The organism is Christensenella tenuis (genome assembly GCF_014287795.1).
Lineage (GTDB): Bacteria > Bacillota > Clostridia > Christensenellales > Christensenellaceae > Christensenella > Christensenella tenuis.
On record NZ_JACOON010000005.1, the window covers coordinates 172,009 to 229,679 of the forward strand.

Annotated in this window: 49 protein-coding genes, 2 pseudogenes and 1 riboswitch (2 of these 52 only partly in view); of the genes and pseudogenes, 24 read left to right on the forward strand and 27 right to left on the reverse strand. The window is 50.2% G+C overall.

The features are described 5' to 3' along the window. The 19 genes and pseudogenes from H8S18_RS10365 to H8S18_RS10460 form a co-directional block, all read right to left on the reverse strand. A protein-coding gene (locus tag H8S18_RS10365) for a hypothetical protein (RefSeq protein WP_066522541.1) crosses the window boundary here: on the reverse strand, window positions 1-219 show its 5' portion. The gene continues 633 nt to the left of window position 1, outside the view; only the first 219 of its 852 coding nucleotides appear in the window; the start codon lies at window positions 217-219; its stop codon lies off the left edge, out of view. Between the two features lie 5 nt (window positions 220-224). Continuing rightward, on the reverse strand, window positions 225-1,028 hold the full coding sequence (locus H8S18_RS10370; protein WP_066522540.1) for a PcfB family protein: 804 nt from the start codon (window positions 1,026-1,028) through the stop codon (window positions 225-227). Beyond that, window positions 970-2,397 carry a relaxase/mobilization nuclease domain-containing protein gene (locus tag H8S18_RS10375; RefSeq protein WP_066522539.1) on the reverse strand — a complete coding sequence of 476 codons (1,428 nt, stop codon included), beginning with the start codon at window positions 2,395-2,397 and terminating at the stop codon, window positions 970-972. The genes H8S18_RS10370 and H8S18_RS10375 overlap by 59 nt, the downstream gene beginning before the upstream one ends. Beyond that, window positions 2,397-2,768, reverse strand: a complete 372-nt coding sequence (locus H8S18_RS15115; RefSeq protein WP_066739679.1) for a plasmid mobilization protein — start codon at window positions 2,766-2,768, stop codon at window positions 2,397-2,399. Before H8S18_RS15115 ends, H8S18_RS10375 begins: the two co-directional genes overlap by 1 nt. 42 nt (window positions 2,769-2,810) lie before the next feature. After that, window positions 2,811-3,188 carry a type II toxin-antitoxin system death-on-curing family toxin gene (locus H8S18_RS10385; RefSeq protein WP_046442536.1) on the reverse strand — a complete coding sequence of 126 codons (378 nt, stop codon included), beginning with the start codon at window positions 3,186-3,188 and terminating at the stop codon, window positions 2,811-2,813. Beyond that, on the reverse strand, window positions 3,185-3,427 hold the full coding sequence (locus H8S18_RS10390) for a type II toxin-antitoxin system Phd/YefM family antitoxin (RefSeq protein ID WP_186858207.1): 243 nt from the start codon (window positions 3,425-3,427) through the stop codon (window positions 3,185-3,187). Before H8S18_RS10390 ends, H8S18_RS10385 begins: the two co-directional genes overlap by 4 nt. 177 nt (window positions 3,428-3,604) lie before the next feature. Beyond that, entirely contained in the window at window positions 3,605-3,961 is a 357-nt protein-coding gene (locus H8S18_RS10395; protein WP_186858208.1) for a DUF7768 domain-containing protein, read from the reverse strand. Continuing rightward, window positions 3,958-4,161: a DpnD/PcfM family protein gene (locus tag H8S18_RS10400; RefSeq protein ID WP_186858209.1), complete on the reverse strand. Its 204-nt coding sequence runs from the start codon at window positions 4,159-4,161 to the stop codon at window positions 3,958-3,960. Before H8S18_RS10400 ends, H8S18_RS10395 begins: the two co-directional genes overlap by 4 nt. Then, the gene (locus H8S18_RS10405; RefSeq protein ID WP_186858210.1) at window positions 4,158-5,162 is read right to left on the reverse strand and encodes a DUF3991 and toprim domain-containing protein; all 1,005 of its coding nucleotides are present in this window, start codon (window positions 5,160-5,162) and stop codon (window positions 4,158-4,160) included. The genes H8S18_RS10400 and H8S18_RS10405 overlap by 4 nt, the downstream gene beginning before the upstream one ends. Window positions 5,163-5,176: 14 nt before the next feature. After that, window positions 5,177-10,117 (reverse strand): annotated as a pseudogene (locus tag H8S18_RS14970) (DEAD/DEAH box helicase family protein); the annotation flags it as partial. A gap of 1,736 nt (window positions 10,118-11,853) precedes the next feature. Then, complete coding sequence (locus H8S18_RS14975) at window positions 11,854-12,591, reverse strand: TnpV protein (protein ID WP_330598763.1); 738 nt, start codon at window positions 12,589-12,591, stop codon at window positions 11,854-11,856. A 457-nt stretch (window positions 12,592-13,048) separates the two neighbouring features. Further along, complete coding sequence (locus tag H8S18_RS10425) at window positions 13,049-13,420, reverse strand: LPD28 domain-containing protein (protein WP_046442529.1); 372 nt, start codon at window positions 13,418-13,420, stop codon at window positions 13,049-13,051. A 27-nt stretch (window positions 13,421-13,447) separates the two neighbouring features. Beyond that, window positions 13,448-13,927, reverse strand: a complete 480-nt coding sequence (locus tag H8S18_RS10430) for a hypothetical protein (RefSeq protein ID WP_186858213.1) — start codon at window positions 13,925-13,927, stop codon at window positions 13,448-13,450. Window positions 13,928-14,394: 467 nt separating this feature from the next. Beyond that, entirely contained in the window at window positions 14,395-15,105 is a 711-nt protein-coding gene (locus H8S18_RS10435; protein WP_066522507.1) for a Fic/DOC family protein, read from the reverse strand. Window positions 15,106-15,132: 27 nt separating this feature from the next. Continuing rightward, window positions 15,133-15,318, reverse strand: a complete 186-nt coding sequence (locus H8S18_RS10440) for an antitoxin VbhA family protein (RefSeq protein ID WP_066522506.1) — start codon at window positions 15,316-15,318, stop codon at window positions 15,133-15,135. Between the two features lie 200 nt (window positions 15,319-15,518). Further along, window positions 15,519-19,943 (reverse strand): VaFE repeat-containing surface-anchored protein, encoded by a 4,425-nt coding sequence (locus tag H8S18_RS10445; protein ID WP_066522503.1) that lies wholly within the window; start codon window positions 19,941-19,943, stop codon window positions 15,519-15,521. Between the two features lie 79 nt (window positions 19,944-20,022). After that, on the reverse strand, window positions 20,023-20,631 hold the full coding sequence (locus H8S18_RS10450; RefSeq protein ID WP_147554716.1) for a hypothetical protein: 609 nt from the start codon (window positions 20,629-20,631) through the stop codon (window positions 20,023-20,025). 404 nt (window positions 20,632-21,035) lie between these two features. Continuing rightward, window positions 21,036-21,974, reverse strand: coding sequence for a ParB/RepB/Spo0J family partition protein (locus H8S18_RS10455; protein ID WP_066522498.1), 939 nt, complete (start codon window positions 21,972-21,974; stop codon window positions 21,036-21,038). Continuing rightward, window positions 21,931-22,749 (reverse strand): ParA family protein, encoded by an 819-nt coding sequence (locus H8S18_RS10460; protein ID WP_066522494.1) that lies wholly within the window; start codon window positions 22,747-22,749, stop codon window positions 21,931-21,933. Before H8S18_RS10460 ends, H8S18_RS10455 begins: the two co-directional genes overlap by 44 nt. Before the next feature lie 756 nt (window positions 22,750-23,505). Between H8S18_RS10460 and tsaA the strand changes: the two genes are divergently transcribed. From tsaA to H8S18_RS10475, 3 genes are all read left to right on the forward strand, one after another. Further along, window positions 23,506-24,195 carry a tRNA (N6-threonylcarbamoyladenosine(37)-N6)-methyltransferase TrmO gene (tsaA, locus tag H8S18_RS10465; protein WP_330598764.1) on the forward strand — a complete coding sequence of 230 codons (690 nt, stop codon included), beginning with the start codon at window positions 23,506-23,508 and terminating at the stop codon, window positions 24,193-24,195. A 230-nt stretch (window positions 24,196-24,425) separates the two neighbouring features. Beyond that, the gene (locus H8S18_RS10470; RefSeq protein ID WP_330598765.1) at window positions 24,426-25,466 is read left to right on the forward strand and encodes a D-alanine--D-alanine ligase family protein; all 1,041 of its coding nucleotides are present in this window, start codon (window positions 24,426-24,428) and stop codon (window positions 25,464-25,466) included. 5 nt (window positions 25,467-25,471) lie between these two features. Further along, window positions 25,472-26,824 (forward strand): UDP-N-acetylmuramoyl-tripeptide--D-alanyl-D-alanine ligase, encoded by a 1,353-nt coding sequence (locus H8S18_RS10475; RefSeq protein WP_186858214.1) that lies wholly within the window; start codon window positions 25,472-25,474, stop codon window positions 26,822-26,824. Window positions 26,825-26,927: 103 nt separating this feature from the next. Here H8S18_RS10475 and H8S18_RS10480 read toward each other — a convergent pair whose 3' ends face one another. After that, a complete protein-coding gene (locus H8S18_RS10480) occupies window positions 26,928-27,788 on the reverse strand; it encodes a helix-turn-helix domain-containing protein (RefSeq protein WP_186858215.1) in 861 nt (286 codons plus the stop codon). A gap of 134 nt (window positions 27,789-27,922) precedes the next feature. Between H8S18_RS10480 and H8S18_RS10485 the strand changes: the two genes are divergently transcribed. The 5 genes from H8S18_RS10485 to H8S18_RS14855 all read left to right on the forward strand — a co-directional run bounded on the left by H8S18_RS10485 (window position 27,923) and on the right by H8S18_RS14855 (window position 31,250). Continuing rightward, window positions 27,923-28,993, forward strand: coding sequence for a uroporphyrinogen decarboxylase family protein (locus H8S18_RS10485; RefSeq protein WP_243165123.1), 1,071 nt, complete (start codon window positions 27,923-27,925; stop codon window positions 28,991-28,993). Between the two features lie 613 nt (window positions 28,994-29,606). After that, complete coding sequence (locus tag H8S18_RS10490; RefSeq protein WP_186858216.1) at window positions 29,607-29,957, forward strand: demethoxyubiquinone hydroxylase family protein; 351 nt, start codon at window positions 29,607-29,609, stop codon at window positions 29,955-29,957. A 14-nt stretch (window positions 29,958-29,971) separates the two neighbouring features. Beyond that, on the forward strand, window positions 29,972-30,784 hold the full coding sequence (locus H8S18_RS10495) for a family 1 encapsulin nanocompartment shell protein (RefSeq protein WP_186858217.1): 813 nt from the start codon (window positions 29,972-29,974) through the stop codon (window positions 30,782-30,784). 158 nt (window positions 30,785-30,942) lie between these two features. Next, complete coding sequence (locus H8S18_RS10500; RefSeq protein WP_186858218.1) at window positions 30,943-31,110, forward strand: hypothetical protein; 168 nt, start codon at window positions 30,943-30,945, stop codon at window positions 31,108-31,110. Window positions 31,111-31,124: 14 nt separating this feature from the next. Beyond that, a complete protein-coding gene (locus H8S18_RS14855) occupies window positions 31,125-31,250 on the forward strand; it encodes a hypothetical protein (RefSeq protein WP_279288461.1) in 126 nt (41 codons plus the stop codon). A gap of 85 nt (window positions 31,251-31,335) precedes the next feature. Here H8S18_RS14855 and H8S18_RS10505 read toward each other — a convergent pair whose 3' ends face one another. Further along, window positions 31,336-31,869 (reverse strand): DUF2284 domain-containing protein, encoded by a 534-nt coding sequence (locus H8S18_RS10505; protein WP_186858219.1) that lies wholly within the window; start codon window positions 31,867-31,869, stop codon window positions 31,336-31,338. A 233-nt stretch (window positions 31,870-32,102) separates the two neighbouring features. After that, window positions 32,103-34,481, reverse strand: coding sequence for a beta-glucosidase (locus H8S18_RS10510; protein WP_186858220.1), 2,379 nt, complete (start codon window positions 34,479-34,481; stop codon window positions 32,103-32,105). Between the two features lie 249 nt (window positions 34,482-34,730). Between H8S18_RS10510 and H8S18_RS10515 the strand changes: the two genes are divergently transcribed. Then, window positions 34,731-36,203: a C40 family peptidase gene (locus H8S18_RS10515; protein ID WP_186858221.1), complete on the forward strand. Its 1,473-nt coding sequence runs from the start codon at window positions 34,731-34,733 to the stop codon at window positions 36,201-36,203. 153 nt (window positions 36,204-36,356) lie between these two features. Next, a pseudogene (tnpA, locus tag H8S18_RS10520) lies at window positions 36,357-36,596 on the forward strand (IS200/IS605 family transposase); the annotation flags it as partial. A gap of 545 nt (window positions 36,597-37,141) precedes the next feature. Here tnpA and H8S18_RS10525 read toward each other — a convergent pair. Then, window positions 37,142-37,312, reverse strand: a complete 171-nt coding sequence (locus H8S18_RS10525; protein ID WP_186858222.1) for a DUF362 domain-containing protein — start codon at window positions 37,310-37,312, stop codon at window positions 37,142-37,144. Between the two features lie 69 nt (window positions 37,313-37,381). After that, on the reverse strand, window positions 37,382-38,632 hold the full coding sequence (locus H8S18_RS10530) for an oxidoreductase (RefSeq protein ID WP_186858223.1): 1,251 nt from the start codon (window positions 38,630-38,632) through the stop codon (window positions 37,382-37,384). Between the two features lie 367 nt (window positions 38,633-38,999). Between H8S18_RS10530 and H8S18_RS10535 the strand changes: the two genes are divergently transcribed. The 8 genes from H8S18_RS10535 to yfcE all read left to right on the forward strand — a co-directional run bounded on the left by H8S18_RS10535 (window position 39,000) and on the right by yfcE (window position 48,512). Then, on the forward strand, window positions 39,000-39,875 hold the full coding sequence (locus H8S18_RS10535; protein WP_186858224.1) for a LuxR C-terminal-related transcriptional regulator: 876 nt from the start codon (window positions 39,000-39,002) through the stop codon (window positions 39,873-39,875). 206 nt (window positions 39,876-40,081) lie between these two features. Continuing rightward, the gene (tilS, locus tag H8S18_RS10540; protein ID WP_186858225.1) at window positions 40,082-41,485 is read left to right on the forward strand and encodes a tRNA lysidine(34) synthetase TilS; all 1,404 of its coding nucleotides are present in this window, start codon (window positions 40,082-40,084) and stop codon (window positions 41,483-41,485) included. Window positions 41,486-41,487: 2 nt separating this feature from the next. Next, the gene (gene hpt, locus H8S18_RS10545) at window positions 41,488-42,036 is read left to right on the forward strand and encodes a hypoxanthine phosphoribosyltransferase (RefSeq protein WP_186858226.1); all 549 of its coding nucleotides are present in this window, start codon (window positions 41,488-41,490) and stop codon (window positions 42,034-42,036) included. Window positions 42,037-42,512: 476 nt separating this feature from the next. Further along, window positions 42,513-44,516: an ATP-dependent zinc metalloprotease FtsH gene (ftsH, locus tag H8S18_RS10550; RefSeq protein ID WP_186858227.1), complete on the forward strand. Its 2,004-nt coding sequence runs from the start codon at window positions 42,513-42,515 to the stop codon at window positions 44,514-44,516. 101 nt (window positions 44,517-44,617) lie between these two features. Beyond that, entirely contained in the window at window positions 44,618-45,448 is an 831-nt protein-coding gene (locus H8S18_RS10555) for a PHP domain-containing protein (protein ID WP_186858228.1), read from the forward strand. Between the two features lie 74 nt (window positions 45,449-45,522). Then, window positions 45,523-46,524, forward strand: coding sequence for a ribose-phosphate diphosphokinase (locus tag H8S18_RS10560; protein WP_186858229.1), 1,002 nt, complete (start codon window positions 45,523-45,525; stop codon window positions 46,522-46,524). A 78-nt stretch (window positions 46,525-46,602) separates the two neighbouring features. Further along, the gene (locus tag H8S18_RS10565) at window positions 46,603-47,901 is read left to right on the forward strand and encodes a hypothetical protein (protein WP_186858230.1); all 1,299 of its coding nucleotides are present in this window, start codon (window positions 46,603-46,605) and stop codon (window positions 47,899-47,901) included. Between the two features lie 62 nt (window positions 47,902-47,963). After that, window positions 47,964-48,512: a phosphodiesterase gene (yfcE, locus tag H8S18_RS10570; RefSeq protein ID WP_186858231.1), complete on the forward strand. Its 549-nt coding sequence runs from the start codon at window positions 47,964-47,966 to the stop codon at window positions 48,510-48,512. An 803-nt stretch (window positions 48,513-49,315) separates the two neighbouring features. On the opposite strand, the gene H8S18_RS15120 is transcribed toward yfcE, so the two are convergent. Beyond that, window positions 49,316-49,489, reverse strand: coding sequence for a ribbon-helix-helix domain-containing protein (locus H8S18_RS15120; protein ID WP_186858232.1), 174 nt, complete (start codon window positions 49,487-49,489; stop codon window positions 49,316-49,318). 112 nt (window positions 49,490-49,601) lie between these two features. Here H8S18_RS15120 and H8S18_RS10580 point away from each other — a divergent pair, with 112 nt between their 5' ends. Then, the gene (locus H8S18_RS10580; protein ID WP_186858233.1) at window positions 49,602-49,868 is read left to right on the forward strand and encodes a DUF6809 family protein; all 267 of its coding nucleotides are present in this window, start codon (window positions 49,602-49,604) and stop codon (window positions 49,866-49,868) included. Window positions 49,869-49,938: 70 nt separating this feature from the next. Here the strand turns inward: H8S18_RS10580 and H8S18_RS10585 are convergent, their stop codons facing one another. Continuing rightward, complete coding sequence (locus H8S18_RS10585; RefSeq protein ID WP_186858234.1) at window positions 49,939-51,426, reverse strand: phosphohexomutase domain-containing protein; 1,488 nt, start codon at window positions 51,424-51,426, stop codon at window positions 49,939-49,941. Between the two features lie 369 nt (window positions 51,427-51,795). On the opposite strand from H8S18_RS10585, the gene mreB reads away from it, so the two are divergent. The 3 genes from mreB (at window position 51,796) to H8S18_RS10600 (ending at window position 55,372) form a co-directional block, all read left to right on the forward strand. Continuing rightward, window positions 51,796-52,845, forward strand: coding sequence for a rod shape-determining protein (mreB, locus tag H8S18_RS10590; RefSeq protein WP_066522428.1), 1,050 nt, complete (start codon window positions 51,796-51,798; stop codon window positions 52,843-52,845). 160 nt (window positions 52,846-53,005) lie between these two features. Next, window positions 53,006-54,091, forward strand: a complete 1,086-nt coding sequence (locus tag H8S18_RS10595; protein ID WP_186858235.1) for an LCP family protein — start codon at window positions 53,006-53,008, stop codon at window positions 54,089-54,091. Between the two features lie 192 nt (window positions 54,092-54,283). Continuing rightward, window positions 54,284-55,372, forward strand: coding sequence for an LCP family protein (locus tag H8S18_RS10600; protein ID WP_186858236.1), 1,089 nt, complete (start codon window positions 54,284-54,286; stop codon window positions 55,370-55,372). 66 nt (window positions 55,373-55,438) lie between these two features. On the opposite strand, the gene H8S18_RS10605 is transcribed toward H8S18_RS10600, so the two are convergent. After that, window positions 55,439-56,164, reverse strand: coding sequence for a tRNA 2-thiocytidine biosynthesis TtcA family protein (locus tag H8S18_RS10605; RefSeq protein WP_186858237.1), 726 nt, complete (start codon window positions 56,162-56,164; stop codon window positions 55,439-55,441). 104 nt (window positions 56,165-56,268) lie between these two features. On the opposite strand from H8S18_RS10605, the gene H8S18_RS10610 reads away from it, so the two are divergent. Both H8S18_RS10610 and H8S18_RS10615 read left to right on the forward strand, forming a co-directional pair. Then, window positions 56,269-56,745, forward strand: coding sequence for a COG2426 family protein (locus H8S18_RS10610; RefSeq protein WP_186858238.1), 477 nt, complete (start codon window positions 56,269-56,271; stop codon window positions 56,743-56,745). Window positions 56,746-56,904: 159 nt separating this feature from the next. Beyond that, window positions 56,905-57,081, forward strand: a riboswitch (cobalamin riboswitch). A gap of 161 nt (window positions 57,082-57,242) precedes the next feature. Then, window positions 57,243-57,671: the beginning of an ABC transporter substrate-binding protein gene (locus H8S18_RS10615; RefSeq protein WP_186858239.1), read on the forward strand. It continues 633 nt past the right edge of the window; only the first 429 of its 1,062 coding nucleotides appear in the window; it begins with the start codon at window positions 57,243-57,245; its stop codon lies beyond the right edge, outside the window.

A 57,671-nucleotide genomic window follows, 5' to 3' on the forward strand; every position in this document is an offset into this window, starting at 1 on the left:
TTGCGCCATCGCAAGGAGGGTATTGCCTACCGATGTTTTTCCGAGCCGCGCCTGCATTTCCAGATACTCGCCTAACTGTTTTGGATCGGAGAATACCCGCTCCGTCATATCTTCTACGGTCTGGTGCAGTTCATCCCGTTCCTGCTGTTTGTATGCGGCATATTCCTCTTTGGAATACTGCTGTTCTTGCTTTTCCAGCAATTCGTCAAAATTTTCCATTCGTTTTACCTCGCTTTTCCTTTGGATTTTCTCTTTCGTTTCGGCTGCCTGTGGGCGGTCTGCCGGAGAATTGCTTTCTGCGGCTGTTTTTCCGCCTGAACCTTTGCTTTGCGCTCTTCGCGCAGCTCCTTTATTTGACTGCGGACGGACGGTTTCCGCTCAATATCCTCCGCTGCGGTATTGTCTTTGTTCTCGGAGATAGGCGCGGACGGACTTGAGTTTTCCGTTCTCTGTTTCTCCGCCCCCGCCATCGTAGGGTTTTCCTGTGATACTTCCTCCGGCTGTTTTTGTCCCTGTTCTTTTGGGGAGCCTTCCAACATTTCATCGAGCGTATCGTTGTCGATGGTATGCGTATCCTGCGGCGGCGTTTCACGTTCCTCTGCCGGAGCGTTTTCCTGCGCTTTGCGCTTTTCCAGAATATCTTCCCGTATTTTGTCTACCTCTACGGTGGATAAGGCGAACCGTTCTGCGATCCGGTTGACCTTTGCCGCGTCGTTTGCGTTGACCACAACGTCAACGAGGCCGTCCGGCTGTTTTCTGTTGATGACCGCCGCATACAACACGCCGTATTTCCGGGCTTCCTCTGCAAAGACCTTCATATCTTCGCTCCTGATAACGAATACCTTGGTCGGCTTTCCGTTGAACGCACGCATCCGCGTCCGCCCTCTGGTGCGTTTTTGACTCTTTGAGGCCGCGATGAGGAACGCTGCAAGGGAAAGCGCCGCCTTTCCCGCGATATTTGCCGCTACTTCAACGCCGCGTACCGTCATGTTCACGACCTGATCCGCCGCGTCTCCTGAATGGTTCATGCTTTATCATCTCCTTTTTGCGTTCTGCATGGATCTTTTCTATGGTTTCCCGCAAGCGGTCTGCCCGTGCGGGGATCTCACCGCATAGCCGCACCTCCTTTCTGTATTGCCCGAGCAGGGAAGCGATCTCCCGCAGCCTGCCGGATAATTCTTTGTCGCGTTCCGGCGTGGTGTTTGTGCGCCGCCGTTCGTTCCTGATGTCCGTCCGTTCGGACAATAAGGCGGTAATGTCTTTCTGCCGCCGCGCTTTATGTGCCTCAAGGCTCGAAACGGTTTCGAGCTTGTATCTGTTTAAAAATTTTGCATGACCGGACAGTTTATCTATCTGCCGCAGATCCTCCCGCAGGAGGTATGGAGCACTCGGAACATGGGGAGCCTGCCGCAGTTTGTGGAGATAGTAATAATACAGGGCGCGGAGGCCCCGCCATGTGATGCGGTGGGAAAGAACAAAGAGGCCGAGGTACCGTCTGCGGGGGATCGTTTGCTTTGCCGGGGCGTATTCTTGTTTTTGCTGGCGCAGGATGCGCGCGCGGATCGCTTCTTCCGTATATTGCTGTCCTAAGCTGCGGAGCCGCACAAAACGTTCTTTGCCGGGAGGACGCACCGCCATGTGTTTCACGCCTGTTTTGACCTCATACCCCATATCCCGCAGGGCACGGAGGAAAGCGGGGAAGCTCATTGCCGCCATGACAGCCTTGTCCACATCCCTGCGGACCGCGCTTCTCCATGTCGGCCTGCCTTCCTGCTCCGCTTTCCATTCCATATAATGTTTCCGGCCTGCATATTTGGGCTGGATGACGGAAAGGGAGTATTCCCGGCAAAGTTCATCCGATGTCCGCCGCATGAGCGCATAGCTCGCCTTATTGTCGTAATACCGTTTCCCGTCCTTGAACGACACGGAATTGAGCACAAAATGATTATGAATACACCTGGCATTGAGATGTGTCGCCACAATAACTTCAAACCTATCGCCCCATAGCCGCCGCGCAAGCTCCACGCCTATTTTGTGCGCAAGCTCCGACGTTACCTCTCCCGGCGCGAAACTCTGGTAACCGTGGTATGCGGCGATCCCATCTTCCTTTTTCCATTGTTTTTTGGTGAGTATCATCTCCTTCCGGGCGGTTTGCTTGGCGCAGTTGATACTTGATACAAAATATTGCTGCTCCGTTTTAGCGTCTTCTGTCGCGTATTCGATCACGTCCGCAAGTCCGCGCGCCTGCGCCTGCCGCATAGCTTCCTCCATTACGTCTGTCATATCTGCGCTGTTTGTTTTGCCCCAATCCGGATTTTTCGTTTTTTCCGGGTTCTCCGCATAGCCGAGCACATGGTCGAGCCTGCCGCGGATATCCCAAATTGCCGTTGCTGCCATTACGTCATTTTGTCCGGGAGTACGACCGCTTCGCGTATTTTGACGATGCTGTTAAAAAGCCGATTGGCATTTTCCGCGTATTCTTCGGCAAGAAAAAAGCCCGTTGCATTGGCACGGGCGGCGATCTGATTCATACGGTTTCCAATGGCGCGCAGTTCCTTTGTCATAGTATAGAAATCTGCGGACGGCGGCTCCCGGGGCACATATCCCATAATGAGAGAACGGAGATACGCCGCCTGAGAAAATTTGGATTTTGCGGCATTTTGTTTCAACATTCTGCATTCCGTTTCGTTAACGCGGAAAATTACTTGTATGTTTCGTTTCAGCGTAGTGATCCACCTCCTTATTTTCTGCAACAAAAAAGCAGCCATATTTTATGGCTGCCTCAGGTACTGTTTAGCAGTATAGAATTGTTATATCTCGTGATCCAGTAACCAACTTAAAAGCTCTTCGTCGTTCATTGTGCCAGCAGCAATCCTTAATCCTATGTGTATCAGATCATCATCTTCACAGTCGATCTTTATTTCGTTTATCTCAAGAAAAGACAGCATTGCCATAATCCCTGCACGCTTATTGCCATCCACAAAAGGATGGTTAGAAATTAGAGAGTATCCGAGCCTCGCCGCCTTACGTTCAATCGTGGGATAAACATATATGCCGTCAAAAGTTTGGAACGGAGAATTGATTGCAGATTCAAACAGATTTTCATCCCGCAGGCCATCGCACCCGCCTGTTTCCTCTATCAGCATTTTATGCAGCAATTTGATTTGTTCTCCTGTCAAACGCTTCATTTTGCGAGTTCCTCAAAGGCATGTCGGTTTTTCTCCAGAATTCTGCGCCCGATTTTTTCGACGTCTTCTGTCGACGCCGCTTCTTCTTTTTGAAATTGGCTAATCTCCATTAAAACGTATTTGGGAGCATTATTTTTCAGAATCACCGCTGCGCCGTTTTCATCTACCATTCGGGCAACACGGGAAAAATTCTGATTCGCTTCCGAAATAGATACAAGGTTATTTGTATTGACATTCATCGTTCTCACCTCCATTTATATTATACCCACATTTTAGGATAAATACAACCTAAATTGTGCAATGGGGTATAAGGGCCTCCCCTTACAAGCGAATCATGATGGCGAATGCTATCATGATTCAGTGCTTGGTAGGACAGCGCAGGCGCGCTGTCCCGATCCCTGCCGAAAAGAAAACATCTATCCGCGCGGTGTTTTGGGTCCGGTATATTCAGATACTTCTTTAAGTCCGTCAAAGGTCACGGTCACGATCCCGAGCCGTTCTGCAAGCAATATCTCCTGTGTCATTTCTTCCGTGATATTGTTTCCGCACACGACCAGTATCCTGCAGCGCCGCAGCACCTCCAGCGACATATCCTGCCGCGCCTGTTTTTGGCTCGGGACCGTATTCGACAAGAAGGCTGCGAACATTACATTCGGACAGATGGGGATATATCCCAACCGGAACAAAGACTGTGAATATTCCTGTGTTTCCCGTACCGGGAAACCGTCCTTTTCAAACGGAGCACAAACATACGCAAATACCTTATTTTTCATCTTGCATCCTCCCGCGACAACTTTTTATGTGCTCTTTGCCCGTGAAATTCAACACCTGTAAAATGATCTGCATCCAAAATGTATTCGCCTCTATGCCATTGATCCGATACGAGCTGTTCGGCTTCCCGTCTGTCTGCGGCCGCTACCTTTACTGTCATGGACAATGTTTCGGTTATTGTTACCCTATATGGTTTTTTCATCTGGCTGCCTCCCTTACAACATGATTTGACTGCCTTGTACGAATTTTAGATAATCCCTTGCTTTTCATCAGCATATCGTTATAATCCTTGCCACATTCCGGCGGATCGTATGTTACGGTATATCCGCTGTTTTCCAGCAATATCTGTATGGTGCGCGCCGCTCTTTGCCCCGCAAGGTCGCTATCGAGCCGCAGGGAAATATTGCGGATATTGCCGTTTTCTTTGAGAAAACGGGCAAGGGCTGCTGGGAGCGGCGTTTCCCGTATCACTTCTTTTGGCTGGTAAACGCCGGATAAGGAGAGATAGTTTTCCTGCCTTATGTCTATGCCTTTCCTCATTCGTAGGGTTGCGAGAGACAGCAGGTCGATGGCGCTTTCACAAACATATACCGTATCGTTTTCAGACGGGAACGGGATGCGGAACGAATATTCCTTATTGCTTCCCTCTGCTTCCCGCATAAATGTCGAAGCAGGATCGCTGCTCCGCAGCATGGCATACCGTGCTGTACCCATATCGTCGTATCCGACGAAACAACAATTTCCATACTTCCGTTCCTCATAAACCGTTCCTTTTTCCATACAAACACGAAGCAGGGCAGGGGAGATACCGCGTGCAGTGAGATAACGCACCACCCGGTCGTTATTTATATTCCTCTCCGGAAGAATGAAAGGCGGCTTTGGTTTAGGTCTGCTTGTATATCTGGGCATCGGGGCAATATATTTTTCTTTGCCGCACAAGTGTTTCACCGCCTCAATAAATCCCATACCGCGTACTTTGATGAGGTAATCCAGCGCGCTTCTGCCGCCGATCCCGCGCGACCACCAAAACCATTTTCCGTTGGAGATCTTCAGGCTGTCGTGCGTCCGGGTGCAGTAGATATTCCCAGATACCCGTACCAGTTCGTCCGGTTCATATTGACTCAAATACGAAAACAAATCGGGACGTTTCGCCGCCTCGACCTGCTCCCGTGTTACAGGATGTACCTGTTTTGGTATTCCCATATCGCTTCCTCCATCTATCGTTGTATTTCCTGTGCCTTTTCCTGCGTTTCCTCCGGCGTCGTGTCCACCGCTTCGGGCGTCGTATCACCGAGATTGAGCAGTGCGTTTACTGCCGTGAGGCGTTCCGCTTTTTCTTTCAGCTCCTGTTCCTGCTTAAACGGCCTCCCGATCTCTTCTTTCGCGTTTTCCATCTGCCGCCGAAGCTCCTGCAATTTTTCCTCGTTGGCCTCGGCTCTGTCCGCGATTCCTTTCAGGGTATTCTCGATCCGCGTCATGTTTCCAAGCGCGTCCGCTCCAAGCTCTGTGACATGGGACATCGTTCCTTTGCAGTTCAGCTTGAAATGATGGTCAAACGTATCAAACGAAAGCAGCATTTTGAATCCCTTATACGTCCCGATCTCCCGTTCGTTTGAATCTTTTGCCCGTTTACAGAGTTCCACGATTGCCGCGCCTGCCGCCGCTCTTTCCCTGAACAGTACGCCTTCTATCTCCATACCGGGGAAGTCCTCGCTCTGGTGCTGCCTGAGCAGCTCCATGTCCGCCTTAAGCCCCCGAACCGTTTCTTTCGTATGTTCGATCATCACAGGGTAATGTTTGGCCACTTTGTCCTCCAGTTCATATTTTCGGCTCAAATAATCCGATTGCAGCAGCCGCAGCCTGGATACAGCGATGTCGAGATCCATTTTCTCTTTGATGTAGGGATTGCCCGTTGCGAGCATTTTGACCTCCGCATAGGAAAGCGCGGTCTCGTCCACGTCTTCGCACGAGCGTACAGGAGCCTTTGAAGTCATGATCTGCCCAATATACTTCTGTTTGCTTTCTATGGTCTGCCACATATATGCGTCGAACGTATTCTCCGTCACATACCGGAAAATATCTACAGATTTATTGCTGTTTCCCTGCCGGATCGCGCGCCCTTCGCGCTGCTCGATGTCTGCGGGGCGCCACGGTACATCGAGATGATGGAGCGCCGCAAGTCTGTCCTGGACGTTGGTCCCGGCGCCCATTTTAGAGGTCGATCCCATGAGGATACGCACCTTTCCGCTCCGTACTTTGGAAAACAGGTCAATTTTTTTCGCGCCCGTATTCGCCTCGTGAATAAAGGCGATCTCATCGCGCGGTATGCCTTTGTTCAGAAGCTTTATCCGTATATCTTCGTAGACATTGGAAAAGCCGTTCGGCAGGGAATATACGCCGTTTTCGTCTTTGGTCAGTTCCAAAGCTCCCTGCGGCGTGGAAAGATCGGAAAACACAAGCTGCGTTCCTTTTTGATCCGCTGTGTCCCGGTACACTTTTAAGATATTTTCCACGCAGGCATTTATTTTGCTTTGCGGATCGTCCTCCAGCATAGAGTTTAAGATGCGCTGGTCAAGCGCGAGCTTGCGCCCGTCGTTGGTAATCTTCAGCATATTGTCTATTGTTGGATCCATTTTTCCGCTCCGCACCACATCGGCACGATCTGCAAATTCCGCTACCATCTCTTTTTGAAAGTCGCTTGGCTTTGTCACTACCGTATGATAGTTTGCTTCCGGAACAGGCAAATCCAATGTGTCCGCCGTCCGTATATCCGCGCACTCCTTGAACATGGCAAGCAGTTCCGGCAGATTATAAAAGCGGGCGAACCGTGTGCGCAGCCTGTATCCCGTTCCTTCCGGTTTCAGTTCAAGCGCCGTTACGGTCTCGCCAAAGGTTGACGCCCATGCGTCAAAATGTACCAGATCATTTTTTTGAAGTAATGAATACTGGAGGTAGCGCTGCATGGTATACAGTTCCGTCATGCTGTTGCTGATCGGCGTACCCGTGGCAAATACAGTTCCCCGGCCTCCGGTGATCTCATCCAGATACCGCGTCTTTCCAAAGAGGTCTGCGGATTTCTGCGCTTCCGTTTGGGAAAGCCCCGCTACATTGCGCATTTTAGTAAACAGAAACAGATTCTTGTAAAAATGCGCCTCGTCCACAAACAGCCTGTCCACGCCCAATTCCTCAAACGTTACGACGTCGTCTTTCCGGCTGGTATCCGTGAGCCTCACAAGTTTGTCTTCCAGGCGTTTTTTGCTTTTTTCCATTTGCTTGATGGTAAAGCGTTCGCCGTTTGCCTCTTTCAGTTCCGCGATTCCGGCGACGATTTCGGCAATCTGTTCCTTGATCATCATGATCTGCCGTCTCATCGAAAGCGGTATCTTTTCAAACTGGGAATGTCCGATGATAACCGCGTCGTAATCCCCGGACGCGATACGCGCACAAAACTTTTTTCGGTTCGCTGTTTCAAAGTCTTTTTTCGTTGCCACAAGGATATTGGCCGATGGATAAAGCTGCAAAAATTCAGCGCCCCATTGTCCCGTCAGGTGGTTGGGTACGACAAACAGGCTCTTCTGACACAGCCCGAGCCGTTTGAGTTCCATTGCCGCGGCGGTCATCTCGTAGGTTTTGCCAGCACCCACGACGTGCGCGAGCAGGGTATTCCCGCCGTAGACCGTCCGCGCCACTGCGTTTAGTTGATGTTCTTTCAGCCGGATTTCCGGGTTCATGCCGGGAAACCTCAGATGACTCCCGTCATATTCCCGGGGACGAATGGCGTTGAGCTTTTCGTTATATATCCTGATAAGCGCGTCCCGCCTGTCTATATCCGCCCATACCCACTTGTGAAATTCGTCTTTGATCGTCTGCTGTTTCTGCTGTGCGATCATGGTCTGCTCCACATTCAGTACACGGCTTTCCGTTCCGTCCGGAGCGATGCGTTTATCAAAGACGCGCACGTCTTTCAGGTTAAGCGTCTCCTCGATGATCTTGTATGCTCCCACGCGCTTCGTCCCGTATGTATTGGTCACAGCAATGTTTTTATCGTCCCAGTTCTTATTTGAGATATTCCAAAGGGCGGTGGACGGGGAATACCGCACATGGATCTTGGTTTTGAGGTAAGGGGACGGCTTCAGCAGTGCGTAAACAAACTCCTCGACATGTTCCGGCGGGAGCCACGTTGCGCCCAGCCGCACGTCGATCTCGCTTGCGGACAGGTCTTTCGGCTGTACTTTTTCAAGGGCTTCCACCTGTATCCGCACAGTATCCAGTAAGCCCGCTTCCGCTCCGTGTTCCTGTAAAACCTTGTAAATACCGCGCGCCTGCCTGAGTTTTGCCCGCACGTTGCCGGACAGGTATTCGTCGGCTGTTACAAGCGGGAATTGTTCGGGATCAAAGAAATCCCATGCCATTTCCTCGGGAATCAGCGTTCCGAAATCCCGGAAGATGATTCCCCGCAGCTCCCGCACGATCTCGCTGCCGGATATTCCGGTAAGCTGCTCCATATATGTAAGGTCCACCTTTGCTTTTTCGGCAAGGGATACCGTAAGGGCTTCCTGCGCGGTATCCACCGAAGTAACGGCTTCCGGCTGACGGATGGTGCGTTTGGAAAACATGTCTGCTTTACGTTTTAGTTTTCCGTCCGCGTCCAGTATTTCAAGGGAGCAAATAAGGAAGTACGCCGAATCGTCTGAAAACGCCATGCTGTTGCCGCGTGAATTGAGCAGCCCATATTTTTTGGTGTAACTGTCGTACAGCGAATTGAGCTTTCGCTGTTCCTGCTGTACTTCCTCCTCTGTTCCGTTTTCCATTTGGACGTCGATCAGGCGGCGCATACAGTCCCGTATCCCGATCATGCCGCGTATCCTGTTTTCAGCGGTCAAAGACACATCCACGCGGTTCATACGGCTGTTTTCCCGGAAATATATTTTTCCGTCATGCAGGGTATAGCTGTAATTGCGCACATTCGGATCGGCTGGGATGGACTCCGTTTCGTCCTGTTCCGGGAACTCTACGTCGTAGTCTGTGATGCGCGCGTCGATATGCGACAATGCCTCTTTCAGCTGCTTCCTGAGGTCTGCGCCGGGGATCGGCACACACTTTACATCTTTTCCGCCGTATTGCGTATGTTCGGTGGATAACATACCGAGTATCATTTCCGGGTGGTCTATGAAGTATGCGTTGAGGGAATATCCGTCCTCCGTTTTCTGTGTATGTATCCAACCCGCTTCGTCGCGCCAAACTGCGCTTTCTTCGTCTTTGGGCAAGCCCAAAGACTCGCTTGCTCCGTTGACGCTCCTCCTCCCCGCAAAACCCACTTCGTTGGGCTTTTGCGGGGGCCCTGGTACCTGCGGCCTGTCGCGCTTTTGCAGAAACAGGATATCTGCCGTGACCTCTGTTCCTGCATTTTTGGAAAAAGCGTTATTCGGCAGCCTTACAGCTCCAAGAAAATCTGCGCGCTCCGCGATATATTTGCGGACGGAGGAGTCTTTCTTGTCCATCGTGAACCGGCTGACTACAAAGGCTATGATCCCGCCCGGGCGCACCTTGCCCAGCGTTTTGGCAAAAAAGTAATCATGAATGGAAAACTTGTTTTTGTCGTATCTCTTATCCGGTACGCGGTAATTTCCAAACGGGACATTGCCAATGGCAAGGTCAAAAAAGCTGTCCGGCAGGTTGGTGTGTTCGTAGCCCTGTACCGTGATCTCCGCATTCGGATAAAGCTGCTTTGCGATGCGCCCGGTGATACTGTCAAGCTCGATCCCATATAGCTTGCTGTTTGTCATGGAATCCGGCAGCATACCGAAGAAGTTTCCCGTACCGCACGACGGCTCCAGAATATTCCCGGTTTCAAATCCCATTCCCGCAATGCAGTCATAGATGGCGCGTATTACGGTAGGAGAGGTGTAGTGGGCGTTCAGGACAGACGCGCGTGCGGATTCATATTCTGCTTCGGGCAACAGCTCTTTGAGTTCTGTATATTCGGTTTTCCAGGAATCGTTGTGTTCGTCAAACGCTTCCGGTATCCCGCCCCAGCCCACATACTGCGCCAGCGCTTCCTGTTCGTCCGGCGTGGCAGCGCGGTTTTCTTTCTCAATCGTCTGAAGGATACGGATCGCGGCAATATTCCTGCTGAATTTCTCCTTTTTGCCGCCATAGCCAAGCTCGTCATCTGTAATACGGTAATTTTCCGCCTGTTGTTTTTGCGGGGGCGTAGATTCCGGTACATCGTCCGGGGCTTCGGCAAGATTTGTTTTCGTGATTGCCCGATGGGACATCTCCGGCATATATTTGGCATTGCGCTCGTCCTGCTCCAAAAGATGTTGGAATGTCTCTTTGTTTTCTGCACGGAAAACAGGGGGGGAAAGCGCAGGATCGAGAAGCTGTACCTCATTGTCCGTGATCTGTGTGATTCGGAAAGCAGTCCCGTCGAGATACACCGTATCATTCACAGCATACGCATAGGGGCTTTCTTTTGCCTCCTGCGATTCGGCCATAAGGCCATCATTGCGGCTGTCCTGCCGCAGCATACGGTCAAAATCTCCGCGCGGGATCTCTTTGGTCAAAAGCGGATATTTCTCATCGTTGACTGTTACTGCGTCATCCGTGATCCCGAGGATGGTGTGAGTTCCGGTAGGAAGGAACACTTCCGCGCCAAGCGAATAATCGTAACTTGCAGATTCCCGCCTTTCCCGTTCCTGTTCCCGCGTCCGCTTTGCGATACGTTCTTCCGCTTCGCGAAGCAGGCGGGCTTCCTCCTGTTTTTGTTCCCGTTCCGCCTCCTTGCGTTCATATTCCGGTAGGTATGCCTTTTCTTCCGGGGTGAGGTATTTGTCCTGCTCGATCATGCTGCCGATATACTTCGCTGCTTTTGTCCATGAGAGGAGCACTTTGTCATACGGAGCGGCAATGCTGCCGCGGGAGAGGGCAATGCCTTTCCTGTCGTGCCATTCGCCGCTGTCGTCTGTTCCGGACATTCCCGGATAACTTCCGCCTGTGCCGAATATTTCGCTCAGGAATTTTCCGCGCTCCTGATTGGATCTTTCCTTTTGAAAGTATAGGTATGTGCGGTACTTATTATCTGTAACGTGAATAAAATTTTGAAAAAATCCCGCGATCTCATCGTCGGTAATAAAGCGCCGGGGAAGTTCCCGCGCAGTTTCCTGCGCCTCAAAAGCAAGCGGGATACGCTTCAGGTCGGAAACGTCCTGCAAAAGGCGCTTGGGATCATGGAGAATGCGGCGCGCGGGAGGATCCTGTCTGAAATCTTCGATGGCGGCTCTCAGCCTTTGCAGAATATCTTCTATGCCTTCTTCCCGCGACAGCATATCTATGATGTGCGCCTGTACTTCCGGCGCGCCTGAGCCTTCCGTTTTCCATTCCTGCGGAAGATTTTGGTGATCGTCCCGGAAAAAGAAATACAGGCTGCCCGCGATTTCAGCGCGCTCCGTTTCATCCGCCCGCTCCAGTTCTTCTTTCGGCAGGTAACGCCCAAGCGTGAGAAGCTCCATCACGCGCTTTGCCGCCTGTTCCCAAGTAAGCGAAATATGCCCGGCAGCTTTCTCAACGCTCCGGCCCTGCACGATCCGAAGGCCCGATTCGTCAAACCACATGGATACAGGCTGATCGTCCGTATAAAATCCGCGGCCGCCCGTGCCGTATTCCCCCCGCAGAAATGCGGTATTTTCTGCAAGCCCTTTGTCTTTCTTGAATTTGGCGCAAATGCGCAGGACGCTGTTTCTTTTGTTCCCGCCAAGGCACAGAGCTTCGTCCACTATTTGCTGCGGCAAAGTGAATCCCGGCTCCGTTTTGAGCAGGGACAGCTGTTCCTGCGGACTGTTTTCCCGCAATAAAAAACCGGGGGATTCGTTATCCTCCGGTCTTTCGGTTTCGGTTAATTGTATATGAGGTCGTGGATTACCGCTTCCTCCGCCGCCTGCTTCAGATTGTTCATCAGGCCCGTCCATTTCATGGGATCGGACGCTTTCAGTTCCTCCGTCACGCCCCCGTCCTGCGCCATCTTCGTTATGGTCAGTTCCACGATCCCGCGGACTTTCCGGTCTACCTCGATCAGGTGTTCCGTCAGTTTCCCGTTCAGGAGCAGGCTGTTGTACAGCCCTTTCCTGTGGTCTTTCAGGAATGTCCTGCGCATCCTCCCGTATTTCCCGATCTTCTCCTGCGGCTGGCGCGGCATCGTGAGTTCGGGGATCATCTGTCCGTTTTTCTCTTTGTATGTGATCTCCATATTCTTTACTCCTTTCGGTTTCCCGTTTTTCTTCATTCTCCGACACTTTTTCCGGTTTGGCAAGTTTGCCGCGTTCCTCCCGCAGGAGGGAAAGCTCTGTCCGCTCGATCTGCCGGAGCAGCATTTCTGAAATATCTCCTGCGGCGCTCCCAAGATGGGCCGCAAGTCCGGGCGTATGAAATTCGATGACGTCCCCAAACTCTTCCGGCGCGTAATATTCGCGCGGGGAATATCCAAGACGCGCAAGCAGGCAGTAATGGACGCTGTTTTCCACAAGGCGCTGAAAGTCTGCGCGGATCGTGAGGTCGTCCTGTCCCTCGAGCATACTGCCGCCAATATCCCGGAGCAGTCCGTCAAAGTAATCCCCAAGATTATCTGTAACGGCATTGGATATAACGCCGAAAAGACGGTCCGAAAAGGGAAGTTCTGACCGTTCTTCGATCTCTCCGAAATGGTTTACCAGTTCTTCCAGTATCTTTTCTTCGTCCTGTTCCCGCATCTCCCATAGACGGAACGGGAGATTGGCCATAGGCCGGGTGTCCGACACGTCGAAAACATACTTCAGCGATGGTTTTTCGCCGCTGTCGTCGATCAGGGCAATCCCCTTAGCTCCACGGTTGATCCAACGCCTCATACGGTCGTTCCAAAGCTCGAATGACGCGCAGGCGCGTGCGTCCGGCCTTTGCGCGTATATAAGGGCCTGCTCGTGGAACGGGTATTTATATAGCCAGGCGGCGGAATCCAGAAAGGATTCCCATTCCTGTACGCTGCCTGTGATCCGCAGGAGCGTTTCCTGCGCAAGCTCTATAATACTTTGTACCTTTCCTGCCAAGATATGTACCTCCTATCGTTCTGTTCCTCTTTGCTTTTCTTTCTGCGGAGGATATTTTTTCATATATTCTTGCAGATTGCAGCTCCCACCCTCATAATTCCAGTCTTTTTGAGGATCGATCTCACGGTAAGCGTTTTGTGTGACGGGACTTTTTTTCAAGCGGATCGGCTCGTTCGTAATGAGCGTTCCCCAATGGTTCACCATGACCGCACGGGCGATCTCGCACGGATCGCCGCGGCCTTCGTCATCATGCCGTACTTCGTACAGATACATGCCTTTCGGAACCGTACTTCGGTCTATACGGGCGTTTGTGAACAACATGGTTTTTCCCAAAACAGTTACCTCTTCGTAAGTTTCCTCCCACGCATTATATGGATATGCCATTTTTTATCTCCTGCCTTCTCAATATGGTCAGCTTAAAATGTACTGTCCGCTTTCTTCCATGTCTGCCTTTGTACCGTTCATTTCATTCAGCAGCTCCAGAAGTGTTTTGAGGCACATCACAGCGGCGAAGGCCTCCAAATTGTCGTCCTGTGCCGTAATTTCAAACCTGTTTTCTTCCAGCAGCGCAAGATGCGGCAGGATAAAGGAAAACAGAATAAAGTCCTGACTGAGACGATTTAAGATCAGCGCATGGTCGTCTCCTGCATGGTAAGAATAATATTTTTCGTATACGGCGACAGGGAGCTTAAGACCACCGTAAAAATATGTGATGCGCCCTGTATCTGAAATATGCCATACAACATAGTTGCCGCCCTCGCGCAGCCGGATCTTTGTGCTGTGTTCGTCCAATGCCGATTCGGCAGTCAGCCCGTCGTCTCTGCCGAACAGGGCCGCTGCCGCCATTGCCATCATTTTTGCCGCTTTTTCCATAAATTCCTGTTTCTCCATACTTGTTCCCTCCGTTCTTATCTTTCCGGCTCGCGCCGTCTTTCAGCGATCCTGCGCCTGTAATCCTTGTGCACAGCGCTTTTGTCTGTGTAATAATGGCCCCAAAAGTATTCGCGGGGCGTACTCCTGCGAAACTGCCACGTTACATAAGGCTGCGGGGCTTTGCTGTTCAATAAGGGGCTTGCCCCGTCATTCAACGTGGCAAGGGACGGCGATCAGCCGTCCACGCAATCAGGGAGAGATTGCTCTCCTCCTGATTGCGCCAATGGAACCCGCCGCCTTTAAAGGCGGGGGGCATCTTGCCTAAGTTATATCCCAGCGCAAAACCCGTATTTCCAATACACCGTTTCTTAAGAATGGTATATCCCTGATTACGTTCCACTCGCTTCCTCATCTCCTCCGTTTCTAAAAATAGGTACAAAAAAACACATGAGATAGGTTCCCATGTGTTTCAGCAATACATTATTTTATTCTTCTGTTTCAAAAAGCTCGTAATGGTATTCTTTTACGTCATAGTCATTGATATGAGAATAATCCTGCCTTTTGCTATTGTCCATTCGTTCGGGTTCCGCATGATTTGTCATTGCATCTAAAATGATTTTATATAAATGCTGATATTCTTGATAAGGTTGGATAGAGGCCATGACCAGGGAATCCCTGACGTATGAACTGTACTCTGAAAACAAAGCGACATTGATATCAATATTCTTACTGCCTAAAAAACTAAGCATAAAGGTAGTTATGGTACGAGTATTTCCTTCGCGAAATGGGTGTAATTTCCACAACTCTGCAAAACATTTGGTAAATGTATCCGCGCAGTCTTCCGTTTCAAGGTGTTCCCATTCTATGTTCTGCAAGGCGGCTATAATTCTTGCAGTTTCTTTCTCAAGCAGCGTGTAGTCGGTATATTCTACTGACATTCCGTCTAATACACGCTCTGCCTTCCTGATATTGATTGTTCTAAATTGTCCGGCCCACTCATAAATATCTCCAAACAAATAATAATGTAACTTCTTTAACAAATCTACGGTAAACTCTTTCCCGGATAAATATTGTTCTGCCGTTACGAGGTTTATATATACGAGGTCATTTTCCTTTTCGGTAAGTAACTGACCGTCGCGTATATCAAACTTATTGATTAATATATTCGTACCCGGATAAGTATATGGATCGGGCATAATAACCTCCTTACAAAAAAATGACGCTCATTTGAGCGCCAATCCAGATTTTTTAAGATACTCACGTTTCATTTGCTCTGCGCTTATTTCACCATTAATATATCGTTTGGTAATATCTGTGGCTGTTTTCGATGGCCGTCGGCCTTCTACCATTGCAATGCCAAGCGCGTTATTAACACGCCGTAACCGCAATGCTTTTTCCTGATTTGTCATAGTAACGCGCTCCTTTCGTATTGTTATATATATTATACCAAAATACTGGAAAAAGTAAACCAAAGAACCGCGATCAGGGGGCTTGTATAGCCCCCTGCCGCCTTGTCCTTATTGTTTGCTCTTTTTCCTCTTATGTAGGAAAACAGCTCCTGCTAAAATGCCGATACATAATACGATTGCTAAAATTGTTTTCGGTTCCATTATTTGCCTCCGTTCCGTATTTTTTTAGAGCGTTTCTTTTTCAGCCATATTGTAAGCACGATCAGCCCTGACGCTGCCGCACATATAACGAGATAGGGGAGCACGGTTCGGGTATCTCCCGTTTTCGGTGGGTTCTCCGGCGGCGGCAGTAACGTTACCGTCTGCGCTTCATCGTTTATGTCCGTATGTACGGCGATCTCCGTCCCCCCGCACTCCAAATACTCAAACGCTACCAGCGTTTTCCCGGTAAGGTCTATGGCAGGGAACGTGAATATAACCTTTGCTGTTCCCGCTGATTCCTCCGGCGTAAATACTGTTTCTGCCGTAATTTCCTTACCATTTACAAGAATCGGCTGTTCCGTTTCCTGAGCCATCAGAATACCTTTCAGCACATATTCCTTTCCGGGCATAAGATTTTGATACGAGACTGTATCAACAAGGGATATTTCTTCACTCACTGCAATCTCTTTGTCTCCCTCTTGTCCGGTGAGCGTCGTGCCAATCTCCGGGTTCCGAAAACGTACTGTCTGCCCTTTGTCCCCGATGTCTGCGTGTACGGAAATCTCCCGGCCTTTGTATTGCAGGCTTTCGAACACAACGGCTGTCTTGCCTTTGAGCGGAACAGAGTTGAATGTAAAGATAACTTCTACTGTCCCGTTTTCCGTTTCCGGCACAAACTCAGCCCAGGCGGTGATCGGCTCATCATCCGCAAGTAACGGTTCGCCTGTTTCTTTGTCCATTAACACGCCTTGCAAAGTGTATGTTTCGCCCGGGAGCAATCCATGATAGGTTACCGTATCCACAAGCGTTACTTCGGGAAGCACATCCAGCTCCTTTTCTCCATCCGGACCAGCCGCATTTGTACCGATCTCCGGTTTCTGGAACCGAACCGTCTGGTTTTCGTCCGCTATATCTTTATGTTCCGCAACTATTTTTCCATCCAGTTCAAGCGTCTCAAAAACAACTACGGACTTTCCATCCATGTCAAGGGAGTTGAACGTAAATTCATTGGTAACTGTCCCTTCCGGCGCGGTTGCCCGGAACACTGTTTCCGCCGTTATTTCCTCGCCGCCTATGAGGAGCGGCTGTCCTGTTTCCTTGTCCATCAACACGCCTTTGACCGTATATATCTTCCCAACGGACAAACCGCTGTAATACACCGTGTCCTGAAGTGTCGTTTGTTCAGACACATAGGCGTCATTCAGCATTGTTTCCACATCGTTTGCCGTCGTAAAGATTTCCGGCTGCTTTCCATAATCGTCGGTCAATGTTCCTAAATCTATAGTAGTATTGTGGCGGTAAATGGAGACCTCAAACGAAAGAAGCTCCATATCCTTGTTCGCCTCGCACCGCTGTTCTTCGATCAGATAATCGTCATACAGGAGCGCGCCCACGCTGTCGTCCAGCGTATCAATATCTCCAAACCAGATACCGTCCCGGTCTGTCGTTCCCCGGTTGGTGTTTTGGCTATGCGGGTTCCACGCGGAGGAGGTATCAAACTGTCCGTTCCTATCGGTGATGATGGTATGGGATTCTCCCGTGGTAAGGGACGTTATTTTGAACGGGATATTCGCAAGCCGCTGCGCCGTTCCGTCTGCGATCTTCACGCCTTTCAGGTCGCCGCGGATCGGCTCGTTTTTGATTGCCGTATCAGCCGTATTCAGGTTCACAATTTCTCCGTTTTCACGAATCGTAAAAGTACGGGCGAGTACGCCCGTATGCAGATATCCTTCATCCGGCGGAGCAGTTTCCCGCACTTCGTATGTACCATAGGGAAGCAGGTTATTTTCCGTACTTGCCGCGCCTGTTTCGTCCGTTTTCATGGTATATACCACTTCACCGGGCGCATACAGCGTCCCGTTTACCAATACACCCATTTTACTCCGGCTTATAATCTCAAACACCGCGCCCGCAAGCGTGCCGCCGCCCTGCGGTTTGTTTCCGTCAATTTCCGCGTCCCATTTCTCAATACGGACGCCGCCGCGGATCACATCATTTTTGATTCCTGTGCCGGAGGCGTTCAGATTAACTATTTTCCCGTTTTCCCGGATTTCAAACGTTCTTTGAAGTACACCCTCATGCAAATACCCCTCCGGCTGTCCGTTTTCTGATTCCCTCACCTCATATCTCCCATAGGGGAGCAGGTCATTTGCCGTACTTGCCGTGCCTGTTTCGTCTGTCATCATCGTATGCACGACCTCCCCGGGCTCAAAGGAGTTTCCGTTTACGATCACTGCTTTCGCATTGCGGTTGACGATCTCCAGTACAGTATTTTCCAGAGTTCCGTCTCCCTGCGGCGTATTCCCGTCCAGTTCGTTATCCCATTTCTGTACGGAAACACCGCCGCGTATGACGGATTCCCGAACGACAGGCGCATTGTATGTCCACACCGATTCCACGCCCTGGCTGTCTGCGCTGATCTGCCGGATAAACAGTTCATCATTCGGCAAATATCCTTCCGGGCTTTTGGATTCCTGAATTGTTACTGTTCCGAGAGGCAGGGTGGGTATTTGCCCATTGCTTCCGTAATACAGCGGATCGCCGGAAACGAGATAGTCCGGGTGGAGCAGGGCATAGCCGTCTGCGTCTGTCCTGACAGTCCATGTCCGCTCCGGCTGTTTCCCGGACAAATCGGCTTCTGTAGAATACAGCCCTTTGTAGTAGCGTATGGTAAATTCTGCTCCCATAAGTCCCGCGCCGCCCTGCGGCACATTTGTTCCGTTATCTGCGTCCAGCTTGCGGAGCAGGATATCTGCCGGATCGTTCTGCGGGATATTTTTGACCTCCAATGCCGTCGTTTGTCCCGAGGTAATGGCAAAAGAAATTTGCCCTGTATGTCCTGCATACCCTTTTGGCGCGGTACGCTCTACGAGGTAATATCCTGTTCCTGCCGGGATGCCTGTAAGACTGCCTCTGCCATCTTCCTTTGTGGTGATTGTGCCAATTTTCTGCCCGCTACCGGAATACACATCAAAGACCGCACCGGCAAGAGAGTAACAGGGATTCCCGTTCGTTTTAGCGGGATCGGCAGAAACTTTGACGATCTCGAGGTTACCTGTGGGTGTATAGTCCCAGCTCATGATGGGCTGCTGGCCATTCGCGCGGCCCTCGTTGTAGAGGAAGGCGTCAAAACCCTCCGGTGGCATAGCCTGTGACTCAAACGAAGCTATCATTCCTTTGACATGGCCGATCATATCATCGCCAAGTCCCTTAAACGCGGATTCGTCATTGAGGTATACATACGCCGCCGCTACATGGCACAGGGCATACATGGAATCATTGTTGTCGTTATCTCCGAACAAGCCCTCCTTTACGCTGTCCCATCCAGGGCCGCCGAAACCGTAATACGCGATCTTTGTTAAGGTTTTATCCTGATCGCTTCCGTTACGGTCAAGGTATCTGCTGATGGCATACTCTCCGTTGGAAGCTCCCTTAACAGTGGGATCGAGACAAAACGCCTGATTGCCGTCAGCCCAATAATATTTGGTATAGTAGCCGTAATAGATCTGGTTTTCGTCGCGGATGCTGGTGATCGTGGTCTTATCCCGTCCGCGCGTCTGGGGGAAAATGCCTGCGGCGTTCACCCGGATATTTCCGCCGAGCGGCGAGGTGCAAATGGTAAGCGTTCCATTCTCTATGCTGTAATCCCTGTCCGGCAGGTCTACGCCGTTTTGAGAGACAGAGGCTCCTGAAACGCCTGTAAGCGGAATGCTGACCGTATCTGCATTGGAGGGCATAGTGAGTTCCACGGCGCTGTCTTCATACACATCGTGCCTGTTGGTACTGACCGTTACGGTAACGGGCAGTTCCGTGATTTCGGAAACAGGGCAATACAATTCAATATGCAGATCATGCCCGGCAAGATTGCCCGGAAGCGAAATGATCCCGCTTTCAGCGTCATAGGCTGCATGGCCTGTGACGTCTATGCCACCGTCCAGCGTCACACGGAAACGGTCTGTGCTGACCGGGATCCTGTCCGGGTATTTGTTTGCCGAAACCATGATGGCTCGTCCATCTGTTTCAAATTCTGCATAAAAGGAATGGCTAGATTGTATTTCGCTGACATCATGGGCGTAATAATGGTACGTTACCTGTACCAAAGGCTGCTTTACTGTTCGGAACAGGATCGGCTGAATACCGCTGATATCTGCCGTCCGTGGTTTCGGTGTTGGTTCCGGTTCCTGTTCATTCGCCTGACTTGGCGTTTCCGTTGGAATCGGTGTTTTCTCCGGTTCCGGTGTGGAAGTAATCTCTGGCGTCGGTTCAACAACAGGCGTTTTCGTTGGTTCCGATGATGATATGGATACTTCCGGCAATTCTGGGCTTGGTATACCGTTTTCCGCTGATGCCGAAACGGGTATCAGGGAAAAACAGACCGCGACTGCCAATATGAGGCAAACTGCCTTTTTTGATATCTTTTTCATAACTACCTCCTGTTTTTCAGATAAAAGGGTAAACAAAAAGGCCTGCATCTTTTTGCAAGCCTTTTTTACTTATATATTATTATTTTACATAGTAACTGAAGTTTTCTCCATTTAGCGTATGGCTTTTCCCATGTGCAACGATTGTGTCTATCGTCATTTCCGCTCCGCAGGTATTACATACCGCAATATCTTGTTTGGGGGCTGTTGGCTGTGGCGTAGGTTCTGCCGTAGGCTCTGGAGTTGGGGCAGGCGTAGGCTGTGGAGTAGATGCCGGAAGCGGATCGGGATTTGATTCCGAAGTAGGCTCATTTTCCGGTACAGCAGCCGATTGGGAAGTAGATTGTGATTCGTACAAAGAATGATCTGTTCTGGTTTGCGTACCTTTGGAATTTGACGTGCTTGAACTTTCGTTGCTTTTCACCGTGTTATCTTTTCCCTGTCCAATGCTTTGTATGCTTTCCTCATTGTTTCCTGTCACCGATGCGGAGGCCGTTGGAGCAAATGACTGACCACGGCTTGGTTCAGGAGACGGGATTGCCAACGCGCCTACTGTAGCTGTTGTTGTAGGTGCGCTTGTAGGACAGGATATAATTTCCGCTTGTTTGTTCTGGCCTCCTGCTATACTGACCGCTATCATACCTGCGGCTATCCCTGCCGCTGCTATAATGACAATTCTCTTACGCTTCATTGTAACTGCTGCCCCTTTCCCTCGTATTTGCCACCATTATATTCTGATTCTGCTTTGTTGTCTAATGCCTGAAATTCTTCTTTCGGCTGGTAATACGGCAGGTAACAGGGTTGGGGTTTGTAAGGGGAAGGGGGAAAAACTATGTCACCTCATTTTTGCAAAAGGACAGACTTCTCCCCGGGCTTACCTTTTCTCTTTTGCAGGCATTTTTTCCGATTATATGTAAGGCGGGAGGAACGCTGTTTCTTTTCTTGCGGTTTAATTTCCCCGCGGTTAAATCCCGGGATTTCCCGCATCATTTTTTCGTATTCTAAGTCTTTGCCCTCTGTAAAATACACGTTTCATCACCTCCCCGGTGAAAAGGGCATAGAAAAATCCTTGCGTCTGCGCATAACACAAGGCTTTTACCGTTCATATTCCCGCGCCTGTTTCGCCCGTTCCAGTTTCCTGTAATACAGGTCGAGCGCCTTGAAGATGATCTCCTCCTTTTGTTTCGGCGTGTAATCTCTTGGGAAGTATTTATTAAGCTTATCTCCCGCAATGGTGAGCTTATAGTCCTGCGGGCGTTCCTCCTGCAATACAAGCTCTATGCCGTTTCGGTCAAGCTTTCCAGCCTGCGCCGCCTTTTTTAGACGCTGGGCTTGCGCGAGGGACGGCGTGCTTTCTTCCTGTTCTATTACTTCCAGTAAATTTTCCTGCAACGGTAAAGGAAGAAAGGACAACTCATAGGCGGGGTTAAGGGCGATCTTTTTATCATCTACCATTTGCATCAATGGCGGGATCAGTTCGGTTAAGCGGATATATCGCTGTAATGTATCGCCGCTAATTTTTGCATCGGACGCTACTAAATCATCGCTGCGAAACTTCGCCGCAACTTGCGGCGAAGTTAAATCCGTCCGTGCTCCTTGCCTTTTGACTGCCTCCAATTTCAGCTTATATGCCTTTGCCCGTTCACTTGGCAGGATATTTTCACGCTGCAAGTTGCTATCCACCATGGCAATCGCGGCTTCATCATCTGTGAGGTTTCGCACGATACAGGGAAGGGTTTGCAATCCTGCTTTTAGCCCTGAAAATTTTCTGCGGTGGCCTGCCACAAGCTCATAACCGCCGTCTTGTTTGGGACGGACAAGCGCGGGATTCAAAATGCCGTATTCTTTTACGCTCTCCACCATTTTCGCCATTTCCTCATCGTTCCGCACCTGAAATGGGTTGTCCGGGTTTTCGCTGATTTTTTCCATTGGAATCTCAATTACTTTTTCGTGTTTCGCGTCTTGCCTGTCTGCTTCACTGGAGAATAGGTCATCGACTGAGGCCAGCTTGATGTTTCTCACGCTGCTTGCCATTTCTCATTACCTCCTTCGTTAAGGCTTCGTATGCTGCCGCCGCGCGTCCGCTCTTATCATATTCATAGATACTCTTTCCCTCTGCACTCGTTTCCGCGACTTTTACCGCCATTGGTATCTCTGTTTTGAATACTTTGAGTTTATCCCCGAAATCCCGCCGCAGGATAAAAGAAATATCTTTTGAAAGGTTCGTGCGTCCGTCTACCATCGTAAGCAGGACGCCCTCTATCCTGAGATCAGGGTTCGTATTCCGTTTTACACGGCTGATCGTCTGCAATAACTGGCTCATCCCTTTTGCAGGAAGATAATGTGCCTGCACCGGGATCAATACGCTGTCCGCCGCAGTCAGGGCATTGACCGTTACCATGCCGAGAGACGGCATACAGTCGATAAGGACATAATCATAATCCTTCTTGACTTCCTCCAGATAATTCCGCATGATAGTCTCACGGCTCATCGTGTTGACAAGCGATACTTCCATTGCGGACAATTCGATATTTGCCGGGAGCAGGTCTATGCCTTCAGCGTGATGTAGGATACCTTCTCTCTTTTGGAGCGGTTCGTCCGTGATGATTTTTCCCATTACGGTTGCAAGGGTTTTATGCAGATTGTCCGGTTCATGCCAGCCGAGGCTGTCCGTTAGATTACCCTGTGCGTCCGCATCTACAAGAAGTACTTTTTTCCCGTGTCGTACAAGCCCGATCCCGAGATTTACTGTTGTCGTCGTTTTGCCCACGCCGCCCTTTTGATTGGCAAGGGCGATCACTTTCGTCATATTCGTTCCTCCTTTGCTTGAAATATATGCAAAAGCCGCTTGCTCTCGCAAACGGCTTTTGTATTATACATTATTATCAAGAGATTCCTTCCGTTTATTTGTTTCCTTATGCCTATTACATTCAATTTCAAACCAGAATATGTTTTAAATAAGGTATATGTGCAAATATGCAATATCTATATTTTTGAGCCACTGACTACTGCCTTTTGATTTTATGAGCAAAAATTACTCATTTTTTTCTTCGCTCTTGTTTTGCTCATAAATTTTGCTCATAAAACTAGGTTTTGCTCATAAATCACAAATTTTTCATCTATTGCACAATTCGACGCAAAAAATATACGCGATGTCCAAAAACGCCTCAACCATGCGTTTCGCGGAACGTCGCGTATTGCAATTAAATTATTCTTTTAACAGTTTTTGCACGAAACAAAGTGCCAACTACGTCCTTGGTAAGGATGAGGTCGCGGGTTCAATTCCCGCCATCAGCTCCATGTCGCGGCAGGCTCCGCGGTTCGGAACCCGCAGGGAAACCTTGCGGGTTTTTCTATGCCCTGCGGTATTGACGCGCCAAAACACACTTTGGGCCTGAAGCGGCCTTACATGACGGGATAAAACTTCCCGCGGCACGGTTCGTTTCTTGGGGAAAGATGGCTTTTGTTTCGTATTCTTCCGAGGTTCCGCCCGCACGCCTTGCTTTTATTCGCATCAGAAGTGCCGTGGCAGGATAAAAGATTTTTGAAAGGGAGGCGCACGCCTGTGGTACGGTTGAAACCGATTGCCCATATCAAAAGTGATTTTCCGGAAAAATTTGGAATTCCGCGCCAGAGCGGCCTTGTCGGAGGGGCAAAAGCTTCCGTTGTATTTGAAGAGGAATACAGGAATCCGGAAGCGCTGCGTGGCCTGGAGGGTTTTTCCCATATCTGGATCATATGGGGGTTTTCCGCAAACAAACGGGATGGATGGTCGCCGACGGTGCGCCCTCCGAAACTCGGTGGCAATACCCGCGTAGGGGTCTTTGCGTCCCGTTCTCCTTACCGTCCGAATGCAATCGGTATGTCTCCTGTGAAGCTGGACGCGATTGAGTATAATGCGGAAGCGGGGCCAGTCCTGCATATTTCGGGCGGCGATATGATGGACGGGACTCCCGTCTATGATATCAAACCCTATGTGCCGACCGACAGCCTTCCGGAGGCGATCACGGGCTTTGCGGAGGCGCCGGGCGGTGCGCACCTGCAGGTGCAAATGAACCGGGAAAAATTGGGCGCGATACCGGACGGGGACATTGCTGTGATTTGCGCTCTGCTGCGCGAAGATCCGCGGCCCGCGTACCATAATGATCCCGAGAGGGTCTATGGTATGAATTACAAAGAGTATGAAATCAAATTCAATGTTTCGGGAAACATCCTGCGGGTGATGGACATCCGCACGGCGGACAAACAGGACTGAAAAGGGCGAAGCGGGCAGAGGTTTCAAAACCGTCTGCCGATATCAGAGGGAAACGCCCCAAAAGACCTGCGCCAAAGAAGATAAAAGGCCGGGATTTGCCTCAACCACGCGTTTTATGTTGCGGGAGAAGGCCTCGTATGTTACAATAAATCACGGCCTAAGAGGGTTTTTTAGACGGCGAATAAAAATAGATACGGTTGCGAAAATACGGATTGGAGCATTTTAAAATCATGATGAATATTGTTGTTTTGGCGGGAGGAATCAGTACGGAACGCGAGGTGTCCCTTTCTTCAGGAACGATGGTCACAAACGCTCTGCGGCGCGCGGGGCACCGCGCGGTATTGGTAGATTCGTTCCTTGGCCTCGATGTGCCCGGGGATGTGATGGATGTGTTCAGCGTGGAAGGCGAAATGGAGGCCGTCCGCGTAGAGGAGCAAGCGCCGGATATCGAGAAGGTAAAAGCTGCCCGTGGAGACAGCGGATTTGGAACGATTGGCAAAAATGTAATCGAGGTATGCCGCGCGGCGGATATCGTATATATGGGCCTGCATGGCGAGGACGGAGAAAACGGGCGGATACAGGCTTTTTTTGACGTGTTGGGCATTAAATATACGGGCACGGGCTATTTGGGCAGCGCGCTTGCTATGCACAAAGGTATCAGTAAACAGATGGCGGCGGGCAGCATTTTAAAACTTGCGGAAAGCAGGGTGTTTTCTAAGGGGAGGGGAACGGAAGGAATCGAAGAAATCGGATTCCCGTGCATTGTAAAACCGTGCTGCGGCGGTTCGAGTATCGGCATTGCAAAAGCCACTAATGAAGAAGAACTCAAGCAGGCGCTTGCAGATGCGTTCCGCTATGAAGACGAAGTTATGGTGGAACAGTTTATTGCGGGGCGTGAATTTTCGGTCGGCGTTTTGGGGGACATGGTACTTCCGCCGATTGAAATTATCCCGCGGGGCGGGTTCTATGATTACGCGCATAAATACCAGGCGGGGTGGACGGAAGAAGTTTGCCCGGCCGATATCGACAAAAAGACGGAAACTGCCATGCAGGAAATGGCGCGGGAAGCCTGCCGTTTGTTGAAGCTGGAGGTGTATGCGCGCGGGGAATTTATTCTGACGGAAAGCGGGGAACTTTATTTCCTCGAAATGAATACGCTTCCCGGTATGACGCCGACCAGCCTGCTGCCCCAGGAGGCGGCAGTTCTGGGGCTCTCCTACGAACAGTTGTGCGAACGCATCATTGAACTTTCCCTCGAAAAATACAGGTAAATCATATGAAAGAATTTTTGCTGGGCCAGGCTGTGGAAGCAGTGTGTGGGACCTATCATGGAGACGAAGCCGCGCTTATGAAGCGGGTGGGCGGCGTTGTGATCGATAACCGCAAGGTGGAGCCGGATTTTTTATTTGTACCCATTAAGGGTGAACGGTTTGACGGACACGATTTTATCCCGTCTGCCTATGAAGCGGGCGCGCTTGCCTGTATTACAGAACGGGAGCTCGAAACAGACAAGCCGTATATCCTTGTCAAAGATTCTCTGTTGGCGTTCCAAACCCTGGCGGAGTTTTATAAGGGGCTGTTTCATGTCAAAACCATCGGGATCACGGGAAGTGTGGGTAAAACGACAACGAAGGAACTCGTTTCGTCCGTGCTTTCACAAAAATACGATGTGCTGAAATCGGAAGGGAACCTGAATAACCAGACGGGCGTTCCCTTAACGGTGTTCCGCCTCGAGGACCATCACGAGATTGCGGTTGTGGAAATGGGCACCAACCATTTTGGCGAGATACGCAATCTCGCTAAAATTGCCCGGCCTGATTTTTGCTTCCTGACCAATATCGGGGAAGCGCATATCGAGCATCTTGGATCAAAAGAAGGAATTCTGGAAGCGAAATCCGAAATGCTGGAATATATGAAGCCGGGCGGACGCGTGTTTGTAAACGGCGACGATCCTTACTTACGGACGCTCAAAGAGGCGCGGCCGGATGTAACCACCTTCGGCAAAGATCCGCAGAATGATATTTATGCCGGAGAGATTGAAAGCAAGGGCCTTGGCGGCTCGGATTTTGTGATCTATACGCCGGATCTGAAATTCCCTGCGCACGTACCTTCGCCGGGCGGGCACATGGTGTATAACGCGCTTGCCGCGGCAGCTGCGGGATTGGCGCTTGGTATGCAGCCGGAAGAGATTCGAAAGGGGCTTGCGGAGTACAGGACGATTGCAGGACGCATGTGTATTGAAACGAAGAACGGCATTACTGTTTTGAATGACGTATATAACGCGAATCCCGGCTCTATGCGCGCGGCACTTGACGTTCTTGCGTACGCGGAAGGCGGGAAAGTGTGTGTCCTGGGCGATATGCTGGAACTTGGCGATAAGGCGGAGCAATACCACTGGGAACTTGGAGCGTATGCGGCAAAGAAGGCCGACCGCGTACTGTGCGTGGGAACGCTTGCACAGCACATTTATACCGGCGCAAAAGAGGCGGGTGCGGAAGCGTTTTGTTTTGGAACGCAGGACGAACTGCTTGCAAAGATATGGGAACTGGTGCGCAAAGACGACGCGGTGCTGGTTAAGGCTTCGCGCGGGATGCAGCTCGAAAAAACGGTGGAATTTTTGCTGAAATAGTTGAATTTTTTTGAAAGCCGCGATCTGCGGCTTTTTTTGATTGCGAAGCGAAGTCCCCCACTAAGCGGAAGGGTCCCAAAGGGGTGATGCCGCTGGACCAGCCTTATCCCGCCAGGCCGTGATTCTGCCTGCGGTATTGCGCAGGGGTCACTCCTTCCACCTGCCTGAAGCGCTGGATCAGATGGCTCACATCGTAAAACCCTAACGTTTCCGCAATCTCCTCGAGTGATTTTTTCGTTGCGATTAAAAGATAACACGCGCGGCTGATCTTGCGGCCAAGGATATACTGGGAAAGGGGCATGCCGGTTAATTGTCTGAATTTGCGGGAAAAATAAGCGGGATTATATCCAAACTGTTTTGCAAGCTCTTCTAGTAAAGGATTTTCCGTAAAGTGTGCGTTCACATAGCGGACGATTTCGTTCTGCGGGTCATCCTCACGGATGTTTGCACACCACGCCGTGAGCATTCCGTATAAATCAAGATTTACATTCAGCCAGTCGCCTGCCTGCAAACGGGAGAGAATGGATATCATATAGGTGAGGGTGTCTGAAAATACGGTTCCGTCAAATACGGGTCCGGAATGGTCGAGGATATGGTCCATGAGGCGCGCTGTGCTCCCGCCATAAAATTCCACGAAACATAGGCCGAGCGGATTGTCTCCTTCACTCCAATATTCGTGCCGCTCGTAAGGCGGGAGCAAAAAAAGCTGTCCCTCACAGAGCGGATATTCTTTTCCTCTGAAAACAACGCCGCCGTTTCCCCTGAAAACACAGTGCACGACGCCAAAACAATAGGTTTCGTTACGGCGGATGTGGAATGTGGAAGGCGTACGGCGCACCACGCCTGCACGGTTCACCCGGTAAAAAAGACTATCCCCTTCAAAAGGGCGTGGAGAAATATAGAGAATCTCATGATGAAAATTTGCGTCGATTTGAGAAAAAGCTGATAAATAGCGGTTTTTCATGGAAAATCCATCCTGAAAAGAATTTTATATAATGTAAAGATTATACAATTTTTTGATAAGGCTGTCCATAGAAGATGGATGGAATTTCAGATATACTCATGGAAAAAGAGGTAAAACAGCCATAAGGAGGAAGTATGATGACGTCAAAGGAACGTATACGCGCAACGATTGAGCATAAGCCAACTGACAGGATTCCATCTACCATGCAGTGCGTGGAAACAGAATGGGATAACCTGAAAAAGCATTTTGGCGTGGAAACGGAAGAGGAGGTTATGGATATCCTTGAAATCGATACGCGAATTTTGGATATGCCGCCTTATATCGGTCCGGAAAATGAAAATTATGTCAATGAAGACGGGGAAGAAGTATTCACCCATCCGATGGGTTTCCGTTATGTGAAAAAATGGAATGGCGTGGAATACAATATGCATATTATCCATCTGCCTTACGATCATATTGAAACATGGGAAGATTTTGAAAAGTTTGACGGCTGGCTCAATCCGGACCACTACGATTACAATGCGGTAAAAGAATTTTGCGACAGGCACGAAGATAAAGCAATCCGCATAGGATGGCCGGGGCCATACCAGGTATTTACACAGATGTATGATGCGGAGAAATTCTATATCAACATGTATGAAAAGCCTGATCTGATCAAGGCAATGTTGAATCGTTACTGCGATGCAAGCCTCGAGCTTTATGAGCGCATGTTCGAAGCGGCAGGCGACAGGGTGGATATCCTGCGTTGCTGCGATGATTATGGTACGCAAATCAGCCTGCTCTTCAGCCCCGGTATGTGGGATGAATTCTTTGCGGAAAACACGAAACGGTTCGTGGACCTTGCCCATAGGCACGGCGCATACTATCTCCAGCATTCCTGCGGCGCGATTCGGCCTATCATTCCCAATCTGATACGGCTTGGCGTGGATGTCATTGAACCGATCCAGAAGGTTACGGGTATGGAAGTCGATGGCCTGAAGGCTGATTTCGGAAAAGATCTTTGCTTTCAGGGCGGTGTGGATACGCAGGGCGTCCTGCCCCTCGGCACGCCGGATGAAGTATACGAAGAGACCGTGCGCGTCATCCGTGCGCTTTCACCGGGCGGCGGATATATCCTGGCGCCCAGCCAGGACTTTGAAGGCGATGTGCCCGTAGAGAATGTTATTGCGCTCTATGAAGCGCGCAAAGAATTTGGCGGGATTTAATATTTATATTTGTCAGGAAAACGGGGTGCCTGTTTTGCAAACGGCAGGCATCCCGTTTTTTGATTCCGCAAGTGATACAATCATGTTCCAAACATACGGGATGAGCCGCACAGCCCACGCAAGTATACTGAATTTGAAAGGAAGAACGCAGCTTTTTGCTGCCCTTCCCCGGTACGTAAATGGCTCATGCCGTATGGAAAAGCATCAGGGCAATTGCGGAAACAGCCTGTTATCCCGTGCAGGAATCTTGTCATTCCGGAGAACTGTGCTGTACCGGCGCGGCGGATGCGGCCGAGCATATGAAGGCGATTCGGTGGTACCCAGCGCAAGGCCACACCAAAAAGCAGCCGTATGTTTTTCCGGGGTATTCCGCTCTTTCGTTCCCCAAAACGCCTATCGTATAAAATATGGGGGCAAGCGTGATTGTAAAGACCGCTAAAATGGACTCCCTATCCATTCTATATTCTCTCTGTTTAAAAAACTAAGCTTCATTAAAATTTGTATCCTGTCGTTTTGCTGCCAAAAATCCAGTTTAAGTATAGACCTACAAAGAGGCCGTGTGGAATAGGCGCCCTTGGCGCCGGCGGCGATCAAAGAAAAAGGAGCTGACATTATGCCAAGTTTTGGAAACCCGTTTGCGGGAAATGTAGAAAGAAAAATCACCAAGGGAGAACTCATACAGGCGGTACGCCTCGATATTGCGGGAGAACTGGAAGCAATTTATTTGTATGACGCGCATGTTATGGCAACGGACGATATCGTTGCAAAAACGGTGCTCGCGGATATTCGCGATGAGGAAAAAGCGCACATTGGCGAATTGATGACGCTTTTGCAGCATCTTGATCCGGAAGAAGCGGAACATTTTGCTTCCGGCGTAGAAGAAGTCAAAGAAATGATGGAAAAGTTGGGTACCCCGGATGAAGCAGCGGTGAAAGCCACTGTGGGCAGCCTTCTTGACAGGTAAGGGAGGAAGCAGTTATGGATTATTTATCGAGGGACAGCGCGCCTTTTGGCGAGGCGCTTTGGGAAAAAATTGACGGCGCTGTTGTTGAAACGGCGCGCAGGAATTTGGTAGGACGCCGCTTTTTGACCGTCTTCGGGCCGCTTGGCGCGGGAGCGCAGAGCATCACGATTGACAGCAAAAAGAAAACAGAGGCCTTCGAAGACGGGATTGTCCGGACCGAAGGCAGGCAATATGCGGAAATTCCACAGGTCTATGACGATTTTATCCTTTTGTGGAGGGATATTGAAGCGAGCGGCAAAGAAGGATATCCAATGGATGTATCCTCGGCCATGACGGCTGCGGAATCAGTCGCCCGCAGGGAAGATAAGCTGATTTTTTTCGGCAACCAGGCGCTTGGGCTGACGGGCCTCGTTAACGCGCCGCATGCCAATAAGATCAAACGGGGGGACTGGGCAACCGGTGAAAATGCGTTCGCGGATATTGCCAGGGGCCTTACTATGCTGAATGACAAAGGGTTTCTCGGACGGTATGCGCTGGTACTGAGCCCAGACCTTTATCTTGACCTCCAGCGGATCCAGCCGGGCACAGGCCTGATGGAGATCGACCGCGTTTCTACAATGGTGGAAGGCCGGGTATTCCGTGCGCCGGTTCTCGGGATCAAGAAAGCGGTGCTGGTATGCTGTGAACCGCAGTATATGGATCTTGTTATCGGGCAGGACATACAGACGGCGTACCTCGAACTTGTGGATCTCAATCACCATATGCGCGTGCTGGAAACGGTGCTTCCGCGGTTGAAAGACCAGGAAGCGGTTGTGGTATTCGAATAAACAGAGTGATTTTGAAAGGGCCTGCCAAAAGCGGGCCTTTTTTGTGATTTGAAAATGTCTTGCTTACAAAAACGTAATCTTATTGTAAGCAAGAGAAATAGCGGGATTTCGTCCAAAGAAGTACGATAGAATCAGAAAAAGATAAGGAGGACGAAACCATGAAACGAATTCTGTTTTGGTTGATTATAGGGGCGACGGTGCTCATGACGCTGGTTTACACGGGGACGAGGACGGTTGCGGGTGTATTTAAAAAGGAAAAGAAAGAAGGAAAGAGCGAACAAGTAAGCGCCTTGATGCGGGATGCGAGATGCGCGATGATCAAATAAAGGAGGGAACAGGAATGAAAAAGATGAAAAAAGTGTTATATACGGCAGGTGTGCTGATTGGAACGGTTTTCCTGGTTACGGCAGGAGCGAACGAGAAAGAGACACTTGAACTCCTGCCGGATTATAAAGAAAAGCATTGATAAAAGCCGTGGGATTGACCTTCCCGCGGCTTTTTTGATGCAGGTTCAGTATGAAAATATCCCGGATATAAAGTATAGGTTCTTTCTATTTGAAAAGCACAACCCCTGTATTCGTCACCGTGTTCGGGCCATGGATATATTCGAGTCCGCATTTTGCACATAACACGGATACATTAATACCGCATGCCTCCACCGATACGTTTTTCCGGTCGGGAAAACGGCAGGGATCATCGGGATAGGTACATTCCGGGCACAGGTTGCAGCCGCCCGCACCCAGTACGAGCGAATCCGGCGCATTTTCTTTCATAAAAGCGCGGATGCCGTCCGATATCTTGCCGAAAATATTTCCGGCTTTCATCATTCCTTCATAGTCGAAGGAATCCTCGAGCGCACCGACGTATTGATAGACAATGCCGCGCGGATACTTCTGTGCCTTGCGCGCGAGCTCATCTACCTCGCCGCAGCCGGGCGGGCAGCCCCAGTTTGTGCCATATGCACCGCAGCTGTTCATCTCGCACAAGGTACGCAGCTCGGGTGAAAATTTGATTTTAGCTACCTCGATGGGGGCGGTATGCATAGCGCCCAAACGATGCAGTTCTTCCGTAATTCTCTGTTCCATAGGAAAATCTCCTTGCGCAAAAAATGCAAATGAAAGTTATTAAATTACATTATAACATAAAGGCTGTAAATGAGAAGAGTAAATTCAAAGAACCCCTATTTGCTTTCCTGCAAACAAAAAACCGGCGCAAGGCCGGTTTTTTGCTGATTGGGGGTATGTATTGTTTTGGCGCCACTTCAGCCCGTAGGCGTCTGTGACATAATATATATACCCTGTGTTTTTCGAAGTAAACACTATTTTTTCGATTTTATTTTTTGCTTCCTGCGTTTCCGGTAGGCGGAGAAAAAGGCAAGCAGGCCCATAAAGATCTGGCCGTTCACAATCATCAGTACGCCGCGCGCCATTCCATAGGTAAAAAAACCGCCGGACATGGATACAAGAACCCGCATCGGGTTTTCTTCCAAGAGCTGGAGCATAATTTCATGGCCCATATATCCGCCCGGATCGATATGCTTTTCTACAAACCGGGAGACCAGCCGGTGCACCGTGCGCCCTATCGCGACGGAATCAAAGTCCTTTAATGTGGCGTTGATAGTAAACGGATGGATACGGAAAGTAATATGAGGGATTTTTTCAAACAGGCTGTAAAATTGCACCGCATCCCAGTGGCCGTCCGCGGATACCGGATATCCGGGCAGCGGCTCTCCGGCCGGGATTTCCACAATGACGCCCAGCCGCAGGTCGCGCGAGGAAGCGCCAATCAGCACGTGCGCGTCCTGCATCAGCCGCCAGCCATCCGAAAAAAAGGAAAAATCACGGTCAGTAAGCGTAAAGGAAACGCGCTTGCTTTCACCGGGCTGCAAAAACACCTTTTCAAAACCACATAGCTTCTTTACAGGAGATTCTTCCGCGCGCACGTAACATTGCACAATTTCCGCCCCGGCAATCCCGCCCGTGTTGCGGATGAGGGCGCTGACCGTCACTGTGCCACCGGGCGCCAGGCTTCCGGCGTCCGTGCGCATATCGGCATATTCAAAAGATGTGTAGGAAAGTCCGAAACCGAAGGGAAAAAGGACGTCCTTTTCCGCCGCGTCGTAATAACGGTATCCCACATAAATACTTTCGCGGTATTCCACGTTATGCCGGTCATCCGAAAAGAAATGGTAAGACGGATTATCGGCAAGCCGGAGGGGATAAGTTTCCGCAAGCTTTCCGCTTGGATTCACTTCCCCCGTCAGGATTTGGGCCATTGCGGACGCGCCGGCTTCTCCGCCAAGATAACAGTTTACAAGGGCGGAAACAGAAGAAAGCCACGGCATTTCTACCGGCGCACCTCCACACAATAAAAGCACAACAGGCTTAATTTTGGAAATGCGCTCGATCAGTTCAGCCTGATTTTGCGGAATATGCATGTGCGTCCGGTCAATTCCTTCCATCTCGTAACGCGGGGGAAGCCCGGCAATAATGACCGCAACATCACAGCCGCCCGCCGTGCGCTCCGCCTCGGCAACCAGCGCTTCATCCACTGTGTCGTTTTCAAGGGAAAATCCCTGCGCATAAGTATAACAAATTCCATGCCTGCGGAATGCGTCCATTGCATTTTCAAGATTTGCAGGATGAATCATCGAGCTTCCTGCGCCCTGGTAACGCGGTTTTTCTGCGAACTGACCAAGCAGGGCAACCTTTGTGCCGGGTTTTAACGGAAGGAAACCGTCGTTTTTCAGCAAAACTGCGCTTTCCGCGGCTGCACGCCGCGCAAGCGCATGGTTTTTTTCCATACTGCACTGGTAAGGAAGTTTCTTGTTTTCCGCGCATCGGAACACAAAGGAGAGGATACGCCGCACACACGCGTCCAGATCCGCTTCGTCGAGCGTGCCGCTTTTTACGGCGCGCATAATACGGTTTGTATTTTCTTCGCCGGAATAAGGCATTTCAAGATCGAGGCCCGCGGCGATTCCCTTTTCCCGGTTATAGCACGCGCCCCAGTCGGAAACCACCAAGCCGTCATATCCCCATTCCCCGCGAAGCAGATCGCGGATCAGCGCGGGAGTCTCACCGCAATAGGAGCCATTCAGCATGTTGTATGCGCTCATAACTGCATAAGGCTTTCCTTTTTTGACAGCGCGCTCAAAACCATCAAGATAAATTTCGCGCAGGGCCCGCTGGTCTACGATTGAATTTGAAACCATACGGAAATATTCGCGGTTGTTGGCCGCAAAGTGTTTCAGGCATGCGCCCGTCCCCGTGCTTTGAATCCCCTGAATCATGGCCGCGCCAAGTTCGCCTGCCAGCATGGGGTCTTCGGAAAAATATTCAAAATTCCGGCCGCATAAGGGTGAACGCTTAATGTTGATTCCCGGGCCGAGCACCATGGAAATTCCCTGTTTACGCGCTTCGCTGCCGAGGGCGGCTCCCATTTCATGCAAAAGATCCCTGTCCCACGAACAGGCCGTTGTAGAAGCGGCGGGGAAGCAGGTTGCGGGTACGGACTGCTCGAGCATGGCCGTACTTTCGTCGTATTGTTTGCGCAGGCCGTGCGGGCCGTCTGTCATCAGGACGCTGGGAATACCGTGTTCTTTTATGGGAAATGTATTCCATGCATCGAGCCCGGAGCAAAGGTCTGCTTTTTGCTCGAGAGTAAGCTGCGAAATAATAGCGTCAATCTGTTCCATAAACCATATCCTTTCATGAATATACATTATTATACCATATGTCGGCAGGCGCAAAACGGACAGAAAAGATTTGGAGAACTCACATTGGCCATAATTTTTTCATAAAATCGAAAAAAGCCTTTTAGAACGGTAGATTATGGGTTATTTATTACGCAAATATTACAAAAAAGTTAAAAAACTATAGACAACTCAAAAAAAATGTAGTATACTCATAACAAATTCGCGGAAGCGAACAAAAAGGAGACCAACATGATTAAGCCATTTGGGAAACACAGAACGTTTGTCAGAGCCAGACGTAACGGCAACGTTTCCTCGAATAGCGAAAGCGTGTCCCGCGCGGCGGTGCGTTATCGCGTCAGAAAGAAGAAACGTTTGTTTACGGTGGTTACGGTTGCTGTGGCCTCGGTGATGATTCCGATCATGATCGCGTCGGCTGCAACCGGAGACATGAAGATGACTCCGCAGCCGGAGCCTACGGCACAGGTGCAGGCAGTAGCACAGCCGCAGGAAACGGAAGAACAGCCAGACTCTGCGGCTACGGAAGCACCAAAACTCACGGAAACAACACAGTCGGCGGCTCCCGTTGCATCCGAAAGTTCGGCGGTGACAGCGCAGGGTGAGACGACTCAGCCGGCAGCACCGGCAGAGCAGACGCCTGCGGTGGAAGAGCAACAGCCTGTCGTTACCTACATGGAAGGCATGACCGATGAGAAAGTCCGTGAAATTCAGCAAAGATTGATGGACCTCTACTACATGGGCCGGGATGAGACAACCGACTATTTCGGACCGCAGACCAACCAGGCGCTTAAGTATTTCCAGCGCAAGCACGGCCTTGCGGTAGACGGCGCAGCAGGCCCGGAGACCATGGCGCTGCTCTTCTCTGAAAACGCAAAAGAATATTCTATGGCGCTCGGCGCGGCAGGCGCGGATGTGGAAAACATGCAGGAACGCCTGATCGAACTTGGCTACCCGATTTCTGAGGCAACCGGTTATTTCGGGGAAGAAACTGAAAAAGCGGTGAAGTACTTCCAGAGAATGAGCGGCCTTGTGGAAGACGGCAGCGTCGGACACATGACCGAGGAACTGCTCTACTCCGATCAGGCTGAAAAGTCGCTTGAATATGAACAGATCCAGGCGGAAAAGGAAGCGGCAAAGCAGCCTGCTGAACCTTCGGAAGAAGCGAAGCAGGAAGAAAGCGGCAGCAAGGAAGACACTTCCTCCGATTCCGGCAAAGAGGAAAGCAGCAACAGCGGCAGCAGTGAAGAAGAAAGCAACGATTCTTCACAGGAAGACAGCGCGCCCGCGGAAGATAACTCTTCCTCTTCTGAGGATTCCGGCGACACACCTTCCTATACGGCGGATGCCGGCTCCGTAGAAGCGTTTATTGCAGTTGCGGAAGCGCAGCTGGGTAAGCCGTATGTGCTTGGAGGAAAAGGACCGAACTCGTTTGACTGCTCGGGACTGATCTACTATGCGCTCCGGGAAAGCGGCAATGACGTTCCCTATAGAACGTCGGCAGGCTGGAGAAATACGGATTATCCGACAATCACCAGCATCAGCGATTTGCAGCGCGGCGATATTATTTGCATGGACGGCCACGTGGCAATCTATCTTGGAGATAATATGGTACTCGATGCATCCTCGAGCCAGAATGCGATGGTAACAAGGGAATTTGGTTCCTGGTTCAGGAACGGCTTCATTTGTGCGAAGCGTCCCTTGTAAGGCAGAATGAGATAGACTTAAGGCTTACTGAAACCCCTGCTTTTTAAAGCGGGGGTTTTTTGTATCATGAAAACCCCGCGCTAAGCGTGGGGTTCCGTAAAGCTTAAAGCTATGGGAAGAGAACCCCTCCGTTTGATAAAATAACCTTGCGGCCTGACAACTGCAAGGAAAGAAACGGAGGGTTCCAAATGGAACTGCAAATATCATATCGTATTTGCACCAAAGTATAGAAGACAGGCATTTTATGGGGAGAAAAGAAGAGAAGCAGGAGAAATATTGAGAAAATTATGTGAATGGAAGGAAGTGAAGATAATAGAAGCAGAGGTATGTATAGACCATGTGCATATGCTATTGGAGGTACCACCCAAAATGAGCGTTTCCGGTATTGCGGGTAATCGTAATCAATCAAAGCTGTTGTTTGCGGGCAGGGGCGGCGTGTGTGCCCGCAGGCCCACTCATACAGCCGCGCATTCCGCGTGCGGTAAAACCGCGAACTCAAAAAAGCGTCCAGCAGCGAATTCGATGGAATTTTCCAGACAAGCTCATAATGCATTTTATTCCATTTATGATATGATGACGGACTCCACCGCGGGCGCGCTAAACCACAGCGGACCGGGCAGCGCATATTGCGGCGCGGTAGACAGGGAACGTTAGTTCCCATTCGGAAAGGAACGGGAAGGCTGGTATTTGCCGGGGGCCGCCAAACGGGCTGTGGAGATAAAACACGTCGTGTAGCTGCCGGAAAGACTTGATCCGGAAAAGCGGATACATGCTCGTGGGTCCGGCTGCTTTGGCTTTGCCGTCTGGCCTGCACAGACTTGCCCAAGCCCCGAACCTTCTGCAACAAAAAACAGGCGAGTGCTTGCGCGCTTGCCTGTTTTTTCCTTTCGGGCTGTTCTTAGAAAGACAGCCTCTTTTCTTTAGGGTTTTCCCATTTCTTATTCGGGATATGCCGCGTGGGTTGGGCATTCGATTTCACATGCATAACAATCGATGCATTTATCCCTGTCGATCTCCATATGCTTTTCGCCTTCGTGAATCGCGTGCACAGGGCACAATTTTACGCATCTTCCGCAGTTGATGCAATCGTCGTCTATTGTTCTTGCCATAATATTGCCACCTTTCTGCTTAGTATAGACCGTTCCATATTTCTCCTGCTGCCGGTTTTCGTTCCGGGATCAGGTGTGTTTTGCTTTCAGCTTTCCTTCCTCTTTGATCATCTTGACATACTCTTCCGTGAAGTGCGGGTCATATGTTGCGCAGCCTACGTGATGCTGGCGGATCAGGAATTCCACGCAATGATCGCACAGCGTGCACCAGTGGATATCTTTTTCGTTTCCTTCCATCATCTTTTTCGGGAGGTACGGATCTGCAAACGCCTGGCGGCCGATTGCGATCGCGTCTACAATACCTTCTTTGATATTCTTATTGCCCCAGAAACGCAGGTTGTTCTTTTCAGGCTTTACCGCACAGAAAGGCTGCTTGCCGTCGCGGTAAATGCTGTACGCGGAACCGATTACGGCCGTTTCCGGCTTCAGGGCATCGCGGCAGACCTTCTGGAAATAGAAGTGCATGTAAGCATAATCGGGCGTCCTCCTGTCGGGATGCGCAAGGTCAAGCGTGTGGGACGGGGAACCTGCGGACTGGAGGATATAGCTTGCGCCGTGTGCCTCGAGCTGCTTTACAAGGTCGATCGACTCGGTCAGATCCATCAATGCGGTATCCGGGCCCGCCGTACCTACGCCGCCTGGGAAGCCTTCATAAACAGAGATTTTGGAGCCCAGTACGAAGTTTTCGTCCGGGATCGCGGCACGCGTGCGGTCGTAAATATCAATCGCAAACTGCCTTCTGTTTTCCCAGCTTCCGCCGTATTTCCAGTTGTCTTTGTTGAACGGACGAAGGATCTGGCTGCCGAGATAGCCGTGGCAGAGCTTCAGGTCAACGCCGTCTGCGCCGACTTCGTAAGCGTACTTAGAGCCGAGTACATAATCCTTGATAACCTGCTCGATCTCATCTTCGCGTACCAGCTTGGCGTCCTCATATCCCGGGAGCGGTTCTTCCGTTACGCGGATGCGCTGCGAATATACGTTGTTGCTGATTTCGCCGGAATGTGTGATCTGGAAAAAGATCAGCGTATCGGGATTGATCTCTTTTAAGTGGGCGATGAATTTTTTCAGCGCCGGCAGGTTATGTTCTTTGATTGAGAGCTGGTTTCTTCTGGCAATGTAATCATATTGGGGCGTGATTGCCTCCAATATCACGAGACCCGCCTGGCCTTTAAAATAATCCTCATAACGTTTGTAGGTCGCTGGGCTCGGGTCGCCGTTGTCGAGCGCGTCGCAGCATTCCATTGCGTTCAGCACGATGCGGTTTGACGCTGTTCTTGTACCGATTTTTATCGGTGTAAACAACAATTCTTTTTCTTCCATTCTTAAACACCCTCCATATTTAGTTATTGCGTTTTGAAAATGTAAAAACCCCTCGATACTGCTATCATAAACCTGTGGAGACGATCCTACAATCCCGGAAAAATCCATTGTTTATACTAGTGCAAAACTGGTATTTTGATTGACTTTTGCCTGGGAGCGGCCTATACTGAAACCATGATGGTTCCCGCGGCACAAGCCTTGCGGCTGAATGGCCGCACCTGAAGCGCCAGGCTGCACATAATTGGGCCGCATTGGTGAAGCGTGCCGAAAGCGGGGGCATGCGGGCGGGCCGATACGGCTGGGAACCGTATTCTGCGCCACATCCGGCGTAGAAAATATTGATGTATGATGTATGGGGAAACAATAAATGGCTGAAAGCACAGAATGGGTATTCAAGCCCGATGTACCAACCGCAATCTCCGCCGATACGGAGGACGAATTCCTGTCCAATACGGAGCTTTACGAAGCGGTCCTTTCCAGCATTCAGGACGGTATCAGCGTTTTGAAGCCGGATTTTAAAATTATTTATGTCAATAAGTCTATGCTGCACTGGTATCCGGGCGAAGACAATGTGCTCGGCCAGAAATGCTATGAGGTGTTTCACGGACGCACAGAGCCATGTGTCTGCTGCCCCACGATCCGTGCCATCCGTACCGCCGCGCCGCAGATGGATCTCGTGCCGTATACGACGGACGGCAAGGATTCCGGGTGGCAGAAGCTGTATGCGGTTCCTGTCCTTGACAAAAACGGCCATGTCGTGTTAATCATTGAGTATATTCGGGATATCACCTTCCAGAAGCGCGTGGAGACCAATATGAACGAACTGGCGGAGCTGTACGAAAACCTGGAAGCGCAAAACGATATGCTGATGGAAATCCTGAATCAGAGGGAACGCTACAAGGAAGACTTGGAACAGACCATTACGCAGAATGTGGAAAAATATATCCGGCCGTCCCTCAACTACCTGAAAAAAAGCGTTAAGGAGCGTGACCTGAATATTGTGGCAGGACTGATAGACGAGATCGTCTATCCCATTACAAAAAAGCGCCCGTCCGTGTTCGACCGGCTCAGCCCGCGCGAATTGCAGGTATGCACGATGATAAAGGAGGGGTATACCAGTAAGGAGATCGCCGATACATTGTTTATTACAAAAAAAACGGTGGATTACCACCGCAGCAGCATCCGCAAAAAGCTGGGGCTTCAAAGCGAAAACCTGCGCGTCTACCTGGAGACGCATTTATAAAGAATCAGCCGGGGAAAAATGCGCCGTGCCGTAGCGGTATAGTATCGGAAACGAAATATTCTTTGCATCCGTCCGCCTGATTCATATTGCGTTCATGTGTGCGCAGTATAATAATATTAACAAAATATTCACGCGAAATCCCTGCGCTTAGAGGTTGTAAAGTAGGGCGCTTCAGTATATTATATATACTAGGGAAAAAATTTGATATGGAAGAACGAGTGAGGGACTTTATAACAGAAAACGGGCTGATCGGCCTCGGGCAGACTGTTGGCGCGGCGGTTTCCGGCGGGCCGGACTCCATGGCGCTTCTTGCCTGCCTTCAGTCCCTTGCGCCGTTTTTTTCGTGCTCCGTGGCATGCGTGCATTTCGAACACGGCATCCGCGGGCAGGAATCCCTTGATGACGCGGATTTTGTAAGCCGCTTTTGTGAAGAAAACGGCATCCCGTTTTATATGGGCGCCGCAGATGTGCCCGCGCTTGCAAAAGAATGGGGACTGAGCGAAGAGACAGCCGCAAAACGTGCGCGGGAGACCTATTTCAATACGCTCGTTGAAAACGAAGATGTCGACGTAATTGCGACAGGGCATCACTCGGGCGACAATGCGGAAAGCGTACTCATGCATATCCTGCGCGGCAGCGGTATAGACGGCCTCAAAGGTATCTCCGTGCGAAACGGGAATTTTATTCGACCGCTTTTGTGCGTATCGCGTGACGATGTGATGGAATATGTGCAGGAAAAGAGTCTTCCCTACGTGCAAGACGGCACGAATAAAAATGCGGCCTATACCCGCAATTTTGTTCGCAATGTATTATTGCCGCAGATTCGGGAGCGGATTAATCCCGACGTATCAGGCGCCCTCAACCGCCTGAGCGGAATCGCCGGGGAAGATTCGGCGTTTATCTTTGGCGAAGCGGAGCGCATATTCCCGGAATGTGCCGCGCAAAAAGACGATCGTGTGAAGATTGACATTGAACGCTTCCTCGCGCTTTCACCGGCAGTGGCCTACCGGGTGGTCAAGATTGCCTGCGCGAAGCTTTTTGTCACGCAGGACATTGAGAACGTGCATATAGGCGCGGTTATGCGCCTGGCCAAGAAAAACAGAACGGGCACGCGGGCTAATCTTGCGGGAGGGCTCTGCGCAGAAGTGGAATATGGGTCGCTGGTGATCCGCTTTGCAGCCCGCCGGGTTGATTATAGCTTTTGTAGTATGTTTGATATCGAGGCGAAAAATGAAACGCCGTTTGGGGATTATATCGAATGCGAGCAAGTGGAAGCCTGTGATTTCAGCAATCAGGATCCTTATACGGCCTATGTTGACCGCGATAAACTGCCCGCGCATTTTATGTTCCGCACGCGCTATACGGGCGACCGTATCGCGCCGCTCGGCAGCTGCGGAAGCAAAAAATTGAAGGATTACTTTATCGATAAAAAGCTTACGCGGGAAGAGCGGGAAAAAACGCCGCTTCTTGCGGACGGCAACCGCATCATTTGGGCGGTAGGCCATGTGATCGGGGATGATTACAAGGTGGACGACACAACAAAACGCATTCTGCGGATGAACTATATCCGCTGCGGCAATAAAGAAGAAATTGATGGGGGAGAAAGCTGAATATGCAGCATTATGTGGAACGGGACGTTGAAAGGGTACTGCTTTCAAAAGAGCAGATTGAGGCGCGCGTAAAAGAGCTCGGTGAACAGATTTCGAACGACTATGAAGGGAAGGACCTGATTGCGGTGGGAATCCTGCGGGGGAGCGTGGTATTCTTTTCCGACCTGATGCGCCAGGTGAAAATTCCGATGGAAATTGATTTTATGGCTGTTTCGAGCTACGGCAAGGGCAGCACATCCACGGGCAGTGTGCAAATCAAGTATGACATGCAGGAGGATATCCGTGGGAAACATCTTTTGATTATTGAAGATATCATTGATTCAGGATGGACGCTGCATAACCTGACAGAGCAGCTCCGGGGACGGCAGCCAGAAAGCATCAATATTTGCTGCCTGCTGAACAAGCCGGACCGCCGCGAAGTGGAGGTGCCGGTTAAATATATCGGATTCGATATCCCGGATGAATTCGTAGTCGGCTATGGGCTCGATTATGCATCGAAATACAGGAATTACGAGCATGTCGGCGTGCTCAAGCGTTCTATTTACGAATGAACTGTAAGCGGTTTGAATTCCGCAAAAAGTAGGTAATAATATAAGGTAAAGCAGTGCAGTAGCTATCTATAGCGCCGCGTGGTACGTGGCGGGAAAAATAGATGCTGCAAAACCGCTTTTTATGTGCAGGTACGGGCAGCGGAACCTTAGTGGCAAGCAGCAGAGGGGTTTGATGCACGGGCACAAGAAAGCGGTGTGGGGGCCGAACGGCAAGGCGTTCGTCCGCAGGGCGGACCCGGGCGAGAGGGCAAAGAAAACAGTATATTAAAAAGCTTCTGCCGTTTTAGCGATTGCCGGTTAAAAAGGCGTAAAAGAAGCACCCGGCGAAGCTCGATGAGCTTTCAGGGAAAGCAGGCGGGAGGCGGATGCGCAGGTACAGCAAAGCGCAGCCGGCAAACCAAAGCCATGCAGAACAGAAACAACCGAACTTCTGCCCATAAGGCAAAAGGCGGGTTGTGACGAAGGAGGATAGAAATTTGGGCAAATTTTTCAGAGGGCCGTTGATCTATATTATCATTATCGTAGTAATCATATTGGCGGCGCAATTTCTGGGCAGTCCGCAGCAGACGACGGTGGACGAGCTGCAGTATTCAGAGTTCCTGCAAAAGGTGCAGGAAGACGGTGTGAAAGACATCGCAATCCAGGAGCGTACGCTTGTAGGGCGGTATAAAGATTCAGAGATACCGGACGAGGCGTTCCCGGAACAGAAATATGATTTTTCAACGACAATTCCTGCGTCTATCCAGCAGTTCAATCAGGATATGGCGGCAGTTACCGGAAGTACAAACCCGGAAGAGTATGGTTTCAAGCTGAATTATGTTCCTACGCCGGAACCGAATTTCTTTGTACAGCTGTTGCCGTACCTGATTCCGATTGTACTTTTGCTGGTGCTTTGGGTTGTGCTGATGCGGCGCGCGCAAGGCGGCGCGGGCGGCACAGGCGGCGCAATGGCGTTTGGCAAGAGCAAGGCGCGTATGACAGACGGTGGCGATACCAACAAAACGTTCGCTGATGTTGCGGGCGCGGATGAGGAAAAAGAAGAACTTGTCGAGATCGTGCAGTTCCTGAAAAATCCGGCGAGGTTTAAAGAACTGGGTGCGCGCATTCCCAAGGGCGTGCTTTTGGTTGGCCCTCCCGGCGGCGGTAAAACATTGCTTGCAAAGGCGGTCGCGGGCGAGGCGAAGGTTCCCTTTTTCTCGATCAGCGGTTCCGACTTTGTGGAAATGTTTGTCGGCGTGGGCGCGTCCCGCGTACGCGATTTATTTGAGAATGCAAAGAAAAATGCTCCCTGCATCGTGTTTATCGATGAAATTGACGCAGTAGGACGTCAAAGGGGCGCGGGCCTCGGCGGCGGGCACGACGAGCGTGAGCAGACGCTTAACCAGTTGCTCGTGGAAATGGACGGATTTGAGGTCAACGAAGGAATCATTGTGATGGCGGCGACGAACCGCCGTGATATCCTTGACCCGGCACTGCTGCGCGCAGGACGTTTCGACAGGCAGATCACGGTAAATTATCCGGACGTTAAGGGCCGGGAAGAAATCCTTAAAGTACATGCCAAGGGCAAGCCGTTCGAGGCGGAAGTGGACTTTAAGGTAATCGCGCGGCGGACACCGGGCTTCATTGGCGCGGATCTTGAGAACGTGCTGAATGAAGCGGCGATCCTTGCGGCGCGGCGCAGGAAAAAGAAAATCGGTATGAGCGAAATCGAAGAATCGATTACGCGTGTCATCGCCGGGCCGGAGAAGAAGAGCCGTGTGATGACCGAGGACGACAGGCGCTGTACCGCCTATCACGAGGTGGGCCATGCCATTCTCGCGCACGTGCTTCCAAAGTGCGATCCGGTGCATGAGGTATCGATCATTCCGCGTGGTATGGCGGCAGGCTATACCATGACATTGCCCGAGGAAGATAAGCAGCATGTATTCAAGTCCCGCTTGATGGATGAAATCACCATGATGCTGGGCGGCCGCGTTGCGGAATCGCTTACGCTGAAAGATATTTCCACAGGCGCGATCAACGACCTGCAGCGCGCGACAGAGACGGCAAAGGATATGGTCACAAAATACGGCATGAGCGACGAGCTCGGCCCGGTGTTCCTTGCGTCCGGCCACGAAGTGTTCCTTGGTAAGGATTTTGGGCAGACGCCCGAATATTCCGAAAGCACATCCGCGCGCATCGATGCAGAAGTAACACGCATTATTGAAAGCGCGTATGCCAAGGCAACGGATATCCTCAGCAAAAATCTGCGTAAAGTTGTCAACATTGGCGAAGTGCTGATGCGCAAGGAAAAGTTGACCGGCGAGGAATTCCAACGGTTGTTTGACGACGAAAATCCGGTTGACGATCCCGATTCCTGGGAGATCGAGGAAAAGAAAACCGAAAAAGAGCCGGAATGGATCGCGCCGCCTGAGCAGCCTGTGGATGCGGAAGCGGTGGAAACCATTATTGTAGAACCTCCCAAACCGGAAGAAGAATAAACTATAAAAAGCGGCTGGGCCTAAGGGCGCAAGGCGGCGATGAAATGAATGGATAACGGAAGGCGCGATATACCGCGCCTTCCGTGACTATGGAGCAAAAGATGATTGATTTACATATGCACTCGACAGCGTCCGACGGAACGGATACGCCCAAAGAGATTATTACAAAATGCCGGAAGCTGGGGCTGAAACTTTCCGCCATTACCGATCACGATACGATGGATTCCCAGCCCGAGGCAATTTCTACGGCAAAGGAGCTGAAGGTCAGGTATCTGGCAGGCGTGGAATTTTCTGTGCGGCATACGGGAGAGCTTCACATCCTTGGCTATGGAATGGACACGGAGAATAAGGAACTGATCGCATTGATGGATGATTTGCGCGGCTCGCGCGTTGAGCGTGTACACGAGATCATCAGGGTTGTGCAAGAGCATGGCATGAAAATTGATTTCGAGGATGTGGAGCGCTGCGCGAAAGGAAACACCCTCGGGCGTCCGCATGTGGCGCTGGCGTTGATCGAGAAGGGATATGCGAGCGATTTGCAGGATGCTTTCACGCGTTACCTGAATGAAGAGGGAAGCTGTTATGTGCAGCGCAGAAAATTAAATCCGCAGCAGGCCATTGAAATGATCCTCAAAACGGGAGGGATCCCCGTGCTTGCGCACCCAAAGTTCGTACGAACGGATGATATCGAGATGCTCACAGCGGAGTTGAAACGCATTGGGCTCGGAGGTATTGAAGCTTACTATCCGGCGCATTCGAACGCCGATGTAGAGCGGTATCTGGGAATTGCAAAACGGCACGGACTTCTTGTGACGGAAGGCAGCGACTACCACGGCGCAATGCGCTCGTATGCGGCAATCGCATGCGAAAAGCGGACGGGTCCGTATCTCGATGAGTCGATTAAAATTTTAACCGAAAAATATGCAATATGATTGAAAAGGAGCCGGGCGGGTGCTATAATCAGTAATAGGTATTAAAACGATTTCGACAAGGATGGTAGGTATTTATGCTGAACGGAAACCCGGACATAAAAATTTTTGCCGGCTCATCAGGGGTTGCTTTCGCCAAGAAAATGTGCGCCTATCTCGGGGCAGATTTAGGAGCGTCGGAAGTAATTCACTTCTCCGATGGAAATATTTTTATACGTATCAAGGAAACGGTACGAGACAAAGACGTGTATGTAGTGCTCCCTATTGGTTTGGATCCCAACAACGAATTAGTGGAGCTTTTATTTTGGATGGATTCGTTCAAGCGTGCGAGTGCAAGCTCTGTTACGGCCATCATTCCGTATTTCGGATATGCCAAAGGCGATAAGAAGGACGAGCCAAGGGTTTCTATCCGCGCGCGCGTATGCGCAGACTGCCTTGAGACGGCAGGTGCGGACAGGGTAATCACCATGGATCTGCACAGCGCCCAGGTGCAGGGCTTCTTTAAAATTCCGGTGGATCACTTGCTTTCCCTGCCCATCCTGTGCGAATATATCAAGGGCATGGACATTATGGAAGACCTTGTAGTCGTTTCGCCGGACGCGGGCTTTGCTAAAACGGCGAGAAAGTATGCGGATTATCTGAAACTGCCCGTTGCCATTGGCGATAAGACGCGCACTGACCATGATGAGAACGCGCATATCCTGGAATTAATTGGCAATGTGGAAGGCAAGAATTGCATGATCGTAGACGATTTCTCCATTTCCGGAGGTACGCTCGTCGATGTGGCGCATATGCTGAAAGCGCGCGGCGCAAAGCGTATTGTCGCGGTGCTGGGGCATATTATGCTGCGGGAAAAGGGCGTGAAGGCGATCAATGAAAGCCCGATTGAGACGGTCATTTCCACAGACAGCGTGGAAAATCCATTTATCATCGGCCAGAAAAAATTCCAAACAGTTTCCGTTGCGCCGCTCTTCGCGGAAGCGGTTTACAGGATCCATGAACGCGAGTCAGTCAGCACGCTGTTTTCTACTGTACCGCAAAAATTAAAAGACGACCTCAAGGAGTCCTGCGGAAAGTAACCGGCATTATAAAATAACCCTGCCTTGTTGTAGCATCTATGATAAGACAGGGGATTTTTTTAGATCGAGAGGAATTGTATGAAAAAATATACCAAATTAATGGGAATCATTGTGGTTCTGGCCCTCGTGCTGGCGATGTTGATGCCGATGGCGGCATTTGCGGAAGGCGAGACCGCAGAACCTACGGAAACGGCGACGCAGGAACCCACGCAAGAGCCAACCCAGGAACCGACGCCGGAGCCGACGCAAGAACCAACTCAGGAACCCACGCAGGCTCCTACGCAGCGGCCGACACAGGCGCCGACACAAGCCCCAACCCCGGCGCCGACGCCGGATGCGTCTCCTTCGCCGACAGAGACGCCGGACGACAGTCAGAATTATGTCAACCTGACAATGTATATCTACGATAACGGCGCGGTTGCTTCCGGTTATACGGTGAAAGTGGATAACCTTTCCCAAACGAGCAACAAAGAAGGCATGGTAACATTTCCGGGCGTAACAGTGGAAAGCCATAATGTGACGATTGTGGGCAAAGATGGAAAAGAGAGCGTAGGCCGTATCATGCTTTCACGCGGGGACCAGACAGCCATTCAGGAAGTGGCGATGGGCGGAAAGTACGATATCTCTATTGCAAGCGGCGCGCAAAACCTGTATATGTCCGTTGTATTCATGTCGGAAGAAGCGCTACAGATTACGGCGGTGGGGGAGCGCAAAACGCCTGCCCCTGAAGCAACGGCGACAGCTTCTGCGGGAATTGCAGGGGCAATTCAGTTTACGGCTGATTTTGTGGACGCGGCGGGCAATGAAGTAGCCGGTGTGGGCGTACAGATCAATCAGGGAGATACGGCGCTTACTTCCGGCGTAACCGACAGCAAGGGGCGCTTTGTATTCAACCAAGGGGGAATTGGAGCCTATCAGTGGGGCTTTCTTGCACCCGGAGCGTCTGTAGAGCAGGGGAAGATCCTGAATATAGAAGTGCAGCAGGGAGCGACTACAAAAATTGTTTCCGCAGATGGGGATTCCTATGTGGTGCAAACGCCTGGAACGTCAAAGGACCTGTATCTGAAATTCGAACAGAATGGAGACAATTTTACTTTAAAAGAAGTTTCGGACCAGGTGCCGGGCGGAATCAGTTCCCTTATGCTGGGCATCATCATGGTGATTGTAATCATCGTGGTTGTGATTGTGATTATTACCGTCATTCGGCATAATAAAAAGAAAAAGAAAAAAATTGAAAAAATTTATAACGAACCACGCGGACGCGAACGCGAGTTTGAGCTGGAAGACGATGAAAAGGATGACGGAGACAACAGGCAGCCCCCGCGTCCGAGGCAAACGGGCGGCGCCAATAAAATGGGCGACAGGAGCAGGTTATAACCAAGGGATAAATGGAATGCGGCGCAGGGATGCGCCGCATTCTTTCATCGGGAGGGAAGCAAATGAAATTATTAATTGCATCGGATATTCATGGGTCGGCGCACTATTGCGCACAGCTTCTGGAGGCCGGCAGGCGGGAAGCGGCGGAACGGATGCTCCTGCTTGGCGATCTATTATACCACGGACCCCGCAACGGTCTGCCGGATGGTTACGCACCCAAAGAAGTGCTTGCAATGCTCAATGGCGTCAAAGAGAATATCCTATGCGTGCGTGGCAACTGTGAGGCGGAAGTTGACCAGATGGTGCTCGATTTCCCAGTCATGGCGGATTACGGTGTGTTCTTTTTTGATGGGTTTACGGTTTATGCAACGCACGGGCACGTATGGAATGAGGAAAACCTGCCGCCCTTAAGGCAGGGTGATATCCTGCTTTGCGGGCATACGCACGTTCCAAAATATACGGATCACGGGACTTACGTGTATATGAACCCCGGGTCTGTCTCTATTCCCAAAGAAGGAAGCGCACACAGCTATCTGGTCTATGAAAACGGTATTTTTCTCTGGAAGGATCTCACGGGAAAACCCTACATGGAATATCAAAAACAGGCGTAAGTATGTTTTTGGTTCCGGCCGCCGGCGTAAGCCGGCTTTTGGGTGGAAGAAACGTGGCGCATGAAAACGCATTCATGCGGATGTGCGAAAAGAACCGCACGGCAGCGCTTGTTTTCTTGATTAGCATAGAGACTATTCTCGCCTTTGGGTGGGAGAAACCCTATACAGGGAGGTATCAAAAATAAAAATTCACCGCTTTATTAGCTCATGTACTTTTTCTATCTGAAAAAGTACCAAAAAGATCTTTTGCGACCGACGTCGCACGTCGCAACATGCCCTTTTGCTCGTTTCGCCCTTCGGGCGAAAGCATCGCTTTTCGGGCGGTTACTCCTTTCCCCCCGAAACCCATTTCATTGGGCTTTCGCGGGGCCCCCTGTAATATCCGCCGCAACCGTTGCGGCGGTTATAAAGTAAAAAGTTCAGCTTTGTTTGTTCAACATTGTAGAAAGATGCCGTTTTGGTTTTTGCTGTGTAATGGCTATTGAGGAGCCCCTGCACGAGCCCTGCGCAGCGGGTCGCACGGGGAGAAGGAAGAACCGTCCGCCGGATGAACCTGCCTGCGCAGCAGGTAGGCGAGCTCAAGGACGAGTTCCGACGATGGGCGGCAAGAGCTTTTTTTGGTTCTTCTTTGGCGATCCTAAAAAAAACATGAACCCCTGAGGGGAGCCTCAATCAAAGTTCCTGTACTACTTTGCATAGCGTATTTCCTACCCAAAGGCAAGAAGAAGCACTTAGTAAATTAGAAAAATAAAAATTCCCTTCCGATTGGAAGGGAATATTGATTTAATAAGAAAAAATTGTCGTTATTTAGCGCTATTTTTTGGGCCGTACTTTTTCAACAAATCATCAATAGCTTCATCTAATAGTTTAGATTTCGGAATACGTGTCCTTTTAGATAACTCATCAAACAAAGGAACTAATTCATTCCTTAAAGAGGATGTAAACCGTTTTCTATTTTTTAAGTATGGTATGGCCATATTTCCTCCGCAAAGATATTGTTTATATTCAAATTTTATAATAAGCACTATATAAAAACAACTAGTTGCATATAGTGACTATATAGTATATATTGTGTATGGAGGGTTTGCTATGCAGGATATTATAATGGATTTATATTGGAATTGGTTGCAGGACAACCGGATCATGCCCGGCTCGGAGTATGCAAAAATACAGGGGATCCTGGCGGAAACGGAAGAAAAAATTTGCGAAAAATTTAAAAACGAACCGTTGCTCGATACCCTTCTTGAGGCGCAGCAAAATCTCAACCGGGTGATTGAAGAGGAAGCGTTTGCGGGAGGGTTCCGGATTGGCGCAAAACTGATGCTTGAGATCATAAGTAAAAGTAGCGCGGTTTGAGAAACCGCCGCAAGAAAAGACGGCTTAAAGCCGTCTTTTCCTATGGTTGCTTATTTTTTTGTTAACAGTGTTATTTCAGATAGTTTTCAATGGGGGACAGGTCAAGCTTGTCATATCCTTTCAGGAATGAGAACAGCTTTTCCGTAATAATCCGCGCGCCGCCCCGTTCATCGCTTTCCACATTAACGGGAATCAGCGGGTCGTGCAGCGAAAGACGTACAAGGAACCAGCCGTTGCCGTTTGCTTCATCAAAGGAAATGCGGATGCCCTCATGGTTATCGGGCGCAATATTAAATTCCGGCTGCTGTTTTGCATAGGCCTCCAGCGCGGCAATCATGTCGTTGCCGTACGCTTTAAAGTCATCGACGCCGATATTCAGGCGGAACTCCTCGCTTTCAAGCGGTTCCTTAAGGTCGGCAATCAGGTCGGAGATCGTGTGGCCTTGCTTTTTCAGCTTGGCCATCTCAATCAGCAGGCGCGTCACAAGGTATGCTCCGTCGTCGAGAAAATAATTTTCCTTGAGTGCCGCGTGCCCCGACGTCTCGATGGCAAGCTGGGAATCGGTTCCGCTTTCGTTCAGGCGGATCGACTCGTTGATTACATTTTTATAGCCGCGCTTAAAGCGGTGGTGTACGCCGCCATGGCCGGCGATAAATTCCGCAAGCCCGCTTGACGTAATGGAATCCGTTACAATAGTCGTTCCCGGGAATTCTTTTAAGAGGATTGCTGAAATCGCCGCGATCAGACGGTTTTTATTGAGCACACTGCCCCCTTTATCCACAGCTCCCGCACGGTCTACATCCGTATCGAAGATAATACCGAAATCAGCCCCCGTATTCACCACGGCGTCCACAATACTTTTCATCGCTTCCTTATTTTCGGGGTTCGGGATATGGTTGGGAAAAGTTCCATCCGGGTTTAAGAACTGGCTGCCTTCGGTATCCGCGCCGAGAGGCGCGAGCACCTTGTCTACATAAAACCCGCCTGCGCCGTTGCCTGCGTCTACGATGATTTTAAAGCCTTCGAATGGCTTTTCTTCCCCGGTGGCCCCCTTGATTTTATCCACAAGGATCCCGGCGTATACGCTCATGAAATCCGCTTCAGAAACGCTGCCCTTTGCCGGACCGGAAGAATCGATATCTGCCGCGATACGGATCAGCTCCGCGATATCGCTTTTTTCAAGTCCGCCGTCCCTGGTGAAAAATTTAAGGCCGTTGCGGTTCATGGGCAGGTGGCTGGCCGTTACCATCACCGCACCGTCGCACAGGAAACCCTCGGTCACTGTTGTCATAAACATTGCCGGAGTGGAAGCCATGCCGCAGTCAACGACGTCCGCGCCCATCGCCGTAAATCCCTCGATGCATGCCTGCCTGAGGGCCGGGCCGGTAACACGGGAATCCATACCGATTGCAATTTTCGGGTTTGCCATACCGCGCGAGGCAAGCCATTTGGCAAAGGCCGCCGCAAGGTCGCACGCCGCCTGCTCCGTGAGGTTCGCATCGTCGCCCAAAGCGACTCCGCGTATATCGCTGCCATTTTGCAGTTTCTGATAATCCATATTCCTACCACTCTTTCTTATTGATTTTTAACAAGATACCTTTATTGTAACGGGAAAAGAAATGATGTTCAAGTAGAAGAGAGTGTGGGAAAGAGGATTTTTGGCTGTGGGAATCGGGAAGAAAACGCATCTTTGAAAATAAAAAGGATTTTGGTCAAACAGGATGTATTTTAAATAAAGAACAGAACACTGGAAGAATCCGTCTAAAGCGCTAAAATATGACGTTTTCGTAACAAAACAGTTGAAAAAAAAACTGCAATGTATTATCATATATGATATGTAGGCTCATAGTAGTTTTTTATGTGTACGTCTGTGTGCAGGGAAAAACCGGCTAGAGCCAGTAATCGAGAAGAGAGGCTTCGATGAATAATGGGTTTATTCGGAAATTATAATGATATAGGAATTGACCTTGGTACGGCGACAGTCCTTGTTTATGTCAGGGGCAAGGGAATCGTGCTGCGTGAGCCTTCGGTGGTCGCGGTAGACCGGCTTTCGGGCCGTATGCTTGCGATCGGCGAGGAAGCGCGTATCATGCTTGGCCGTACGCCGGGCAACATTGTGGCGGTTCGTCCGCTGCGCGAAGGGGTCATTTCCAACTTCCACGATACGGAAAGAATGCTTCGTTATTTCCTGCGCAAGGTAATCGGCAAACGGCTGTTCTTTAAGCCGCGCGTCGTCGTGTGCGTACCTTCAGGCGTAACAGAAGTGGAAAAGAGGTCTGTCATTGAGGCGACTGAAGAAGCGGGCGCGCGCCATACCTGCCTGATCGAAGAACCGATCGCGGCGGCAATCGGCGCTGGGATAGACATCGGCGCGCCTCAGGGCAATATGGTGCTTGACATCGGCGGCGGTACGGCGGATATGGCCGTTATTTCGCTTGGCGGTGCGGTAATCAGCGATTCCATTAAGATCGCGGGCGATACCTTTGACGAATATATTTCAAGGTATATCAAGAAAAAATATAATATGCTGATCGGTGAACGGACAGCCGAAGAAATTAAGATCAATATCGGCAGCGCGTTCCCGAGAAAAGAAGAAGCTTATATGGAAGTAACTGGCCGCAACCTGATTTCCGGCCTGCCGAAAACAATTACGATCAGTTCAAATGAAACAATCGAGGCCATGCAGGAACCGTTGAACCGCATCATGGAGACAATGCACAGCGTGCTCGAACGTACGCCGCCGGAACTCACTGCGGATATTGCGGAAAACGGCATTTGTATGACGGGCGGCGGCTCCCTTTTATACGGGCTTGACCGGCTGCTTACAGAGCGCACTAAGATTCCGTGCTATGTTGCGGAGGATGCCGTTTCGTGCGTTGCGATCGGTACTGGCAAGGCTCTTGAGAGCATCGACGTATACAGTGCGGGCGCTGTATACGATTACCGCCGGGGCGATTATTATAACCAGGGGTATTGAGTGAAATAAAAACAGGAGTTGCCCTCCGGCGGAGGGCAACTTTTCTTGTATCGGCGGCGGATTTTTTAATTTTTTGTAAACATTGCGAAAAAGCTGCGCCAGACGGAAAAAAATGAATTAGTATAGAACCTATCAAGAACGAACTGAAGGAGAAGGGGTTTTGAACCAACAGGTAAAGAGGACCAACCACCACAAAAAAATCAAAGGATTGCTGGTTGCGTTGATTGTACTTATTATTGCAGCCGTTTTTATCTTCGCGTCCCTTTATGGGACGTACCAGAACCTGAGGGCGAATCCGATTGCGGCGTTCAATACGGCGGCGCCGCAGGCCGCGGAGACGGACGCCATCAATTTTGATAAAAATGCAGATGTCAAGACTGTGACGATAGAAGGAAAAGAATATACCGTAAATCCGAACGTCATCACCGTACTGATGCTGGGCATCGATTCAGACGGCAGTGCGGCAAAAACAGCGCAGGGCGAGCGCAGCGACATGATGCTGCTATGCACTGTGAACCTGGAAGAAGGACAGGAAAGCATTACGCTGACCTCCCTTCCACGCGATACGCGCACCACAGTGCATAATGTAGATAAGGACACGGGGAAAATTCTCGATAAAAGCTGGATTACAAAGCTGAATCATGCCTATAATATCGGCGGGATGACGAAGGGCTACGGTGCGGAAAACGCGATGCGCGCGACGGAAGACCTGATTGAGTGCGATGGACAGTTAAGCATTCCCATCCAATACTATATCTCGATCGACCTCGAGCATCTTTCGGACCTTGCCGATGCGCTCGGCGGGGTAGAGGTGACGCTTGACCAGGATTATCCGGACATTGGCAGCGAAGGCGACGTGGTAAACCTGCAGGGTAATGATGTGCGCCTGTATTTGCAGAACCGCAAGCAGATGGATGACGGCGAGATGGACCGCCAGCGCCACGAGCAGAATTTTATGATGGCAATTGCCAAAAAGATTAAGGAAATGGGCGCGGTACAGTCTGCATCCAAATTGTTCACCCAGCTTCAGGATGTAGTGCACATGAATCTTTCGCTCGACCAGGTAGTCGCCATGGCGGGTGTGCTCGACAAGGTTTCACTCGACGATATCGAGCATTCCGTGATGGAGCAGGGGGATTATGAAAATGCGTATGACGAATATATGGGGCAGGATCTGAACTTTTACATGATGGACGAGCAAGAACTGATGGATAAGATGATCGGCATGTATTACACGCCCGCATGACATGGAAACAAAATGATACAAAGATGATGCAAGGGCCGCATAGAATGATTATGCGGCCCTTATTTTATGGAGAGCGATATTGTTAAATTTTTGTTAAAATGCAAAAAAAAATTTCATTTCATGAAAAAAAGGATTATGATAGATAAGGCTGAGTTACAAATGGAATGAGAACAAATTTGGAGGGGAAAGACCTTGAATCATCATAAAAAGATCAAAGCCCTGCTTGCGGTTTTGATTGTGCTTGTCATTTGCGCGAGCGGAGTAGGATACGCATTGATCGATACGTATTCCGGGCTGAAGGAAAATCCGATGGCGGCGTTTGTATCTGCCGGGCCGGATGAGGTGAAACCGAAGGAGGAAGGATCCATCCTCACTGGGGATACGCCGGCGGAAACAATTCGGATAGACGGCCAAACATACCAGAAAAATGCGAATACGATCAGCATCCTTATGCTGGGCGTTGACTGGGACGGCACGGAAGTAAAAGATGCGACAGGCGCGCGTACAGATATGCTGATGCTGTGCACAATGGATGTACAGAATAACCAAATTACCTTTACGTCAATCCCGCGCGATACGCGCACCAAGGTGCATTATGCGGATAGCAAAACAGGCGAGATTAAAGACGACACCATGGTCACAAAAATCAATCACGCATATGTAGTGGCGGGAGGAAATGACCCGGAGAAGCACGGAGCAGATAATTCCATGCTTGCGGTAAAGGATCTCATCGAATGCGACGGCCAGCTTGATATCCCGGTGGACTATTATGTATCTATTGACCTGGAACACCTGTCCGATCTTGCGGAAGCGCTCGGCGGGATAGAGGTGACGCTCGACCAGGATTATCCAGATATTGGAAGCAAGGGAGAGACCATTCACCTGGAAGGAAACAATGTGCGCCTGTATTTGCAGAACAGGAAACAGATGGTCGGCGGTGAAATGGACCGCCAGCGCCACGAACAGGATTTCATGATGGCACTTGCCAAAAAAATCAAAAATATGGGCGCTGTACAGGCGGCTACCAAGTTGTTTCCACAGCTTGCCAATAATGTAATCCAGACGAACCTGAACCTCGACCAGATCGTCGCTATGGCGGGCGTGCTCGATAAGATCGGTTCTATTGATGAAATTAAGATGGATACGTTCGAGGAAACGGACGAGAGCTGGCAAAAGTTCCCGGATCCGCTTGTCAGTAATCCGCCGGAGCTCGATTATTTCGTAATGGACGAGGATGAGCTTTTGGGCAAAATGCTTGACCTGTACTACATAGCGCAATAACTAGCGCCAAAAACAAAAGCCGCGGAATAAGCGGCTTTTTTGTGGAATTTGGTTCCGCAAGAAAGCCTAAAACTCCCAGTCCTTATCCCACAAATTGTAGGTATCCGCCGTCTTGATTGCATTGAGCATGTTGTCGGCCGCGCCGGAGTACAGCGTATTCAAATAGTCCACAATCTCTTTTGCCTGTTCGCGCTTGGTGGAGAAGTCAATCGGGCAGGGATTTTTTGCAATGGGAATGTCCTGCCTTTTTACCGCGGAAACAATATCCTTCTCCCGCAGGAACACAAACGGGCGAATAAGCGTGATATCCCTGCGTGAAAGATAAGATTTGGGCGAGAAGGTATTCATGCGGCCTTCATACATCAGGCTCATAAGCAGCGTCTCGATTACGTCGTCGCCGTGATGCGCGAACGCGGCCTTGGTACAGGCAAGCTCCTTTGCCTTTTCGTAAAAAGCCCCTTTGCGCATTTTGGCGCATAGGGAACAGGGGTTTTTTTCTTTACGGATACCAAACACGATTTCTGAAATATTTGTCTTCAGTATATGCAGGGAAATGCCAAGAGTATCCGCGTATTTTTGCATAACGTCCGTGGCATAGTTCCCAAACCCGAGATCAACGGTAATGGCCAGTAAATCATAGTCTTTTTTCGCGTAATTTTGGTATAAATGAAGCGCGTACAGCAGCAGCATTGAATCTTTTCCGCCGGACAGCCCGACGGCAACGCGGTCTCCTGGGGCAATCATGGAAAAGCGTTCGTCCGCCCTGCGCAGTGCGCCCAATATTTTTCTCATCGGCAAAAATCCTTAATAGTTTCTAAACAAGCTTTGCATTTCATTGAAATTATACCACAGATATAGTATCATTGGTGTTGATTTTGTGGAAAAGGGGTAATTTTATGGTTCCTGCAAGCAGTCTTTGGACCGTATTCGGCACATCCATCCTGCCGATTATAGAGCTCAAGGGGGCGATTCCGCTTGGCCTCGGGCTGGGCGTACCGTTCTGGACAACCTATTTTATTGCGCTTTTAGGCTCATGCCTTCCCGCGCCGTTCATTGTATTTTTTATTGAAAAGATCATTCGGTGGATGCAGGGGAGCAAAGTAAAGCTATTCAACCGTTTTGCCAACTGGCTGATGGGAAAGGTGGATAAACACAAAGGAAACATTGAAAAATACGGCTATCTCGGCGTATTTATTTTTGTCGCTATCCCTCTTCCGGGAACGGGCGTGTGGACGGGATCCCTTATTGCGAGCGTGCTTGGATTAAAACCTGCCAAGGCAATCCCGCTGGTGATTCTTGGAAATTGTGTTGCCGGCTTTATTATGCTCATGCTGTCGAGCATTTTTTTCCCAGGTATGGTGCCATGGGCGTAAGATTCGGAAAAGGCAGAAAGCAGGGGGCAATCTTAGCCCCCTGCTTTATACTTTTCCCGCCTGCAAAATTGGTAAATGAATATAAATTTTCAAAAGAAGAGAGAAAAAAACCTTGCCCAAATAGATATGGCACTGTATAATAATACATTACGGAATTAATTGAATATTGTTTTTGCTTGCGACCGGCTTTGCCGGTCAGGGAAACGGGTGAGAATCCCGTACGGTACCGCCGCTGTAAGGACGGAGCGGCTATCCAATTGCCACTGGGAGACTGGGAAGGCGGATAGCTTGCAAGGATGTTCGAGTCAGAAGACCGGCTTGCAAAATGACGATTGGATGGTTTGCGAGTTACAGACTAAGATCGACAGAAAAGTATCATTTGTAAAAAACGGGCAAATGCGGGAAAATTACTGCATTTGCCCATTTTTTATTTGAGGCACGGTGCGCCTGCGCAAAAGACGGATGCGCCCAGTATTTGAATTTAGAGGAGAGAAGAAATGAAAAAAACGTTAAAGGGCATTCTTTGCATCGCGCTTGCAGCGGTGCTGGCCTTCGGGGCTGCGGCATGCGGCGCCGGGACGGAAACGGGAACATCTGCGTCCGAGGCGGCCGGGCAAACAACGTCGTCCGCTCCGGAGGCTTCGGCAGCAGCGGAAGCCACGGCTGATACTGTATTTCCCTTTGAGCTTACAACGTACGAAGATGCTGTCGTTACGTTCACCCACGTTCCGGAGCGTGTGATTGCGGCAAACGTGAACACAGGCGAGCAACTGATGGCGCTCGGCCTTGGCGATAAGATTATTGCGACATGCTCCAATAACGCTCGAGTAGCGGAGGAATACCGCGAGGAATATGAATCCAAACCGAGTCTTACGGATAAAGGTCAGCCATCCTTTGAAGTCGTGATGGACCTTGATCCGGATTTT

Bases quoted from the DNA above. Each gene is read 5' to 3' on its own strand.
- hpt (WP_186858226.1), top strand. From the start codon at position 41,488: ATGCAGCATTATGTGGAACGGGACGTTGAAAGGGTACTGCTTTCAAAA.
- H8S18_RS10515 (WP_186858221.1), top strand. From the start codon at position 34,731: ATGATTAAGCCATTTGGGAAACACAGAACGTTTGTCAGAGCCAGACGT.
- H8S18_RS10610 (WP_186858238.1), top strand. From the start codon at position 56,269: ATGGTTCCTGCAAGCAGTCTTTGGACCGTATTCGGCACATCCATCCTG.
- H8S18_RS14855 (WP_279288461.1), top strand. From the start codon at position 31,125: ATGAAAAAGATGAAAAAAGTGTTATATACGGCAGGTGTGCTGATTGGA.
- H8S18_RS10460 (WP_066522494.1), bottom strand. From the start codon at position 22,749: ATGACGAAAGTGATCGCCCTTGCCAATCAAAAGGGCGGCGTGGGCAAA.
- H8S18_RS10435 (WP_066522507.1), bottom strand. From the start codon at position 15,105: ATGCCCGATCCATATACTTATCCGGGTACGAATATATTAATCAATAAG.
- H8S18_RS10395 (WP_186858208.1), bottom strand. From the start codon at position 3,961: ATGAAAAATAAGGTATTTGCGTATGTTTGTGCTCCGTTTGAAAAGGAC.
- H8S18_RS10490 (WP_186858216.1), top strand. From the start codon at position 29,607: ATGCCAAGTTTTGGAAACCCGTTTGCGGGAAATGTAGAAAGAAAAATC.
- H8S18_RS10385 (WP_046442536.1), bottom strand. From the start codon at position 3,188: ATGAAGCGTTTGACAGGAGAACAAATCAAATTGCTGCATAAAATGCTG.
- H8S18_RS10485 (WP_243165123.1), top strand. From the start codon at position 27,923: ATGATGACGTCAAAGGAACGTATACGCGCAACGATTGAGCATAAGCCA.
- H8S18_RS10455 (WP_066522498.1), bottom strand. From the start codon at position 21,974: ATGGCAAGCAGCGTGAGAAACATCAAGCTGGCCTCAGTCGATGACCTA.
- H8S18_RS10475 (WP_186858214.1), top strand. From the start codon at position 25,472: ATGAAAGAATTTTTGCTGGGCCAGGCTGTGGAAGCAGTGTGTGGGACC.
- H8S18_RS10370 (WP_066522540.1), bottom strand. From the start codon at position 1,028: ATGAACCATTCAGGAGACGCGGCGGATCAGGTCGTGAACATGACGGTA.
- H8S18_RS10390 (WP_186858207.1), bottom strand. From the start codon at position 3,427: ATGAATGTCAATACAAATAACCTTGTATCTATTTCGGAAGCGAATCAG.
- H8S18_RS10555 (WP_186858228.1), top strand. From the start codon at position 44,618: ATGATTGATTTACATATGCACTCGACAGCGTCCGACGGAACGGATACG.
- mreB (WP_066522428.1), top strand. From the start codon at position 51,796: ATGGGTTTATTCGGAAATTATAATGATATAGGAATTGACCTTGGTACG.
- H8S18_RS10470 (WP_330598765.1), top strand. From the start codon at position 24,426: ATGATGAATATTGTTGTTTTGGCGGGAGGAATCAGTACGGAACGCGAG.
- H8S18_RS14975 (WP_330598763.1), bottom strand. From the start codon at position 12,591: ATGCCGTTACAGATAATCTTGGGGATTACTTTGACGGACTGCTCCGGG.
- H8S18_RS10445 (WP_066522503.1), bottom strand. From the start codon at position 19,943: ATGAAAAAGATATCAAAAAAGGCAGTTTGCCTCATATTGGCAGTCGCG.
- tilS (WP_186858225.1), top strand. From the start codon at position 40,082: ATGGAAGAACGAGTGAGGGACTTTATAACAGAAAACGGGCTGATCGGC.
- yfcE (WP_186858231.1), top strand. From the start codon at position 47,964: ATGAAATTATTAATTGCATCGGATATTCATGGGTCGGCGCACTATTGC.
- H8S18_RS10530 (WP_186858223.1), bottom strand. From the start codon at position 38,632: ATGGAAGAAAAAGAATTGTTGTTTACACCGATAAAAATCGGTACAAGA.
- H8S18_RS10440 (WP_066522506.1), bottom strand. From the start codon at position 15,318: ATGACAAATCAGGAAAAAGCATTGCGGTTACGGCGTGTTAATAACGCG.
- H8S18_RS10495 (WP_186858217.1), top strand. From the start codon at position 29,972: ATGGATTATTTATCGAGGGACAGCGCGCCTTTTGGCGAGGCGCTTTGG.
- H8S18_RS10525 (WP_186858222.1), bottom strand. From the start codon at position 37,312: ATGGCAAGAACAATAGACGACGATTGCATCAACTGCGGAAGATGCGTA.
- H8S18_RS10400 (WP_186858209.1), bottom strand. From the start codon at position 4,161: ATGAAAAAACCATATAGGGTAACAATAACCGAAACATTGTCCATGACA.
- H8S18_RS10560 (WP_186858229.1), top strand. From the start codon at position 45,523: ATGCTGAACGGAAACCCGGACATAAAAATTTTTGCCGGCTCATCAGGG.
- H8S18_RS10500 (WP_186858218.1), top strand. From the start codon at position 30,943: ATGAAACGAATTCTGTTTTGGTTGATTATAGGGGCGACGGTGCTCATG.
- H8S18_RS10585 (WP_186858234.1), bottom strand. From the start codon at position 51,426: ATGGATTATCAGAAACTGCAAAATGGCAGCGATATACGCGGAGTCGCT.
- H8S18_RS15115 (WP_066739679.1), bottom strand. From the start codon at position 2,768: ATGGCTGCTTTTTTGTTGCAGAAAATAAGGAGGTGGATCACTACGCTG.
- H8S18_RS10450 (WP_147554716.1), bottom strand. From the start codon at position 20,631: ATGAAGCGTAAGAGAATTGTCATTATAGCAGCGGCAGGGATAGCCGCA.
- H8S18_RS10580 (WP_186858233.1), top strand. From the start codon at position 49,602: ATGCAGGATATTATAATGGATTTATATTGGAATTGGTTGCAGGACAAC.
- H8S18_RS10425 (WP_046442529.1), bottom strand. From the start codon at position 13,420: ATGGCATATCCATATAATGCGTGGGAGGAAACTTACGAAGAGGTAACT.
- H8S18_RS10510 (WP_186858220.1), bottom strand. From the start codon at position 34,481: ATGGAACAGATTGACGCTATTATTTCGCAGCTTACTCTCGAGCAAAAA.
- H8S18_RS10505 (WP_186858219.1), bottom strand. From the start codon at position 31,869: ATGGAACAGAGAATTACGGAAGAACTGCATCGTTTGGGCGCTATGCAT.
- H8S18_RS10565 (WP_186858230.1), top strand. From the start codon at position 46,603: ATGAAAAAATATACCAAATTAATGGGAATCATTGTGGTTCTGGCCCTC.
- H8S18_RS15120 (WP_186858232.1), bottom strand. From the start codon at position 49,489: ATGGCCATACCATACTTAAAAAATAGAAAACGGTTTACATCCTCTTTA.
- H8S18_RS10535 (WP_186858224.1), top strand. From the start codon at position 39,000: ATGGCTGAAAGCACAGAATGGGTATTCAAGCCCGATGTACCAACCGCA.
- H8S18_RS10405 (WP_186858210.1), bottom strand. From the start codon at position 5,162: ATGGGAATACCAAAACAGGTACATCCTGTAACACGGGAGCAGGTCGAG.
- H8S18_RS10480 (WP_186858215.1), bottom strand. From the start codon at position 27,788: ATGAAAAACCGCTATTTATCAGCTTTTTCTCAAATCGACGCAAATTTT.
- H8S18_RS10605 (WP_186858237.1), bottom strand. From the start codon at position 56,164: ATGAGAAAAATATTGGGCGCACTGCGCAGGGCGGACGAACGCTTTTCC.
- H8S18_RS10430 (WP_186858213.1), bottom strand. From the start codon at position 13,927: ATGGAGAAACAGGAATTTATGGAAAAAGCGGCAAAAATGATGGCAATG.
- H8S18_RS10375 (WP_066522539.1), bottom strand. From the start codon at position 2,397: ATGGCAGCAACGGCAATTTGGGATATCCGCGGCAGGCTCGACCATGTG.